The sequence below is a fragment of the Streptosporangium sp. CA-115845 genome (genome assembly GCF_050943795.1).
Lineage (GTDB): Bacteria > Actinomycetota > Actinomycetes > Streptosporangiales > Streptosporangiaceae > Streptosporangium.
The window spans coordinates 3,649,220-3,705,937 of sequence record NZ_CP191988.1 but is presented as its reverse complement, the minus strand read 5'-3'; the positions used below and the strand labels follow the sequence as shown (position 1 = coordinate 3,705,937).

The following is a 56,718-nucleotide window of genomic DNA, read 5'->3' as shown; positions in this document are numbered from 1 at the left end:
CGAGCGGGCGGCGCCGGGTGCGGCGCATGGCCGCGTCGATGTCACGGTCGATGTAGCAGTTCAGGGCGTTCGCGCTGCCCGCCGACAGGGTGCCGAACACCAGGGTGTTGACGGCGATCCACAGCGGTGGCAGGCCCTTGGCCGCCAGGAACATCACCGGCAGCGTCGTGATCAGCAGCAGCTCGATGATCCGCGGCTTCGTGAGGGCGACGTAGGCCTTCACGACGTCGCCGAAGGAGCGAGGCACGACGCCTGCGGCCGTGCCCGCCTCGGACGGGACCGTCGATTGCTTGTCGGTGAGCACCATCTAAGGCGCTTCCAGCACGTGCGGGGTCAACGCGTAACCTCTGATTAGAGCGGATCCGTGAATGCGGGCACCAGCCAGCCCTGAGGACTCACTGTAGTTGCAGGGGAGGCCGGTCCCGGCACGGGGTGCGGAAGCGGCGCGAGACGACAACCGCCGGAGAGCCGCCCATGAGTCCGGTGGACCCGCACCTGATCGACCTACGCCACGGTAGCGCGACCGAAACCGTTAGGGTCCAATGTGGGCGGGAAATACCAGACCGGCGCCACCATCACACTATTAGATCCGGAGACCGAGCAGTTGAGCAGCGAACTCGTGCCAGCCCTTGAATGGAGCGACCTGGACCGCCGCGCGGTCGATGTCGTACGGGCCCTGGCCATGGATGCGGTAGAGAAGGCGGGCTCGGGCCACCCGGGCACCGCGATGAGCCTGGCGCCCGCCGCGTACCTGCTGTTCCAGCAGGTGATGCGGCATGATCCGTCAGACCCCTCCTGGGTGGGCCGTGACCGGTTCGTCCTTTCGGCCGGTCACACCAGCCTGACCCTCTACATCCAGCTCTACCTGTCGGGCTACGGCCTGAGCCTGGACGACCTCAAGGCTCTGCGCCAGTGGGAGAGCCTGACCCCCGGCCACCCCGAGCACGGCCACACCGTCGGCGTCGAGACCACCACGGGGCCGCTGGGCCAGGGCCTGGGCAACGCGGTCGGCATGGCCATGGCCGCCCGCCGCGAGCGCGGCCTGTTCGACCCGGACGCGGCGCAGGGCACGAGCCCGTTCGACCACCACATCTGGTGCATCGCCTCCGAGGGGGACATCGAGGAGGGCATCAGCCACGAGGTCAGCGCCCTCGCGGGCCACCAGAGGCTGGGCAACCTGACCGTCGTCTTCGACAGCAACCACATCTCGATCGAGGACGACACCCAGATCGCGCTGAGCGAGGACGTCGTCAAGCGCTACGAGGCGTACGGCTGGCACACCCAGACCGTCGACTGGACCCAGACCGGCGACTACGTCGAGGACGTCGAGGCGCTACACCAGGCGCTGGAGGCCGCCCGCGCCGAGACCGGCAGGCCGTCGTTCATCCGGCTGCGCACGATCATCGGCTGGCCCGCCCCCAACAAGAAGAACACCGGCAAGATCCACGGCTCGGCGCTGGGCGCCGACGAGGTCGCCGCCACCAAGAAGATCCTGGGCCTTGACCAGGCCAAGAGCTTCGACGTCCCCGCCGAGGTCCTCGGGCACGCCCGCGAGGTCGTCGAGCGCGGCCGCGCCGCGCGGGCCGAGTGGGACAAGCTCTACCAGAGCTGGCGCGAGGCCAACCCCGAGCGCGCCGCCGAGTTCGACCGCATCTCCGTGCGGCAGCTCCCCGCCGGCTGGAGCGAGGCGCTGCCGTTCTTCGAGGCCGGCTCCTCCATCGCCACCCGCAAGGCCTCCGGCGAGGTGCTCAACAGCCTCGCGCCGGTGCTGCCCGAGCTGTGGGGCGGCTCTGCCGACCTGGCCGAGTCCAACAACACCACGATGAAGGGCGAGCCGTCCTTCATCCCCGAGGAGTTCCAGACCAGGGACTTTCCCGGCAACCCCTACGGCCGCACACTGCACTTCGGCATCCGCGAGCACGGCATGGGGGCGATCCTCAACGGCATCGCGCTGCACAACGGCACCCGCCCCTACGGTGGCACGTTCCTGGTCTTCAGCGACTACATGCGCCCGGCCGTGCGGCTGGCGGCGCTGATGAAGCTGCCGGTCACCTACGTGTGGACGCACGACTCCATCGGCCTGGGCGAGGACGGCCCGACGCACCAGCCCGTCGAGCACCTGTGGGCGCTGCGCGCCATCCCCGGCCTCGACGTGGTCCGCCCCGCCGACGCCAACGAGACCGCCGCCGCCTGGCAGGTCGTGCTCGAACACAACGACCGCCCGGCCGCGCTGGCGCTGACCCGCCAGAACCTGCCGGTCTACGAGGGCACCCGCGACGCGGCGAAGGTCGCCCGCGGCGGCTACATCCTGCGGGAGGCCTCCAACGGGCAGCCCGCGGTGGTCCTGATCGGCACCGGCTCCGAGGTCGAGCTGGCCGTCGAGGCCCGCGGGATCCTGGAGGCGGAGGGCATCGCCACCCGGGTCGTGTCGATGCCGTGTGTGGAGTGGTTCCACGCCCAGGACGCGGCCTACCGGCAGACGGTGCTGCCCTCCTCGGTCCGCGCGCGCGTGGCGGTGGAGGCGGGAATCTCACTGGGCTGGCGGGAGTTCGTGGGAGATGACGGGGAAGTGGTCAGCCTGGAGCACTTCGGTGCCTCGGCTCCCTACAAGACCCTCTATGAGCAGTTCGGCCTGACCGCCGAGCGCGTGGTCGCCGCAGCCAAGGCGAGCCTCGCCAGGAGCGGAGCCGACAAGGGCGAGACGACAGGAAACTGATCATGAGTGAGATCCTGAGGAAACTCTCCGAGCAGGGCGTCTCCATCTGGCTGGACGACATCAGCCGCGAGCGCCTGCGGACCGGCAATCTCCAGTCGCTGATCCGCGACCGGCAGGTGGTCGGCGTCACCTCCAACCCGACGATCTTCGCCTCCGCGCTGAGCAAGGGCGACGCCTACGACACCCAGCTGCACGATCTGAAGATCCGCGGCGTCGACGTCGAGGAGGCGGTGCGCTCCATCACCACCTACGACATCCGCTGGGCCGCCGACGTGCTGCGCCCCGTCTACGACGCCACCGGCACCGTGGACGGCCGGGTGTCGATCGAGGTCGACCCGCGTCTGGCCAGGGAGACGGAGAAGACCGTCGCCGAGGCGCGCGCGCTGTGGTGGCTGGTCGACCGGCCCAACCTGTTCATCAAGATCCCGGCCACCGTCGAGGGCCTGCCCGCGATCACCCAGGCGATCTCCGAGGGCATCAGCGTCAACGTCACGCTGATCTTCTCCCTGGAACGCTACCGTGCCGTGATGAACGCCTGGCTGAGCGGCCTTGAGCAGGCCAAGGCCAAGGGCCTCGACCTGTCGAACATCGAGTCGGTGGCCTCGTTCTTCGTCAGCCGGCTGGACGGCGAGATCGACAAGCGCCTGGACAAGATCGGCACCCCCGAGGCCCTGGCACTGAAGGGCAAGGCCGCGCTCGCCAACGCCCGGCTGGCCTTCGCCGCCTTCGAGGAGGTCGTCGCCTCCCCGCGCTGGCAGGCGCTGGCCCTGGCCGGAGCCCGGCCGCAGCGCCCCCTGTGGGCCTCCACCGGCACCAAGAACCCCGACTACCCCGACACCCTCTACGTCGACGGGCTGGTCACCTCCGGCACCGTCAACACGATGCCGGAGAAGACCCTCGAGGCGGCCGCCGACCATGGCAGGATCACCGGTGACACGGTCCGCCCCTCCTACGAGGAGGCCTGGAACACCATGGCCGCGCTCAAGGAGATCGGCATCGACTACGACGACGTCGTGAGGTTCCTGGAGGAGGACGGCGTGGACAAGTTCGAGGCCTCCTGGACCGACCTGCTGGCGACCGTCACCGCCGAGCTGAAGAAGGCATGAGGGAACACATGTCAGTGTCCGTAACGTTCGGTGAGGACGACCTCACCGAGCAGGCCTCGGAGACGGCCGGTCGGCTCGTCTCCGAGGGAGTCCCCCGGTCCCTGGCCGCCGGCGACCCCACGCTGTGGGGCCCGGAGGCCGAGCCCGAGGCGGCCCTCCGCCTCGGCTGGCTCAGCCTCCCGCTGACGAGCAGGCCACTGCTCGGTGAGATCGGCGAGCTGGTGGAGTGGGCCCGCGCCGAGGGCCTGGACCACGTGGTCCTGGCGGGCATGGGCGGCTCCTCCCTCGCTCCCGAGGTCATCACCGGCTCCGCCGACGTCCCGCTGACCGTGCTCGACACCACCGACCCCGGCCAGGTGCGCCGCGCGCTGGAGGACCGGCTGGAGAGCACGCTCCTGGTCGTCGCCAGCAAGAGCGGCGGCACCGTCGAGACCGACAGCCACCGGCGGATCTACGAGAAGGCCTTCCGTGACGCCGGGATCGACCCGGCGAGAAGGATCGTCGTCATCACCGACCCGGGCTCGCCGCTGGAGCTCAGCGCCCGCGAGGCGGGCTACCGGGTGGTCCTGGCCGACCCGAACGTGGGCGGCCGCTACAGCGCCCTGACGGCGTTCGGGCTGGTGCCCAGCGCGCTGGCGGGCGCCGACGTCGAGCGGCTGCTCGACGACGCCGCCGAGGTGCTGCCGCTGCTGTCGCGCTCGGAGGGCAACCCCGGCCTCGACCTGGGCGCCGCCCTGGGTGCCGCCGCGGTCGCCGGGCGCGACAAACTCGTGATCGAGGACGGCCTTTCGGAGATCAACGGCCTGCCCGACTGGATCGAGCAGCTGATCGCCGAGTCCACCGGCAAGTCCGGCAGGGGCATCCTGCCCGTCGTGGGCGCCGACCCCGGCGACGCCGACGACGAGCTGCTCGCCGGGATCGACACCGACGGTGTGGTGACCGTCGCCGGCCCGCTGGGCGCGCAGTTCCTCGTCTGGGAGTACGCCACGGCCGTCGCCGGGCGCGTCCTGGGCATCGACCCGTTCAACCAGCCGAACGTGGCCGAGTCCAAGGAGAACACCGCCAAGCTGCTCGACCAGAGCGAGCTGCCGGTCGGCACCCCGATCCTCGTCGACGGCCCGGTGGAGGTCCACGGCGAGCTGCCGCCGGGCATGGAGGCCCCCAAGAACCTGTCCGACGTGCTCACCGGGCTGCTGGAGGCGATCCCCTCCGACGGCTACCTCGCGGTGATGGCCTACCTCGACAGGGAGGCGGCCTTCGACGCCCCGTACCCCGAGGGCGCCTCGTTCGAGGAGATGACGGACGTGTGGAGCGCGGCCGACCCGGCCACGCTCCGCGGGATGCTCGCGGTCCGCACCGAGCGGCCGGTCACCTTCGGATGGGGCCCCCGGTTCCTGCACTCCACCGGCCAGTACCACAAGGGCGGCCCGCAGAACGGGGTGTTCCTGCAGATCACCGGGGCCATCGAGAACGACCTGGAGGTTCCCGGCAGGCCCTACACCCTGGGCCGCCTCCAGCTCGCCCAGGCGCTGGGCGACCTGGGCGCCCTGGCCAGCCGGGGGCGCCCCGCCGTGCGACTGCACCTGACCGACCGTGCCGCCGGTGTCGCGCACCTGCTCGCCGCCTCACGGGAGGTCTGATGGGTCGCCGGAGGTTCGAATGAGCAAGGAGAACTCCCCGCCCCAGGCCGACCGGCCTCAAGCCGAGGAGCTCACCACCACGGGCACCGCGCACGAGGGAGCGGTCACCACGGCCGCCGCCGCCTCGACCGCCGGCATCACCGAGGCCCTGATCGAGTCCAACCCGCTGCGCGACCCGCGCGACAAGCGCCTGCCGCGCGTGGCGGGGCCGTGCGTGCTGGTGCTGTTCGGCGTGACCGGCGACCTGGCGCGCAAGAAGCTGCTACCGGCGATCTACGACCTGGCGAACCGGGGGCTGCTGCCCCCGGGCTTCTCCCTGGTCGGCTTCGCCCGCCGGGACTGGGAGGACCAGGACTTCGCGCAGCTGACTCACGACGCCGTCAAGGAACACGCGCGCACGCCGTTCCGCGAGGAGGTCTGGAAGCAGCTGTCGGAGGGCATCTTCTTCTGCCGCGGTGAGTTCACCGACGACGGCGCCTTCGACGCGCTGGCGATGATGCTCAAGGAGATCGACGAGACCCGGGGCACCGGCGGCAACTACGGCTTCTACCTGTCGGTGCCGCCGAAGTTCTTCCCCGTCGTGGTCCAGCAGCTGAAGCGGACCAACCTGGCGGACGGTCCCAAGGGCTCCTGGCGCCGGGTGGTGATCGAGAAGCCGTTCGGGCACGACCTGCGGAGCGCCCAGGAGCTCAACGCGATCACCAGCGCGGTCTTCCCGGAGAGCTCGGTGTTCCGCATAGACCACTACCTGGGCAAGGAGACCGTCCAGAACATCCTGGCGCTGCGGTTCGCCAACAACCTGTTCGAGCCGATCTGGAACCGGGGTTATGTCGACCACGTGCAGATCACGATGGCCGAGGACATCGGCATCGGCGGCCGGGCCGGCTACTACGACGGCATCGGCGCGGCGCGCGACGTGATCCAGAACCACCTGCTGCAGCTGCTGGCCCTGGTCGGCATGGAGGATCCGACGTCGTTCGGAGCCGACTCGCTGCGCAGGGAGAAGGAGAAGGTCCTCAAGGCGGTGCGGCTGCCGTCGGACCTGTCGCCGGCCACCGCGCGCGGCCGTTACGGGGCCGGCTGGCAGGGCGGCGAGCCGGTCATCGGCTACACCCAGGAGGAGGGCATCCCGCCCGACTCGATCACCGAGACCTACGCCGCCATCAAGCTGGAGATCGCCAACCGGCGTTGGGCGGGAGTGCCGTTCTACCTGCGCACCGGCAAGAGGCTCAGCCGCCGGGTCACCGAGGTGGCCGTGGTGTTCCAGCGCGCGCCACATCTTCCGTTCAGCAAGGACGACACCGAGATACTCGGACAGAACGCCCTGGTCATCCGGGTGCAGCCGGACGAGGGCATCACCGTGCGGTTCGGTTCCAAGGTTCCGGGCACCGCCATGGAGGTCAGGGACGTCTCGATGGACTTCGCCTACGGCGAGTCGTTCATGGAGTCCTCCCCCGAGGCCTACGAGCGGCTGCTGCTCGACGTGCTGATCGGCGACCCGCCGCTCTTCCCGCATCAGCGCGAGGTCGAGCTGTCCTGGAAGATCCTCGACCCGATCGAGGACTTCTGGAGCACCCAGGGCCCGCCGGAGGAGTATCCCGCGGGCACCTGGGGGCCTGCTTCGGCCGACGAGATGATGGCCCGTGACGGGCGCGTCTGGAGGCGGCTTTAGATGACCAGCTTCATGCTCAGCGGCACGACCGCCTCGAAGATCTCCTCCCAGCTCACCCACCTGCGCCACCAGATGGGCACCCCGGCCGTCGGCATGGTGCTGACCCTGGTGGTGGTCTGTGGCGAGAGCGACCAGTACGACGCGGTCCGGGCGGCGACCGAGGCGGCCAGGGAGCACCCCTCCCGGATAGTGGTCGTCATTCCTCGCGACCCGAACGAGCCCAACCGGCTCGACGCCGAGATCCGGTTCGGCGAGTCGACCCCGGGCGAGGTGATACTGCTCCGTCTGTACGGGGAGCTGACCAGGCACGCCGACTCGGTGGTCAGCCCGCTGCTGCTCACCGACACCCCGGTGGTCGCCTGGTGGCCCAGCGACTGCCCCGAGGTCCCGGCGGCGGATCCGATCGGCATGCTGGCCCAGCGCCGCATCGTCGACGCGCGGTCCGCAGCCGACTCGGTCAAGGCGATCGCCGGCCGGGCCCGCGGGTACGTGCCCGGCGACACCGACCTGGCCTGGACCCGGCTGACCACATGGCGGAGCCTGCTGGCCGCCTCGTTCGACCAGCCGGTGGCCAAGGTCAAGCGGGGCACCGTGGAGGCCGTGCCCGGCCATGCCAGCGCCCTGCTGCTGGCGGCCTGGCTCGGTGAGCGCCTCGGCGCGCCCGTGAAGGTCTCCGACTCTTCCGGACCCGGCCTGACCGCCGTCAAGCTGGTCTCGGGCGACGGCGACATCACCATCACCCGGGGCGACGGTCGCCTGGCCACACTCTCGCGTCCCGGCCAGCCGGACCGCCGGGTCGCGCTGGCCCGGCGCCCGACGTCGGACCTGCTCGCCGAGGAACTGCGGCGGCTGGACCCCGACGAGATCTACGCGGCCGCGATCCAGCGGCTCGCCCGGACCCGCAAGTCCTGACTCGTGAGCGCCCCGCGGCCTGCCGCGGGGCGCCCTTCTTCGAAAGAGAAGTTCCGTGAGCGTTCCCACTGTGATCATCCATCGCGACGCCGACGTGCTCGCCAAGGCCGTCGCCGCCCGGGTGATCATCCGTGCCATCGACGCCCAGGCGGCCAAGGGCTCGGCCCAGCTGGTCCTGACCGGCGGCACCGTCGGCCTCGCCACCCTCGCCGAGATCGCCACCTCCCCGGCCAGGGACGCCGTCGACTGGCGCAAGGTGGACATCTGGTGGGGCGACGAGCGTTTCCTGCCGTCCGGTGACCCCGAGCGCAACGAGACCGGTGCCCGCAAGGCCCTGCTGGACCACCTGGACCTCGACCCCGAGCGGGTGCACGTGATGCGCGGCCCCGACTCGGGCATGACCGCCGAGGAGTCGGCCGACACCTACGCCGAGGAACTCCGCCGGGCCTCACGCCCCGAGGACCACGGCCCGGCGCCGTCGTTCGACCTCATGATGCTCGGCATGGGCCCGGACGGCCATGTGGCCTCGCTCTTTCCCGGCATGCCCGCCCTGTACGACACCCGCCCGGTGGTGGCGGTGCACGGCTCGCCCAAGCCGCCGCCCACCCGCATCTCGCTGACGATGCCGGTCATCCAGGGCTCCCGCGAGGTGTGGGTGATCGCCGCCGGTGAGGAGAAGGCGAGAGCGGTGCGGCTGGCACTGTCGGACTCGGGAACGATGCAGGTCCCCGCGGCCGGTGCCCGAGGCAGCCGGCGGACCCTCTTCCTGCTGGACCGCGCCGCCGCCTCCAAGATCCCCTCCTCCCTGAGCCGGATCTCCTCTCCCTGAGCCCTGCCCCTCGCTTTCGCCTTGATCCGGCCCGCGTCGACCATCGTGGTCACGGTATGCGATCCATTGATTACCGTTACGGTGGCTTTCGGTCCGCGACGGGGCCGCACAAACACCGCGGAATGGAGGGGATGGTGGCCGAACCATCCGACGTCACGCCGATGCCCGCCGAGCAGTTCGACGAGTTGGTCGCCTCGCTCGACGAGCCGGACGAGGCGCCCGTGCTCCGCGAGGCCGCGCGGCGACGGCGCGCCTATCGCGAATCGACATGACCTGACGATCGCGATCTTCGAGATAGCCGTCATGGGCGGTCAGGAGGCCGTCCCGGAGGGCTGGGCGGTGAGAGCGTCGATCTCGTCGAGGATCTCCTTCTTGCCCGCCGAGTCCATGGACGAGGCCTCGACGGCGTTGCGGGCCAGGGTGGTGAGGGTGGCGCGGTCCAGGCCCAGGTGCTCGGCGGCGACGCGGTACTCGCCGCTCAGGGTGGTGGCGAACATGGGCGGGTCGTCGCTGTTGAGGGTGACGAACAGGCCCTCCTCGATCATGCGGGGCAGCGGGTGCTCCTCGATGCGGGCGACCTGGCCGGTGCAGACGTTGGAGGTGGGGCAGACCTCCAGCGGGATCTGTGTCTCGCGCAGGTGAGCGACCAGGCGGGGGTCCTGCACGCAGGCGATGCCGTGGCCGATCCGCTCGGCGCCCAGGTGGTCGAGGACCTCCCAGATGGTCTCCGGGCCGCTCATCTCGCCCGCGTGCGGCAGGCTGCGCAGCCCGGCGGCGGTGGCGGCGCGGAAGGCGTCCCGGAAGGCGTCGCGATATTTCGGACGCTCCTGTTCGATCCCGGCCAGCCCGAAACCTACCAGTGCCTGGGGAGGTTCCCCGAGCGCGTGGTCCAGGGTGACCCGGGCCGCCTCGGCGCCGTACTCGCCGGGGATGTCGAAGACGTACGCCATCCGCACGCCGTGCTCCTCGCGGGCACGCCGGGCGGCCAGGTCGAGCGCCTCGGTGACCTCCCGCATCGGCATGCCCATGACGTGGTGCGCGTACGGGGTGACGGTCAGCTCGACGTAGCGCCCGTTCTGCCGGGCCAGGTCCGCGGCCAGGCCGAGCACCAGGGTCGCCACGTCCTCGGGCTCCCGGACCAGGGCGTTGATCGCCTGGTAGATCTCGGCGAAGTGCGGGAAGTCGCGGAATTTGTAGAAGGCGAGCAGTTCCTCCTCGGTCGTGGGAACGCCCCCGCCGGGGTGGCGGCGGGCGAGTTCCAGCACGGTGGCGGGCGAGGCGGAGCCGATCAGGTGGACGTGGAGCTCGACCTTGGGGAGGGCGTCGATGAACGTGTCGATCGTCATGCGGGCGACCCTACGCACGCCACACCCGGGTTTAAAAGTCATTTACCCTGAATCTAACAGTAAAATGTACGATTACAGCGGCGAACACCGGGCGGCGCGAGAATTTCGCCGGAGCATTTCCTCCCGCTCACCGGACCTCTGGCGCATAGTGGGGGCAAGCACCTCGACACCCCTCACGGAGGCTCCCAGTGTTCGAGCGCTTCACCGACCGTGCCCGCCGCGTCGTGGTCCTGGCCCAGGAGGAGGCCCGGAGACTCGGCCACGACCACATCGGCACCGAGCACATCCTGCTCGGCCTGGTCCTTGAGCAGGACGGCGTCGCCGGCCGCGCCCTGCGGGCCCTGGACATCGACGGCGAGCGGGTCAGGAACAACGTGGAGGAGATCATCGGCAGGGGTGACGAGACCCCCGGCAGCCATATCCCCTTCACCCCGCACGCCAAGAAGGTGCTCGAACTGTCGCTGCGGGAGGCACTCGGCCTGCACCACGCCTACATCGGCACCGAGCACATCCTGCTCGGCCTGATCCGCGAGAGCGAGGGCGTGGCCGCCCGGGTACTGACCGGGCAGGGGGCGCGCCTGGACGCCGTACGCGCCCAGGTGATCACGCTGCTCGGGCAGCGCGGCCCCGACCGCGTGGTAACCGCCGAGGAGGGCTTTCCGGTGATGGGCGCGTCACTCCTGGCCAGACTGGAGCGCATCCAGGAGAGCCTGGACCGGATCGAGCGCAGGCTGGACGCCATCGACGCCGCCGACGCGCCCCGCGAACCCGGCCCCCCGAAGGAGCAGGCTCCCTGAGAAGCCTCCCTCGGAGCCGGGGCGAGGCGGGGTCAGAGCGGAAACCGCCCGTGCCCGCCCTCGGGAGAGGGCAGGGCACGGGAGTGGGCCCTCCCCGCTTCGGGAGCCCTGAGCGATCCCGAACCGGGGAGGCCGAATGATGGGTTCAACTCGGGGATGCCGTCGCCATCACTCCCACGGCCAGCCTGGCTTCCACCACGCCGGGATCCTCGGTGTGGCTCAGGGCCGCGCCGAGCGAGACCAGGAGCCTGCGCATGCGCACGTTGTCGGCGAGCATGGTGGCTCTGACCTCGGCGAAGCCCAGGTCCCGGGCCTGGCCGACGAGCATCTGGGCCAGGGACGCGCCCAGCCCCCTGCCCTGCCAGCGGTCCTCGACCAGGAAGGCCATCTCGGCGATGCCGGGGTCGGAGGTGAACATCAGGTTGGCGAGGCCGACGACCTGGCCGTCGTGCCCGGCGACGATGGAGTGACCCTTCGTACGGTCGCAGAGCCGGTCGAAGACCTTCGGCGGCAGCAGGGGCATCGCGGTGAAGTAGCGGAACCTGCGGGCCTCGGGCGAGCAGCGGTCGTGCAGGTCGCGTACGGCCTCGCGGTAGAGCCGGGTGAGCGGGCGGACCTGGACCTCGACGCCGTCGGCGAGCGTGATGTCGCGGTCGGTGCCGGACTGCTCGGCGGGGGGCTGCGCCAGCCGCACGAAGGAGGCCGCGCGGGCGGCCTCGGTCAGGGTGAAGGGCAGCTCGGCCCGGCGCACCCTGATCGCGCGGCGCGGGGCCACGGGCACGGTGAGCAGCGTGGGGTCCGGGAGATCGCTCATCTCAGCACCGTAGACCCAGCGGGAGTCGTCCGCGCGCAGCAGCTCCCCGAGCAGCTCGGGCAGGCGCCAGGGTGCCGTACGCAGCCGGGAGGCGAGCAGGAGCACGCGGGTGGGCTCGTCCGTCAACTCGTGCGCGGTGGCGGGGACGACCAGGACCTCGCGTCCACCGGCCGCCTCCAGGGCCTCGCGCACCGCCTCGGCACCGGCGGGGATGTCCGTGACGAACTCGTCGACCGTGCCGTCCGCGTCGGTCTGGACGCTCAGGCCCAGGATGTTGCCGCCCTTGGCGGCGAGCGCGGCGGCCAGCGAGGCGAGACGCCCCGGCCGCTCGTCAACGGTAGTACGAATCCTCAGAAACCCCATCAGAATGCTCCCTCTGTTGGGGGATAGCCTTACCTGGCCCTGTTACGGGACTGCTACACATGGGTGAGCCTGCCGTTACATCTAGCCGATCACTCATTACGTGGCAGGACTGCTTTTCTGCAACGGTTTCCGTTGACAGGCGCATAACAATAGACGGATATAGCAGGATATGAGGCCATGAGCACGCGTGTTCCCCTGGCTGGGGATTTCGTCAACGGAGACGTCTCCTTCTGGTACCGCTCCCTCGGCATCCCCACGGCCGGCACTCCCCTCGGCGGCGACCTCGACGCCGACGTGGCCATCGTCGGCGCCGGCTACACCGGCCTGTGGACCGCCTACTACCTGAAGAAGGCCAGCCCCACCCTGCGGGTCGTGGTGCTGGAGAAGGAGTTCGCCGGCTACGGCGCCTCAGGGCGCAACGGCGGCTGGCTGGTCGGCGAGCTGGCGGGCACCCCCGAGCGCTACGCCAGGACGCACGGCGCGGACGCGGCCAAGCGGCTGCAGCGAGTGATGTTCGAGGCGATCGACGAGGTCATCACGACCGCCAAGGACGAGAACATCGACGCGGACATCGTCAAGGGCGGCGTCACCACGGTCGCCACCAACGCCGCCCAGGACCGGCGGCTGCACCGGTTGCTCGCCCACGAGCGCCACTGGGGCTGGACCGAGGATGACGTGCGGCTGCTCGATCCGGCGGAGCGGGAGGAGCGCCTGCGGGTGGCCGACGCGGTCAGCGCGATCTGGAGCCCGCACTGCGCCAGGATTCAGCCCGCCAAGCTGGCCCGCGGCCTGGCCCAGACCGTGCGGGACCTCGGGGTGAAGATCTTCGAGCACACCCCGGTCACCGAGATCGCCCCGCGCGAGGCCCGCACACCGCACGGCACGGTCCGCGCCGAGTACGTCATCCGCGCCACCGAGGGCTTCACCGCCGAGTTGAAGCAGTACCACCGCGCCTGGCTGCCGATGAACAGCTCGATGATCGTCACCGAGCCGCTGGGCGGGCTGTGGGACGAGATCGGCTGGGAGGGCCACGAGCTGCTCGGCGACATGGCGCACTACTACATGTACGCCCAGCGCACCGCCGACGGCCGGATCGCGTTCGGCGGGCGCGGCAAGCCCTACCTCTACGGCTCCCGTGTGGACGAGCGGGGCCACACCCACGAGTGGACGATCGAGGCGCTCTGGGAGTTGCTGACCGGGATGTTCCCCGCGGTCAGGGCCTCGAAGGTGGCGCATGCCTGGTCCGGGGTGCTCGGCGTGCCGCGCGACTGGTGCGCCACCGTGCACGTCGACCACGCCACTGGCATCGGCTGGGCGGGCGGCTACACCGGCCACGGGGTGACCACGACCAACCTGGCCGGCCGTACCCTGCGCGACCTGATCCTGCGCGAGGACACCGAGCTCGCCTCCCTGCCCTGGGTGGACCGCAAGATGCGGGGCTGGGAGGTGGAACCGCTGCGGTGGATCGGCGTGCACACCATGTACGACCTCTACCGGCGGGCCGACGCCAGGGAGAAGGCGGGACTCGGCCGCACCTCGGTGCTGGCCCGCGTCGCCGACTCCATCACCGGACGCTGAGCGCCGGGGAAGACGGCCCCGGACGCCGGCGAAACTCACGCTGGACCTCGGCCGGTCGAGCGTGCAGTGTAGGTGATCAAGCGGCGCCCCGGGGCGTCAGCGGCCTCCGGGCCACCGACAGAAAGATGGTGCAACAGTGAGCGACCTGCTCTTCCGGGGCGGCCGGGTCTTCCTCGCCACCGACGCCTTCGCCGAGGCGGTGCTGGTCCGTGACGGCCGGATCGCCGCCGTCGGCACGGAGTCCGACGTCGTACGGCTGGCCGCCCCCGGCCACGAGATCGTCGACCTGGACGGCCGCCTGCTGACCCCCGGGTTCACCGACGCGCACATCCACCCGGTGCAGGCGGGCCTGGAGCGGGCCAGATGCGACCTGTCCGAGGTCTACGGCCTGCCGGAGTACCTGGAGAAGATCGTCGCCTACGCGGACTCCCACCCGGGCCACGAGTGGATCGACGGCGGCGGCTGGGACATGTCGGCCTTTCCCGGCGGCCTCCCGCACCGCTCCCAGCTCGACGTCATCACCCGCCCGGTCTATCTGATCCAGCGCGACCACCACGCCGCCTGGGTCAACAGCCGGGCGCTGGAGCTGGCCGGGATCACCCGCGACACCCCCGACCCGGCCGACGGCCGGATCGAGCGCGACGCCGACGGCACACCGAGCGGTGTACTGCACGAGGGCGCGATGGACCTGGTCGGCCTGCTCACCCCCCGTCCCAGCGCCCGGGACATGCACGAGGCGCTGCTGGCGGCCCAGGACCACCTGTTCTCCCTCGGCGTCACCGGCTGGCAGGACGCCATCGTCGGCTCCTACGCGGGCTACGACGACCAGCTGTCCACGTACGTCTCGGCGGCGGCCTCCGGCACGCTGCGGGCCCGCGTCGTGGGCGCGCTGTGGTGGGACCGGACGCGCGGCGCCGAGCAGATCCCCGAGCTGCTGGAGCGGCGCGAATCGGCCACGGGCCTGGAGCGGTTCCGCGCCACCTCGGTGAAGATCATGCAGGACGGCATCGCCGAGAACTTCACCGCCGCGGTGATCGAGCCCTACTGCCGCTGCGGCGGCACCGGCCTGTCGTACGTGGAGCCGGCGCTGCTGAAGGAGTGCGTCGCCGAGCTGGACCGGCACGGCTTCCAGGTGCACTTCCACGCCATCGGTGAGCGGGCGGTCCGCGAGGCGCTGGACAGCTTCGAGGGGACCGACCCGGCCAACCGGCACCACATCGCGCACCTGCAGATCGTCGAGCCCTCCGACGTGCCGCGCTTCGCCGAGCTCGGCGTGACCGCCAACCTGCAGCCGCTCTGGGCCACCCACCACGCCCAGATGGACGAGCTGACCCTGCCGTTCCTGGGCGAGGAGCGCTCCGGCTGGCAGTACCCGTTCGCCGACCTGCTGCGGGCCGGCACCCGCTTCTGCGCGGGCAGCGACTGGCCGGTCTCCAACCCCGACCCGATCCAGGGCCTGCACGTGGCGGTCAACCGCACCGAGCCGCCCAGCTCGGTGCACGCGGGCTACCCGACGGCGCAGACACCCTTCCTGCCGGGCCAGTCGCTCGACCTGGCCACCGCGCTGACCGCCTACACCGCCGGCTCGGCCCGGATCAACCACGACGACGACGCGGGGACCATCGTCCCCGGCAACCGCGCCGACCTGGTCGTCCTGGACCGCGACCCGTTCACCGAGCCGCAGGCCGACATCTGGCGGACGAGCGTCGCGATGACCTTCGTCGGCGGCGAGCAGGTCTACCGGGGTTCGCATTGAACGATCTGCCCATCTGCCGCACCTGCGGGGTCCAGTACGCCGCGGCGCGGGAGGACTGCCCGATCTGCCAGGACGAGCGGCAGTACGTCGGCTGGGAGGGCCAGCGCTGGACCTCCCTCAACGAGCTCCGCGAGAGCGGGCACCGGGCGCACCTCGCCGAGGAGGGCACCGGGGTCGTCGGCATCGGCACCGACCCCGCCACCGCCATCGGACAGCGCGCCCTGCTGGTCCGCACTCCCGCGGGCAACGTGCTGTGGGACATGGTCACCCACCTCGACGACGAGCTGATCAGGCAGGTCGGCGAGCTCGGCGGGGTCGACGCCATCGCGATCAGCCACCCGCACTTCTACGGCTCGATGGTCGAATGGGCGCACGCCTTCGACGCGCCGATCCACCTGCACGCGGCCGACCGCGCCTGGGTGGCCCGCCCCGACGAGTCGGTGGTCTTCTGGGAGGGCGACACCCACGAGATCCTCGAAGGAGTGACGCTGGTCAACGCGGGCGTGCACTTCGACGGCGGCCAGGTCATGCACTGGCGCGACGCCGAGGACGGCCGGGGCGCGCTGTTCTCCGGCGACATCCTCCAGGTGGTGGCCGACCGCCGCTGGGTCAGCTTCATGTACAGCTACCCCAACCTGATCCCCGAACGCCCCGCCACGATCCGCCGCGCCCTGTCGCTCCTGGAGCCGTACGCCTTCGACCGCGTCTACGGCGGCTGGTGGAAGCGGATCGTGCACACCGACGGCGCCGAGGCCGTCCGCCGCTCCGCCGACCGCTACCTGTCCTTTGTTCTGGACGACTCCTCGACGTGACGATCCCGGCCCGACAAGCTCTATTGACCGGACTAGGGCCTGTCCCGTGGATCAGGTGACCGGGTCGCGGAGCCAGATCCGGTCACCGCAAGCGCGGACGGTTGCCGCTCCCGGCCACACCTGCGTCATCGGGCCTGCAGCGGCCACCGATCTTGCGACACTCATGCCGGTCGATTCTGCTTGGGAGCATCGCCACGCTACGCCGCCACGACCGGTTGCCTACGCGCCCCTCACTGAATCAGGAGGATCACGGCAGTACAGGACGGGCATCGGCATGACCGACACGCTACGGAACCTCCAGCTCTCGGGCCACTGATTTCGCGCTGCCAGGCGCGGCGCCTTGCAAAGTGCAGAGAAGGTTCCCGCTGCTCGCCCTTATCGATGAGGGACTCAACGCCTCGGATGAAACCCGCTCCCGCCCCGTCTTCCTGACTCGACGGCTCACGAATGTGCCCCGCCTCGCCCGGCGGGGCACATCGGAAGGCCAAGTCTGAGATTTCAGGAGGCAAGCTCGCTGTCCAGGTAGGCGCGGAACTCCCGGACCTGGATGGTCGTCTCGTACGGCTCAAGGCGGTCGGAGAACTTCCTGATGCGTTCGACCGAGCGCACTGATGTCAGTGACCTGGCCATCGGGATCGCAGCCCGCGCCGACTCGACAGCCTGTTCCACCTCACTCATACCGAGATACGCCTCGGCAGCGTTCATTCGGTTGATCTGGGCAGAACGAGGGCGCTTCTCCATGAACGCGCATATCGCCGACTCTGCGCAGTCGGCCGCCCTCTCGTACCTGCCGAGCAGTTCCCAGCAGAGCCCTATCTCCGAGCCCAGTTCCGGTTCGTCGTGCCATGCGATCCATGCCGGATCACGGTCGGTGCCTCCTTGGGCGTACACCCGTTCGGCTTCGGCGAGCAGCTCTTCGACTCGCTTCGCCTGGTGTGCGTCCCGAGTCTCGGACGGCATCGCCTGCTGGGCGGTCGCCCACGCCTCTCTGACCAACAGCAACCCCATGACCTGGGACGGCGCCTGCGCCCGGCGGGCCGCGTCCACCGCAGCGCGGGCGAGCCACACCGCCTGAGAGGTGTGCTCCAGGTATATCGCCTGCTGGGTCAAACTGGTCAGTACCCACACGCCTGTCAACGCGTCGCCACCGGCTTTCGCCAACTTGAGCGCCTGACCGAAGTACTGCTGGGCCTGCCCATGGCGGCCGAGATCAAAAGCTGTCCAGCCTGCCATCTGTGTCATCGCCGCCGCGGCCGTCATCAGCTTGGCCCCGACCTTGTCGTCGTAGCGGCCTCGGAGCAATGGCGCCACGACGGTGTTCAGATAGTCGACCACGGCGGGACGTACCAGTCCGGCCCCGAACCGATGATCCATCTCCCCGAACGCCTGCCGCGCCTCGACGATCCGCCGGACGTCGGAGAGCCCCACCGCCGCCCCGGACCCCTGATACGCCGCCGAGGCGTTCGGGGCGCCGTAACTCCATTCCGACAGCCACCCGCCCAGTGCCGCCGGAACGAACGGCAGCGCGGCCAGCACGTGTCGCCGTTCCGGATCCACGTCGCACCTCCACAGTCGCCCGGCCGCCTCGACGGTAGCCCCGAGCGACAGGTCGCTGAAGTCCGGAATCAGCCAGGCTTCCGTATCGACCGGCGCGGTGCCCTCGATCCACCGCTCGACCTCGACCGGGTCCACCCCGAACACCTCGGCCATCCGCGCCCGGTAGACCGGCCGGATCTCCTGACGACCCCGCTCCCACCGGCTCCACGTCGTCGCCGACACCCACAGCGCCGCCGCGATCTCGTCCTGGCTCATGCCCATCCGCCGGCGAGCCCGCACCAGCTCGGGACGTCCCTCACCATCCATGACGACCTCCATCACCCAGAGCAACGAACTATTAACCCATTGTCGATGAATGCGGCTCGCGCGGCTCGCCCTCCGACGGAAACGACCAGGAAACGACCAGCCACCAGGATGATCCGAACGGCGCGCGGCGGCGACGGCTCCCCCGCGCGCCCCGCACGGGGAATCACAACGCCCGCGCCTGAACCTGGCCGCCGCCCATCCCGTGGCGTTTCCTGCTGGAACAGTCACCGAAAGTTATGGAGTGCGCACATGCGGCCAACCTTCCACGGCGCGGCGGACCCGTCCGGCGTCCCGGGCGTCCCCCGCGAGGGGATCACCGTCACCAGTGTGGGAGCCCCGGAGGAGGCCCTCGGCGAGGTCGGCATGCTGGTGGCCGTCCTGCACTCGGGCTCGGCCTCCCGCCGGGCCCGCGCCGTCGTGCGCGAGGTGCTGCTGGCCGAGGGCCTGCCCGGCGACGACGTCACCGACACCGAGGCGATCGCGGCCGAGCTGGCCGCCAACTGCGAGCGGCATGCCTGCCCGCCGTACGAGATCCGCGTCTTCAGCTTGGCGGGCGTCCCCGCGTGGTGCGAGTTCGTCGACGGCGACCCCGACCTGGGCTGGATCCCCGCAGTCCTCGACCGGTCCCGTCCGCAGGCCGCGCCGGACCCGCTCGCGGAGAGCGGCCGTGGCCTGCTGCTGGTCCGGGAGCTCTCCCGGGGGCACTGCCGCGCCTACCCCACAACGACCTTCACCACCGACGCACCGGCCAAGGCCGTCGCCTTCGCCCTCCCCACTCGCTGGGGCACCCGCCTGACCTGTCCGCCGCTGCTGCACCTGGGCCGCCGCTCGGCCCGTCTCCACCGGGAGCCGTGACATCCCCGAACGCCCCGCCACGATCCGCCGCGCCTGTCGCCGCTGGAGCCGTACGCCTTCGACCGCGTCTACGGCGGCTGGTGGAAGCGGATCGTGCACACCGACGGCGCCGAGGCCGTCCGCCGCTCCGCCGACCGCTACCTGTCCTTCGTTCTGGACGATTGACTCCGTACGCCGCACGTGACCCCGATCGACCTGGAATGATCGTCAATGGCCCCGACCTGCGACGACGCGGAGAACGGGGTTAACCACTGGAAAAGGTCGCCACGGTGAGGGATAGTCCCCTGGTGCCGAGACCTGAGGAAGCAGAGAACGCGCGCCCGCTGTGGCGGGACCGGAACTTCAACGTCTTCTGGGTCTCCCAGACGCTCTCCGTCGCCGGGGACTCGTTCGCCTACATCGCCATCCCGCTGCTGGTGCTGAACGTGACCGGGTCTGTCGCGCAGATGGGCCTGCTGACGGGCGTGGCCGGTGCCGCGTCGGTCGGTGCCGGGATCTTCGCCGGGATCCTGGCCGACCGGCTCGACCGGCGGACCCTGCTGATCTGCTGCGACCTCGCCCGCCTGGTGCTGTACGGGCTCATCCCGCTCGTCTGGGCGTTCGGCCCCCAGGTCTGGCTGCTCTACGTGGTGCTGCCGCTCAGCGAGGCGATCGGGATGGTCTTCCAGGTCACCTACGTGACCGCGGTGCGCAACCTGGTCGACGGCGACCGCATCACCGAGGCCAACGGCCGGCTCTACGCGACCGCCGCGGCGGCCGGTGTCGGCGGCCCGCTGCTCGCCGGGGTGGTCTCCGGACAGTTCGGCCCGACCGCGGCGATCGCCATCAACGCGGCGAGCTTCGCGCTGTCGGCGGCGGGCCTGTACTTCGTCCGGTTCAAGCGACCCGAGGCCGGCGCGCCCGCACCGCCGCGCCAGCGGCCCTGGCAGGAGTTGCTGGCCGGTGCCCGATTCCTCTGGCGGCACCCGGTGCTGCGCTCCCTGACGATCCTGCTCTCCTTCTTCATCTTCTTCACGCTCGGCATGACCGACGTCCTGATCTACCACCTCAAGCACGATCTGGGCCACTCCGACGGCACCGTCGGCACGGTCCTCGCGGTCGCCGCGGCCGGCACGATCGCCGGAGCCGTGCTCGTCGCGCCCGTCCGCCGCAGGCTCGGTTTCGGCGTCACCTGGATCGGCGCCCTCGCGACCAGCGGGCTCGCCATGGCGGGCGTCGGCCTCTCAGGCCGTGTCCCGGTGATCGCCGCCCTGATGGCCGTCTACCTCTGCGGCGTCAGCGTGGCCGGGATCTGCTCGATGTCCCTGCGCCAGCAGGTGACCCCGGACCACCTGCTCGGCCGCGTCACCTCGGCGTTCTGGACGATCCACTTCTCCCTCGGCCCGGTGGGCGCGGCCGTCCTGACCTGGGGTGCGGGCGGCTACGGCGTCACCGTGATCTGCCTCCTGGCCGGCACCGCCTGCCTGCTGATCGCGACGACCGCGCTCTTCACCCCGATCCGCCGCCCCGCCCCCGAGCAGTCGGCGCCCACCACCTCATGAGGCCGGAGCATCCGGCACTGAGGTGATCCCAGCGACCTTCGCGTCAGGATCCGGCCGAGGCGATCGGGGCCATGAGCGTAGGCCGAGTTTCCGGCACCCACCGGCTGAGCGGGCCGCCGTCTGGCGGCCCGCTCTGCCTGCCGGGACCCGGGTCAGCCGTTCGCCGCGGTGAACGCGGCCGCCCCGCCGACGAGCGGCAGCATGACCGTGCTCTTCGTCGTGTCGAGGTGCAGCGTCGCGCCGGGGGTGGGCCGGATGGTGTACTCGTAGTCGCTCGACAGCAGCACGATGCCGATACGGTGTCCCGCCGCGAACACGTAGTCATGCGGCTGCATGTCGAAGTCGAGGCGGTACGGGCTGCCCGGCTTGACCGGTTCGGTCTTCGAGATCGACTTACGGTTCTGCGGGTCCGTCCAGCCCCGGGTGATGATCTTCGCCTTACCGTTCTGGTCGTAGTCGACGAGCAGCGCCGTGACGTTCGCGGCCGGCCGGCCGAAGGACATCCGCAGTGATACCTGCGGCGTGCCGCTGAGCCGGACCGCACCGGTCAGCGCCCCCGACTTGTAGGCCAGGCGGTTGGGAGAGGTCACGGCGTCGGCGAGGGTCAGCGCCCGCTTCGACGCGTCGTCGACGATCGTCTCGGTCACCGGCGTGCCCAGGCGGGTCCTGTCGCCGGTAAGGACACCGGCGGTGCCGTCCGTGCCGGGCGCCAGGTTGAGCTCGGTGGCGGCCGCGGCCGGTTCGGGCCACTCGGGGTATTCCACCAGCGTCCTGTCCTCGCGCTGGATCAGCGCCCGCTGGTCGTTCTCCACGCCGTTCTCCTGGCCCCACAGATAGCGGGTGAACCAGCGGTTGAGCACGTTGACGCTCGGGGAACCGCCATGCCCGCCCTGGTGCAGATAGATCTTGTGCGGCACCCCGCGCGCCTTGAGCGCCTCGTACCACTGCGCGGCGTGCTTGGTCTTGACGTTCCAGTCGTTGAGCCCGTGCGCGACCAGCGTCGCGGCGCGGACCTTGTCGACGTCGTTCATGTAGTTACGCTCGTCCCAGAAGGCGCTGTAGTCGCCGGTGACCCGGTCCTGCGCCTTCGCGAGCTCCTCGATGACGCTGCGGCAGATCTGCCTGTCCGGGCGGGTGTAGACGTACTCCGCGAGCACGTCGGCGTCCTCGCCCTGGTAGCCGCCCGGGGCGAGGACGGCGCCGTTCGCGCGGTAGTAGTCGTACCAGCTCGAGATCGCCGAGATCGGCACGATGGCCTCGAGGCCCTCGACACCGGTGCTCGCGACCGCGTTGGGCAGGGTGCCGTTGTACGACGTGCCGATCATGCCGACCTTGCCGGTCGTCCAGGTGGCATTGACCTCCCTGCCGGTGGCGTCGTAGGCCTTCGCGCGCCCGTTCAACCAGTCGACGACCGCTTTCGCGCCGATGGTCTCGTTGCGCCCACCGGTGGTCGGGCAGCCGTCGGACTTACCACTGCCCAGCGACTCGGCATGGACCACCGCGAAACCGCGAGGCAGCCAGTTGGACTCGTGGCTGGTGCTGATGACGGGCTGCGGGCCGGTGCCCGTGACGGCCTCGTCACCGTCGGCCGCGTCGGCCGCGCCGGCGGCGGTCAGCCGCTCGTCGGTCGCCGGATCCTTCTTCGAACCACCGCGGTTCATCCAGCCCTTGCCCGGACGGAGTGCCTCGTGGAGCTCGTGATCGACGTTGTGGTTCGTGACCGGGTTGCCGCCGGCGTAGTAGGGGCTGGCCTCGTACACGACGGGCGACTTCAAACCGGCCGTCGCCGTCTCCCGGAGCCGGGTGACCTCGGCGTGCACCCGGTCGTTGCGTCCGTCGCCGTCACTGTCGATCGGGGTCTCGACCCACACCTCCTCGCGGATCCAGTCGTTGCGGTTCGTCGAGAACACCGGCTGGGCCATGCCGTCCACGAAGACCGGTCCGACGGAGGGGTCGGCGGCCGCGCTGACGGGGGCTGAGGTCGCCGCGACCCCGGCGAAGGTCATGGTGGCGGCGAGACCCAGCGCCGCGGCGCCGCGGCGTGCCGTCCCCGGGCTACGGGGGGCGGTTGGCGCCCCAAGACCCGTCACCAGGCGTGTTATAGACATCGACAAACCTTCCCGAACAATCAGTGCGGGGCGGGAAAAGGCCCCAACCAAGGTTCAAGGGACAGTAAAGGCTGTCCCAAGAAGACTTGATGTTATGGGCAGGAAGTACGAAATGTCGATGGATGGGCACCCTGTCTTGATCATCACAATTTCGACACATATCGAGCTAGATCTCGGCGGATCGAACGCCACACGCCGAGACCCGGGACCCGGTGGCATGCCTGGGACCGTGTACGGCCCGCCTTCCTGTTCGACCTCAGTTGGCACAGGGTGCATCACTGATGCGGGAGAGATCCAGGACGGTGTAACGCGTGGCAGAGGCCTCCCAGATCAGGAGTGACATTTCGGGTGTCGCCGCGCCGTACCTGATCTCGTCCCGGGTGGTCTCGGTCTCGGCGCGGTCAGGAGGGCCGAGGAGTGCTTTCCGCCGGGTGCAGCGGTCGTACAGCTGGAACGGGGGGCCGAACTTGTTGTCTCCGGTGGCCGTGGGAAGGCCGAAGAGAACGAATCGGCCTCGGATCGGGGGCAGCAGGCCCAGCGCGAATCCCGAGACGATCGTACGCCCGGAGCCGTCCACTCGCTGTATGACAGTCCTCGTGAGTTCACGAGGCGGAGCGTCGGCCCGTCCGACACACCATACGGATCCGCAGTACGGCCCTTCGACGTCGTCCAGGCGCCGCGCCTTGTTCTCCTGGTGAGTGACCAGATTGACGATGCTCTGCCGCCGCATGTCGTAGGCCCAGGGCCAGGAGGTGACGCGGAGAGCCCGCCCGGGGAGCACCTGCTTGGGCTCACCTCCGGTAAGGGGGACATGCCATACGCCGTCGAACCCCCACCAGAGTGCGAGATCGTCAGTGATCTGAAAGCCGCTGGAGTAGTCCTGCCCGTTGGCAGGCAGTCGGGTCACCATCTTCATAGGGCCGCCCGCTCGGGGCATGACCCACAGTTCCATGTGGCGTTCTCCGTCGTACCGCGGGTCAGGTTTCTTCTCGCCCTGAACCAGTAAGGCCACCTGTTCCGCGTTGACAGCCGAGCGTTTGATTTCAAAACACTCCTCGCAGGCGGCCCACTCCGGCGCCGTGGCGAGGACGGTCTGCCGTCCTGTTCGGACGTTGAAGCTCAGGAGTGCCGGACGATGCTCAGACGTCGTCAGGAGAGCCGTGTCCTTGCCGAGCATCGCGAGGGGAACCACCGAGCGGCCGTTCTTGAGCTTTCTGGGCACCGTGATGAGCGCTTCCGGCCACCCGCCGCCGGCAGGTGCCGCCGGCTCCTCGGGAAGCTCTGCGGACCATTCCGGCGGTTGCTGTGACGTGCAGGCGGTCCCCGCCCCGGCAAGCAGCAGCGACAGAGCCAGAATGAACCGTCTCACACCAGGCTGGGGCTTCACTTGGTGTCAGACGGATCAACGGCGGGGACGGTTCCAGCCAGAACACCCGGACCATCCGCGCCCGCCGGTTCCAGATCACCCTCACCCCTGATATCCCGAGGCCGTCCGCCACCCCGAGCTCAGACCTGCGGGCGGCACCCCCGACCCGGTGATCGGGAGTGCCGCCCGCCAGGCGGGACGATCAGCCGCGCAGGCCCTTCAGGCAGCCGTAGACGGCCACGGCCAGCACCGCCTCCGGATCGGTCAGGTCTCCGCCGAACCTGTTCCAGACCTCGGTCACGGCGCCGGTGGCGCACTTGCCCGCCTTCCACCACGCCCACTCACCGGCGGCCTTGGCCGCGTCGACGATCTGACGCCAGAACCTCTTGACGAACGCCACCACCGCGCTCCAGGAGCGGGGGGCGTCCTGGAACTCCTCGTCGGGGAAGCGGTACTCGTCCTCCGGATCGCTGTTCACCAGCGACATCGCCATGGAGTGGACGGTCGCCTCCGAGACGCCCGCGGCCTGCGCCGTGGCCGCGAGTTCCCGGGAGAACGAGGCCGCGCCGGCGGGAGCGGGGGCGGCGGTGACCATCACCGCCGCCGCGATCACCGCCGCCACGATCCCGGCTACACGCTTGAACATGAGATGCCCTTCCTGTCGTGTGACCATCGGCCGGGCGTGTACGCCCCGCCGTCACCGCACACCGTGCCGCGGGCCACTCACCCATCGGTCACATCTCGGTCACTCGGAGTCACATCAAGCGCTCACCGCACACCCGAGGCACGCTTGACGCGCACACTCGATCACAGAGAGAAATATTGTGATTACATTACGTAGTGAATACGGCGGGTTCTGGTTTCGAGTTCAGGGTTCTGGGGTCGTTCGAGGTGCTTCGGGACGGCGTTCCCGTGCCGATCCGGGCGGCCAAGCTGCGGACGCTGCTCGTGTCGCTGCTGCTCGACGCCAACGAGGTGGTTCCCGTCGAGACGCTGACGGACCACCTGTGGGGAGAGGACCCGCCCGGCGGCGCCAGGAACACCCTGCAGAACTACGTACTGCGCTGCCGGCGCCTGCTGGGGGACGACGGCCCGCTGCTGACCTGCCCGCGCGGCTATCTGCTCAGGGTGGACGACGAGCGGATCGACCTGCACCGCTTCGACACCCTGACCCGCCGCGCCAGGACCGCCGCCACGGCAGACGCCATGGAGCAGGCGTCGGCGCTGCTGACGGAGGCGCTGCGGTTGTGGCGCGGGGAGCCGTTGCAGGACATCCCGTCGGAGACGCTACGACGGGATGTCGCGCCCGTGCTGGCCGAGCGCAGGCTGGACGCGCTCCAGTCCCGCATCGAGGCCGACCTGGCGCTGGACCGCCACGAGGAGGTGCTCCCCGAGTTGCGGAGGCTGACCGTCTCACATCCGCTCCGGGAGCGGTTCTGGGCACAGCGGATGCTGGCGCTGTACCGGTCGGGACGCCAGGCCGAGGCCCTGCGCTGCCACCACTCCGTCAGGGAGATCCTCGCCGAGGAACTCGGCGTCGATCCTGGCGCGGAACTGCGGGAGCTGCACCAGCGGATTCTCAACAACGATCCCGCACTCACCGCCAAGGGACCGTCCGGCAATCTCCCCAGCGAGATGACGACGTTCGTGGGCAGGGAACGGCAGCTCACCGATGCCGGGCGGCTGCTGGAGACCAGCCGCCTGGTCACGCTGACCGGGGTGGGCGGAGTGGGCAAGACCCGGCTGGCGCTGCGGCTGGCCGCGCAGGTGTCGCCCACCTTCCCTGACGGGGTGTGGATCGCCGACCTCGCCCCGCTGGCCGAGCCCGGACTGCTCGACCGGACGGTGGCGCAGGCTCTCGGAATCCGCGACCAGTCCGCGCGCCCCTGCGTGGACATCCTGATCGAGCATCTGCGGGACAGCAGGACGTTGCTGGTGCTGGACAACTGCGAGCACATGGTGAGGGCGGCGGCGACATTGGTGACCGCGCTGCTGCGCGCGGTGCCCGGTCTGCGGGTGCTGGCCACCAGCCGGCAGCGACTCGGCGTCCAGGGCGAGCACGTCCTGCCGGTGCCACCCCTCACCGTGCCACCCGTAACCCCTCCGGAGGAGGAGGCCAGGCCGCCGCTGACCCGCTACGAGGCGGTGACGCTGCTGGCCGACCGCGCCGCGGCCTCGGCCCCGGACTTCCGGATCACGCGACACAACCGCGGTGTCGTCGCGCAGCTGTGCGGGCGGCTGGACGGTGTCCCGCTGGCGATCGAGTTGGCGGCGGTCCGGCTGGGGACACTCTCGGCAGAGGAGATCCTCGACCGGCTCGACGACCGGTTCCGGCTGCTGGCCGACAACGACGCCCAGAACGCACCCCGCCATCACCGGACTCTGGGAGGCGTCGTCGGCTGGAGCCACGACCTGTGCACCGAGCACGAGCGGCTGCTCTGGGCGCGGCTGTCGGTCTTCTGCGGCGGGTTCGACCTGGAGGCGGCCGAGTCGGTGTGCTCCGGTGCGGGCATCGACCGCCACGACGTCATCGACGTTCTGGCGGCCCTGGCGCACAAGTCGATCCTGGTCGTGAGCACCCGGGGCGGCAGGACGCGTTACAGCCTGCTGGAGACCATCCGCCAGTACGGCAGGCAGCGTCTGGTCGACCTCGGTCAGGAGACCGCGGTGCGGCGGCGCCACCGTGACCACTATCGGAGCACCGTCGCACGGGCCGCGGCCGACTGGTGCGGTCCCCGCGAGGTCAAATGGCTATCGCGGCTGCGGCAGGAACTGCCGAACCTCCGGACGGCACTGGACTTCTGCGTCACCGAACCCGGCGAGGCCCGGAGCGGGCTGGAGATCACCGCCAACCTCACCCGGACCCGGTTCTGGTTCTTCAGCAGCACCATCGGCGAGGGCCGCCACTGGCTGGAGCGCGGGCTCGCGCTCTCTCCGCGCCCGCCGGACCCGCTCCAGATCAGTGCGGTGGCCCTGGTCGCCTGGATCGCCCTCTGCCAGGGCGACAGGCGGGGCGCCGAGGAGTTCCTGACCCGCTGCCGCCGCCTGACCTCGCGGTTCCCCGACGGTGACGCCCCCGCCGCCGTCACCTATGTCGAGGGCGCCCACACGCTGCTCATCCACGGGGATCCGCGATCCATCCCGCTGCTGGCGCAGGCGAGGGACCGGTTCCTGGCGGACGGCGCGACCGGTGACGCCCACATGGCGACGATGCTCTGGGCCATGGCCTGCGCCTTCCTCGGGGACCGGGACACCGCCGTCGCCGCCGGTGACGCCTACCTGGCCGACGCCGAGACGTTCGGCGGGGCCTGGGCCTACTCCTGGGCGCTGTGGGGCCTCGGTCTCGCGGAGTTGCGCCACGGCGACCCGGTACGGGCCGCCGCGCTCTTCCGCGACTCGCTGCGCCGCCAGTACGACATCGACGACCGCTGGGGGCCCGTGTGGGGTCTTGAGGCGCTCGCCTGGACCATCGCCGCCGCCGACCGGCACGACCACGCCGCCGAACTGCTCGGCGCCGCGCACCGGTTGCGGCGCACGACCGGGGTGGCGCTCATCGGGCTGCGACCGTTTCACGACGCCCACGCCGAGGCCGACCGCCTGGTACGGCATGCACTCGGTACGCGCGCCTACACCGCGGCCTTCGAGCGGGGGGCCAGGCGTGAGAATGTCATCGGCCTCATCTGCGCGCCCCCGTGACAAAGTCCTGCCCACCCGCTCGGGCCCCGCCTGACCTGCTGTCAGCCGTTCGCGGATTCCCGGTGTTCGTCAGTGAGGTTCGGCGAACCGCCGCGTCGCCAGGGTTCCCGTCTCAACGCGAATGCCGGGTCCTGCTCCCCCATCCGTTTCAGGATGACCCGTAATACCGCGGGTTGGGAACTGTCAACGTGCCCTTCGTGCAGAAGTCACAGCTGATCCAGGTGTCGGCGTAGGTGACCTTGATATCGGCGATTCCCGCGCGGTTGAATCCGTTGTAGCGAGAAAAAGAACAGTTGCGGCCGGTGTCCTTGAAAGTCCCCAGGTTCACGTAGCCGTTGTCCCCGTAGCTACCTGCCCTGTGCCCCTGCAGCCGGACCTTGACCCCCCGGCCGTTACCCCAGGTGTCGGTGACGCAGATGGATCCGGAGACCGAACCCTTGGAGTTCCAGTCGATCCACAGATGGGTCACACCCGTCTGACCTGACGTGTTCCCGTACCCCGCGCCCGAGTTTCCGTACGTTTTGATCTCACAATAGGTGGTGTCCGCATCGGTCGCCTTACAGGTGGCCATGGAGCGCGCCTGTGCCGCCGTGCTCGGAACGAGAACGAAGGCCATGGCCGCCCCGATGGCCACGAGCGATCCGCTGATTCTCTTGAAGCCGGTCACTTCTCTCCCCGTGGTTCTGATCCGCGGAAGGCGGGTCGCTTTCCGCTCGACACACAGGTTGAGATGCAACGCGCCACAGATTGGTTCACCGTGGATTGCCCCGAAATCCATCCTTCGTGATTTTCGCGGGCCGGTTGAACCGTTCGGCGGCGGACCTGGCTGCCGTATTTCATCGGCACCGCCGTCGCAACGGTGCTGGGGGTGGCCGACACCCGGGGAATCGACTGGATCGAGCTGGCCCTCCAGGTGGCGGTGGCCGCCGGCGGCGTGGTGACCGCGGTGAAGATGTACGCCCGGGCCCTCACGAAGGGCGTCAGAGCGGCCCCTTCTCAGATGATTCCGCCGTTGACCCAGCGGGCGGGGCCCGCCAGGAAGGCCACGGCCTCGGCGATGTCGGCAGGCAGGCCCAGCCGCTCCGGTGGCGGCCGGGCGGCCATAGCGGCAGCCGAGTGACATGGGCGCGCACGGTTCACCGGGCCGACCCGCCACCCGCAAGTGTGTGACAAGTGGGTGCTGGCAGACTGGGCGCCGATCGCATGCGGAAGGGACATATGTTCGGGATCGTTCGCCCATGCCGGCACGGGATGTGCGGCGGGCTGTTCAAGGAGTGGATGGCACACCTGTGCGGGCTCTGCCTGGCCCTGCGGGATGAGCACGGGCATATCTCCCGGCTGGTGACCAACTACGACGGCCTGCTGGTGTCCGTGCTCACCGAGGCGCAGGCACCGGCCTCCTCCCCGCACCGGCGCGCGGCGGCCTGCGCGCTGCGCGGGTTCAAGGGCGCGGACGTCGTCGAGGCCGAGGGGGTAAGGCTGGCGGCCGCGGTCTCGCTGATCCTGGCCGCGGGCAAGGTCAGGGACCACGTCGAGGACGGCGACGGCGTCTACGCCCGCCGGCTGGTGGCGGCCGGCGCGGGGCGGGTGGCCGCCCGCTGGTCGGCCGCCGGATCGGGGACGGCCTCCGCCCTCGGGTTCGATCCCGCCCCGCTCCTCGTCGCGGTCGAGGAGCAGACCCGGCTGGAACGCCTGCCGGACCCGGGCCTGCTTCAGCTCACCGCCCCCACCGAGGCCGCGGTCGCCGCCGCCTTCGGGCACACCGCCGTACTGGCCGGCAAGCCGCACAACCGGGAGACGCTGGAGGAGGCCGGGCGCTACTTCGGCCGCCTGGCACACCTGCTCGACGCCGTGGAGGACCTGGCCCGCGACCGCGACCGCGGTGCCTACAACCCGCTCGTCGCCTCGGACACCGGCCTGACCGTCGCGCGGCGGCACTGCGACGACGCCGTGCACGGATTGCGCCTCGCGGTGGCCGAGCTGGACCTGGAGCGACGTCACCTGGTCAACGCGCTGCTGGTCGCCGAGACCGGCCGCGCCGTCGACCGGGTCTTCGGGGCGGCAAAGAAGAAGCGTCCCGAGGCGCCCCCGCGCGATCCGCGGCTGAAGCCGGACCCCGGTGGGTTGTTGTCGCTGCTGTGCATGTCGGCGGCCTGCTGTACCTGCGGGCTGTACCGGCCGCCGTGGGACGAGGACCGCTACAAATCATGCGGTGAGCGCTGCGATCCCAGCGGCTGCGACCCCTGCGGGCAGTGCTGCGACGGTTGCTCCAGTTGCTGCGAGTGCTGCAACTGCAGCTGCGACTGCTGATAGCAGGCGATCGCAACGGTCCGCCCTGCCGGATCCACGCCCCTACGAGGTGAGCAGCCTGGCCCGGACGGCCGCGAGATCATCGGCGCCCAGACCCGCCGCGCGCAGGTAGGCATCGGCGTCCAGCGCCTCCAGGGTGGCGAGAACGGCCGCGCGGACGGAGCTGTTCTCCCGCAGCAGGAGTTCCCGGATGGCCGGCCCCTGGTCGGCCATGCCCAGCGTCGCGAAAAGCGGCCCCAGCCGGTCGGCGCTCAGCTCGTAGTCGGAGGCGATGTCCGCGGGCTCGACACCGGCCAGGTCGAGCAGCAGCAGGGTGATCAACCCGGTACGGTCACGGCCCGCGGCGCAGTGGACGAGGACGCCACCGGGCCTGGCTCGGTGCCACTCATCGGAACGACCGCGCAGATGCCGGTCAGCAGCAGCCGGTAGTGAGCGCGCCGGTCCGCCGCGCGCACCCCGGCGAGCAGCATGGACAGCGTACGGCGGGCGAGTTCCTCTTCCTTGCCGAGGAGAAACAGATCCTCGGGGCTCTGGCTCGGGGTACGGGACAACTCGGGGCAGGACTCCTCTCGCTCCAGGTGGAGTGTCACGTTGGCCGCGTAGAAACCGGGTCGCAGGACGCGGAGCCGATCCAGTGCGGCGCGGAGCGTGCGTATCGCGGTGAGCCGGTCGAGTCCGTGGCACTCGACGGGGATCTCATAGAGGTCGCGGGCGCCGTTTCGCAGCCGGGTGAGGGCGTCGACCAGCAACTCGAAGGCGACCTCGTCCTCGCGCAGCGGCGCCGCCCACCGCGACGCCTTGAGGTCCCGTTCCGGCTTGGCGGAGGCACCGCGCTCCGTCGCGCTTTCCCGCCGCAGCCGCGCCTCAACGCTCTTCAGCGGATAGTGAACGAGCTGGGCGCGGGCCGCGCGCACCCCGGCCGGTTCGCCGGGGTCGGGCCGCCTGCGGAGCAGATGGGCCGCGAGGCCGATCTCTTCGCCGCTCGCCTCAGGCGAGGTCAGCCAGCGGACGATCAGCTCCATCTCGCGTACCGGATCGCCCGCCCGGGTCCGGGGCGGCACCCCGGCCAGGGCCTTACGCAGCCTGGCGTATCCGCTGAGGAGGTGGTCATCGATCGTCTGCTCGCACTCGTCACACCGGCGTGTTTCACTGACTCCGCCACAGGAGCGGCCATTGTGCCGAGCCCTGCGCAACGGACCACGCGCGACGTCACGCAGCGCGGGAGCGACCAGCGAGAAGTAGGCGTGAAACGCGGTCGCCTCGTTTGCTGAGGTAAGCGCGGCAAGGTTCATCATGAGGTCCCTCCGAGGCATGACGGGAGAACGCGTCAGAAAACGCGGTTTTCCCACATCGGCCTCGAAATCCGAGGCCCTCAGAAGGAGCGGTCTTGACATCCTCCCCCTCGTAAACGAGGGGGATTCCCACGGTCGCCCGTGAGGGTTCCTGCTTCACCGCCGGTTGCCCGCCCGAGAGGACTCTCGTTGAGGTCTTACACCAGCTCCACAGGCGTTTTACCTCTCCGCCAGCCCGGCGGCGAGGATGTTCTTCGCGGCGTTGACATCCCGGTCATGGGCGGCACCGCAGGCACACACCCACTCGCGAACCCCCAACGGCATGGACCGCTGGATCGCGCCGCACGCCGAGCACAGCTTCGAACTGGGAAACCAGCGGTCCACCGCTACCAGCGTGCGCCCGTACCACCGGGCCTTGTACTCCAGCATGGAGCGCAACTCCCGCCAGGACGCATCCGAGACGGCGCGGGCCAGCGAGCGGTTCTTGACCAGGTTGCGGACGGTCAGGTCTTCCACGGCGATCACTTGGTTCTCGCGAACAAGCCGTGTCGTGACCTGATGCAGGTGATCCCTTCTGCGGTCGGCGATCCGGGCGTACACCCCGGCGACCTTCAGCCTCGCCTTGGCCCGGTTGTTCGACCCCTTCTCCTTACGGGCCAGCGCCCGCTGGGCCTTGGCCAGCTTGCGCCGGTCACGGCGTTCGTGACGCGGGTTGACGATCTTCTCCCCGGTCGACAGCGTCGCCAGTGCGGTGATGCCCGCGTCCACCCCCACGCTCTGCTCGACCGGCGGCAGAGGGCTGATCTTCTCCTCGACCAGCAGGGACACGAACCAGCGGCCCGCCGCGTCCCTGCTCACGGTGACCGTGGACGGCTGCGCGCCCTCGGGAAGGGAACGCGACCACACGATGGCCAGCGGCGCGTCCATCTTCGCCAGCGTCAGTGCGCCCTCACGCCGGCGAAACGCCGACCGGGTGTACTCGGCCGACGCCCGCGACTTCTTCCTGCTCTTGAACGTGGGGTACTTAGCGCGTTTGGCGAAGAAGTTGGAGAACGCCGCCTGCAGGTGGCGCAGCGCCTGCTGGAGCGGGACCGACGACACCTCGGACAGGAAGTCGTAGGCACCGCTGCGTTTCCACTCGGTCAGCGTGGCCGAGGACTCCACGTAGGAGACACGACGCCCTTGGAGGGTGTAGGCGCGGGTGCGTTCTTCCAGGGCCTTGTTGTAGACCAGGCGCACACAGCCGAACGTCCGGGCCAGCTCGCCGGCCTGCTCGGGGGTCGGGTGGAAGCGGTACTTGTAGGCCCGCTTCACGATCTGCGCCACGCCTCGCACCATACCGTGCGATCAGCTGAGGATCGTGCGTGTGTTCGGTACGGCGGTCCGCCTGGCGGCGAATCGCCTGCCCCTGTCCTGCTCCGCAGGAGCCCGATTCCTCCCCCGCCTGAAGGCGGGGGTCTCCTCGGAGGTATCTGATGAACCGCTCAAGCTCGCCGACAGCAGTCGTTGAACGGAAGTCAGGTTGGCAGGGGACGCGATCAGCGTCAACTGTTTCGCGATACATGTCATCAAGCGCGTTCATGACCGATTTATGCTGAATGATAAGCGCATCATCATTTTTATGAGGTTCTCCCAGCCCACGTACGGCCGCCCGCAGCAGTTCCCGCACGTCCGCGTGACTGTGCTCGGCCCCTCGGCGACCCCGGCGCTCCCGCTGGTCCAGAGCGTGCCCGTGCAGGGCCTCGTTCGCTCGCTGCCCGAGGGTGTCCAGGGCTGGATTCGCGGCACGCAGTCGTTTCCAGGCTTCCCATTGGAAGAGCGCGGGACGAAGTGCCGCCACCGCGAGATAGGAGGCCAGCGCCGGATGGTCACGGCACGCCTCGGCGACCAGCAACAGCCGACGCCGGGCGACGGCCAGCCGTTCCCGCCTCTCCCAGCCGTCCTCTCCCGCACCGAACAGGTCGTTCTCCAGTTTCGCCAGTCCGGGCAGTACAGCGCGCAGCGCATCCGAGCCACGCTCGATCAGCCGGCGTGCCGTCCGCAGGTCCAGCCGCCGGACGGCACTGGCCGCCAGACCGGCCAGCACCCGGTCCGCGCCGAGACGCGCCACCACCGGCTGCCCGCTCCGCAGCTCCGACCGTCCGTCCTGGCTCCGGACCAGCTCCGTCACCCAGAGCGGGCACGCGGCGGTCAGCGACCACTCCACCGCTGCCGCGATCATGCCGTAGTTGGTCAGCGGCGATCCGGGGTTGAGCACCATGACCACCTCGTCGACGTCGCGCGGACTGCCTGAACCCGGCCGTCCGGTGGACGCGGCCTCGGATCCCAGCGCGGTGACCACGGCGTCGCGGATCGATCCGAGATCACCCGATCCGCTCTCGATCACCCGCACCTCCGCGTCCCCACCGACCGCCGAGACAGCCCACTCCGCGAGCCGACGGGCCCGGCCCAAGGTCTCAGGGCTGGCCAGCAACCGCAGCCGCACGGTGCCCCGGCGCCGCAGGAGCTTTCGCCGTTCGCGCAGCTCGGCGAGAACCGTCGTCACCGCCGATCGATCCTCACTCTCCCTGCCCTGCCGTTCCAGCCCGACGGCCAGCAGCCCGAGGACGTCACCGCTGCCCAGCACGGGCCAGCCGAGCCTGCCCGTCTGGGCGACGAGGCCGAACCCGGAATCGCCCCCCTCCCACTTGGCTGCGGCTTCCAGCAGAGTCGGCGGCAGCGGCCCGGCATCCGGAAGCTCCGGCTTCAGATGCGCCTGGTGACTGGAGGCCGCGATATAGAGGGAGGGCAGCTCGGTATCCTTGATCATCCTGGCGCAGGCACTGGTGGTGTCGCTTGTCAGAGCGCGGGCCGTCGTCACGATCCGGCCGGACAACCCGCCCCTCCCGTCTGCTCGGTTGCCCAGCGCGGTGATGAGATCTCCGACCTCTCGCTGGGGGCGGAGGGTCAGGCTTTCCCTCTCCTGCCTGAACAACCTGCGGAGATACTCCGCGAACCAGGCACGCAGCAGGCCGTAGTCGGCGGCCTCCCCGCGTCCGACCCGCTCGAAGAGGGCCGCCTGCACGGTGGGCCAGGGCTGAGCGAAATCGGCGATCTTCCCCGAGGTGAGACCCAGCACCTCGGGAACCGTGGACTGTTTGCCCAGTTCCCTGGCGTACTCGGTGTTCCCGGCCTGCCGGGCCGCGAGCAGCCGCCAGAGCGTCCGGCCGGCCGGGTCCACCTCGGCCAGCGCGTCCCAGAATCGGTAGCGGAGCAGCCAGGACTCCAGGTGCGCGTCCATGTCCCGTGGCCGGTCCAGCGAGTACGGCCGATGCGGGTGGTCGATGTGCACGATCCGTGCCGGGCGGCGCGTCTCCAGCGCGGCGCACAGGGCGCCCGTGCTGAGCGCGAACGCTCCAGAACCACAGGTGACCAGGATGTCTTCGGGGCTACGCCCCACGAGCCATCGGCTCAGCGCTTTCGAGGTCTCCTTGAGTCTGGGAGCCTCGACCCGTACGACGGAGACCGCCGCCGGGTCGAAGCGCGCACCGCACAGCCCCTTCTCCAAGAGGAGCCTCGCCCGGATCTCGTCGGCCAGGTCGGCGAGCGTCCGGTCGCCGAGTCCGCAGGGATTGGTCGTGCCCAGCAGCGCGACCTGGGAGACCGGGCGGCCCGCCAGCCCCTCGAAGATCTTTCTCAGCGGGCGGCGGTCCTTGCCTGTCGCCCCGGGGTCACCCTCGAAATCGGGGGTCACCCCGGCGAGGTTCCGTTCACCCGCGAACCCTAGATCCCCGCCGCCGATCGCGTGCACGAGCAGCGTTCCCTCGGCCTTGCCCACCACGACATCCCCCTGCTTAGCAGGCGAAACTGAACCAACCGGGCTAACGGTAAGTCATCCCTGACGAGACTCGCGATGAAACAACGAAACCACCGACAATCGAAGACGGATGCTGTCCGTGACTCCTCCGCTCCCTGAAGGGAGCGGCTTCTCGTTAAGCCGCTTGCGCGACGTCGCGAAGGGCAAGCCCTGCCCTGAGGATGTTGGTCGCCGCGTTCACGTCGGCGTGCGCGACGTGTGCGCACCGCTGACAGTGGAACTCGGCTTGGGTGGAGCGGTTCTCCTTCGCGCAATGCCCGCATTGGGCACAGGTGCGGGAGGTGTTGGCGGGGTTCACCTCGATCATCTCTTTCGCGGCGCTTTCAGCCTTCGAGCGGAGGATCGTCAAGAACACCCCCCAACCCGCGTCCAGGATGCTGCGATTGAGACCGGACTTGGCTACCACGTTGGTGCCAGGCGCCTCCAGCGTGCCGGACGCCGAGCGGGTCATGTTCGTGATCCGCAGGTCCTCGCAGGCGATGACGTCGTAGTCGCGGACCAACGCGAGTGCGACCTTGTGTGCGCCGTCGAGGCGTTGACGGCGGACCTTGCCGTGCAGGGCCGCGACGCGGGCCACAGCCTTGCGGCGCCGCTTGGAGCCGCGTTTCTTGCGGGCGAGGTTCCGCTGGGCGACGGCGAGGCGCTCGGCGGACGCGGCCAGGTGGCGCGGGTTGTCCAGGTGCTCGCCGTCGCTGGTGGTGACGAGCGAGGCCACGCCCAGGTCGATCCCGACGGCCGCGCCGGTGGCGGGCAGGGGCTCGGCGGGAACGTCGTCGCACGACAAGACGAGGTACCAGCGGGAGACTTCCCGCTTGACGCTGATCGTCTTGACGGTGCCGCGCACCGGCCGGTGCCGGTGGACGCGGACGTGGCCGACGCCCTGAAGGCGGACGTAGGTGGCGCTGGGGTGTTCGGGCTGGGAGTCCCACCGGCAGCCGTCACCGTCTTTCGGCCACTCCACCGTGTCGAACCGCCCCTTGCCCTTGAAGCGGGGGAAGCCCGGTGTGCGCCCGGCCTTGACGCGGGCGAAGAACGCCTGAAACGCCTTGTCCAGGCGGCGCAGGGTGGCCTGCTGGGAGGAGAACGACCACCGGCCTTGGCCGTCTGCGTCATCGGCGCGGATGTGCTTCAGCTCGGCCGATTGCTCGCCGTAGCGGATGCTCACCTTCGCCTTGGCATAGGCGGTGCGGCGGTGCTCCAGCGCGGCGTTGTAGAGGGCGCGGTGGTCGTCCAGGCAGGCGGTCAGCGCGGCGGCCTGCCTGCTGGTGGGGCGGAGCAGGAACTTGAACGACCTACGCACGAGCACCACCACTTTTGGGGGTGCGCTCGTACTGCGTCTCGATGTAACGCCGCACCGTCTCGGCGGACACCGCGCCGACCGTGGCCGCGAAGTACGACCGTGACCACAGCGTGGGCAACTGGGAGCGCAGGTGTGGAAACTCGGCGCGCAGGTGGTGGGAGGTGAAGCCCTTGAACTGGTTGGCCACGTACGACGGCGAGTTCTTCGGGTGTGGCCTGACGAACAGGTGCACGTGGTCGGGCATCACCTCAAGCGCCACGATCTGCCAGCCGTGCTCGTCGGCCTTGGCGTGGATCAACTCCTCAAGGCGGTCTTTGACCCGCCCGCCCAGAACAGGGCGGCGGTACTTCGGGCACCACACCACGTGGTACCCGAGGTCATACACCGCGCCGGGGGAGGTCCGCACTTGACGAGTCACACGATCATTATAACGACGCCATCCATCTAACGTGCGACGATCGGAGAACTTTCATGCGCAGACCTGACCGGCCAGGGCAGGCTCGGGCCTTGACGGCCCTCCCCCTCCCGATTCCCCCATCGCCTAAAGGCGACGGTCCCCTCGGGAGGATCTGATGGAGCCCCTCATTCCACAGGCCGACGAGCCCTCAGCAGGTTGAGGATTCCTCCCGTTTCAACGGAAGCGGGGAAGGACTTCGCTCCGCGGCACATGCACTGATCAACCCCCCTTTCCACCTGGGGATCGAGCATCGGACACCGCTGCGGGCAGGTGTCCGACCGGCTCCTTGCCCGCAGCGGGTCGACTCGGCCTGAACATGTCGTCAGGCGACACATTCACGGCATTTACGGCAGGACGACGAAGTCACACCAAACCGACCAGTCCGAGACGGCGGCTCCGTCTTCGGCACGCACACGGAATCGGTAGTCGCCTTCAGACAGTGTGCCCGGCGGGAGGTCCGCCGACCGGTGCAGGGAGGCCAGTTCCGTTCTTGGCTCCTCCGCGCCGCGGCTGATCTCGAACCTGCCGACGAGGTTGGGATTGTCCGACGGGGGTGTGGCGGCGAACTGGCCCATCTGCCGGGTGGACAGCACGGGGACCTTCGCCGGGTCGTCGCAGGACTGGAAGGGGCTGTAGGGACCCTGGGAGATCAGCAACGTGGTCGGCATACCAGGCTTTTCACATCACCGGTGTAGACCGTGAACGCGCACCACGGCAGCCAGGCCGATTTCCCGGTGGTGGCGTCTTCGGCCCGCACTCGGAAACGGTATTTCCCGTCCTGGAGCAGTCCTTCGGGGACCTGGTACCTGGCCTGCATCTCGGTGCCGGGCTCAAAGGGTGTCCTCATCGCCCCTGAGAGGGGTCGCAACTGCGCTCCATCGACGCCGGGCGGTTCAGCATCTGGCCCTCATCGCCCCTGAGAGGGGTCGCAACATCGTGTCCGTGTGGCCGTCAACCGTCACCGTGTACGTCCTCATCGCCCCTGAGAAGCGGGGGCCCGCCCGCCGTACGAGCTTCTGATCTTCAGCCTGGGCGCCGTCCCCACCTGGCGCGAACTCGGCGGGTTAAGCGGGACGCGCACCAGGCCGGCCATCGCCAGGGTGCGGTCGTTGGGCCGGAGTTCCAGGATCCGGTCGCCCGCTGAGAGGCCGAGCCGGAGCAGCCCGCGGGCGAGCCCGGTCGGCGAGCTGGGGCGTCCCGTCCGGGCCCAGTAGCGCGGGCCGGTCACCGAATCGGGCGGCCGCCTGATTCGGGAGCGGGCCGATAGCCACGATCACCTCTGGGGTTTCGCCGACGACGTATTAGTACTATAAACGAAGCCAGACAGGGAGGAGCCCCGTGAACGAGGTTCTGTCGCTGGACGCTCCGCGCACCCCGTTCGGGAGGAACCGGGGCGGGCTCTCCGGCGTGCGGGTGGACAAGCCGGCCGCGCACCCACCGACCACCACGGTGGGCCGGCGCACGGTCGACCCGGCCTTCCCCGCCGAGTGGACCGAGCCGCGCGGCCACCGCGCACCTCGCCGGAGGAGAACCGCGGATCACGGGATGCCACCGCGCATCTCGCTCGAAGAGATCACGGGTCAAGAGATGGAGCCGGGGTGACCCCCGCACGAGCCGGATGGAATGACAACATGGCAACGGATCTGTTCGACAAGCACCGCGCGACCCTCGACCGCGCGATCGAGGCGTGCCGCTCCCGCGAGAGCTGGACGGCGTTCGGCGAGTCGCCGGCCGACCACCCCGGCGGGGAGCAGGCCCAGGCGGAGGGAAGGGCCGCGTTCGAGGCGCTGCTGGGCCGCCCCTTCGACCTCGGTGGGCCCGGCGCCCCGGTGGCGCAGCCCGACGAGGTCTCCCCCTACACCGGTGAGCCGCTGGGCGTGTGCTACCCGCGGGCGGACGTCGAGGAGCTGTTCGCCGCCGCCACCCGGGCGTGGCCGCACTGGCGGGAGGCCGACCCGCGGACCAGGGCCGGGGTGTGCCTGGAGATCTGCGAGCGGATCTACCTCCGCTCCTTCGAGTTCTCGCACGCGGCGATGCACACCGCCGGGCAGAGCTTCGGGATGAGCTACACCGGCAGCGGAACCAACGCGCTCGACCGCGGCATCGAGGCGATCGCGCAGGCGTACGCGGCGATGTCCCGGGTGCCCGGCACGGCACGGTGGTCGCGCGCGTTCGGCACCACCACCGTGGAGATGACGAAGCGGTACCGGCTGATGCCCAAGGGGGTCGCCGTGGTGATCGCCTGTGCGAGCTTCCCCGCCTGGAACGTCTACCCCGCGCTGTTCGCGAGCCTGGTCACCGGAAACCCGGTGATCGTCAAGCCGCATCCCAGCTCGGTGCTGCAGATGGCGCTGGCGGTACGCGTCTGCCGTGAGGTCCTCACCGAGGCGGGTTTCTCCCCCGAGTTGGTGGGGCTGGCCGTGGACACGGCGGCCGAGCCGGTCACCAAGCTCCTGGTGCGGCATCCGGCGACCCGGATCGTGGACTTCACCGGCTCGGCCGCCTTCGGCTCCTGGGTGGAGGCCAATGCCTTCCCCGCCGTCGCCTACACCGAGACCTCGGGGGCGAACTCGGTGCTGGTGCACTCGGTCGGGGAGCTGCAGCCGGTGCTGCGCGCGCTGGCCGGTTCGCTGTGCCTGTTCTCCGCGCAGATGTGCACCAGCCCGCAGAACATCTACGTGCCGCGCGGCGGCGTGCCCACCACCGGAGGCACGGTGAGCGCCGCGGACTTCGCGGCCGGACTCGCCGAGGCGGTACAGGCCATCAGCACGGTGCCCCGGCGGGCCGCCGCGGTGCTCGCCACCGTCCAGTCGCCGGACACCCTGCGGCTCCTGGAGAAGGTGCAGGACCGGGCGGCCGCGCGCGGCCGAATCGTCCTCGAGCCGCGCCCCTACCAGCATCCCGACCACCCGAAGGCGCGCACCAGCGGACCGCTGCTGGCGCAGGTGGACATCGCCGACCACGACCTGTACGGGGAGGAGCGGTTCGGGCCGGTCGCGTTCGTGATCGACTGCGACGACGCCGACCAGGCGCTGGAGCGGGCCACCCGGGACGCGCGGGAACGGGGGGCGATCACCGCGTTCGCCTACGCCACGGACGAGGCGTACCTGGACCGGGTGGAGGCCGGCTACGCGACCGCCGGCGCCGCGGTGACCTGCAATCTCACCGGACCGATGCCGCTGAATTTCTCCGCCGCCTACAGCGACTACCACGTCACCGGGCTCAATCCGGCCGGCAACGCCTCGCTCACCGACGACTCCTTCGTCACCGGACGGTTCCGGGTCACCCAGTCGCGGCGGCCGGCCGTCACCGGTCACTGACGGGCGGGGACGGAAACCGGGCGCCGCCGGTCATCAACGGGTCAGCGGCGGCCGTCGCCACTCGCCAGGGGGTGGGAGGCGGCGGTCGTCGCGGCCTGCCCGTCGCCGAGCGCGAAGCGCACCTCGGTACGGTTCAGCGGCGTGCCGCACGACAGGCAGCGCAGGTACGGCCGGAAGGGCCGGCCGCAGGCGCGGTGGGTGATCAGCAGGTCGGTGCCCGGCGGGCCGACGTACCATCGCTGGGCCCAGTCGACGATGAAGGCGAACACCCCGAAGAAGGCCAGGCCCTTGTCGGTCAGCAGGTAGCGGGGACGCCCGCCGTCGCCCTCCCCGGCGCTGAGCACCCCGAGCTCGGTGAACCGCCGCAGCCGGTCGGACAGCACGGACGGGGCCATGCCGAGCTCGGACTGGAAGTCGGCGAACCGGCGCACCCCGAGGAAGGTGGCCGCAAGCATCACGGTGCTCCATCGGTCGCCGAGCAGCTCGAACGTCTCCGGGAAGTACGACAGCGGGTCGCGCTCGACGTCGTCGCGGACCGTCCTGCGGTGGTGGCGCGGCACCGCCACCTGAGCGAAGGTGGCCGAACCCCGCAGGGTCTCGGTGTCGCGGGCGGTGACCGGGGCCCGGCCACAGGCCGCGCAGCCGAGCTCGACGTCGGTGCGCCTGCCGCAGGCGTCGTGGATCAGCTCCGGCAGCCCGCGGCGCCGAGGCACCCAGCTGCGCTCCCAGGACCAGATCTCCACCAGCAGCGGCCACAGCTCCAGCGCGCGCTCGGTCAGCAGGTACTCGGTGCGGGTGCGGCCCTGCTCGCGGTAGGGGGCCGGGCGCAGCAGGTCTCCGGCGACGAGCTCCTTGAGCCGGTTGGCCAGCACCGACTCCGACATGCCCAGCTCGTCCCGCCAGTCCGCGAACCGGCGGGTGCGCATCAGGAAGGCCCGCTGCAGGATCAGCAGCGTCCACTGGTCGCTGATCGCCAGCAACGCCTGCCCGATCGCGCTGGGCCGTCGGTCTTCCGCCACCCGTTCCGCCTTTCCGTGCTTTCCGTCGTCAGGCGGTCATGCTACTTTGACCTCTGACTTCTCTTATAGAAGTGGTTGGTCGTCGCACGAAAGGGGCGTCGAGATGACACAGCAACCGCAGCCGATCGCCGTGGCCCGGGCGGTCGCCGAGAACGGTGACGAGCCGAACCCGTACCTGATGGGAGTGTTCGCCGCCATCCAGGACGAACTGACCGCCGAGGACCTGGAGGTGGTCGGCGAGATCCCCTCGGACCTCAACGGGGTCTTCCTGCGCAACGGGCCCAACCGCCGCTTCGAGGCGCCCGGCCGCTACCACATGTTCGACGGCGACGGCATGATCCACGCGATGCGCTTCGAGAACGGCCGGGCGCGTTACCGCAACCGCTACGTGCGCACCGCCGCCTACCACGAGGAGTCCGCGGCCGGCGAGGCGCTGTGGACCGGCGTGATGGAGAATCCGAAGGGCAACCCGTTCGGCAACGGGCACGGCCTGGGCATCAAGGACTCCGCCAACACCGACGTGACCTACCACCGGGGAAAGGTGCTGGCCACCTGGTACCTGTGCGGGACCCCCTACGCGATCGATCCGCTGTCGCTGGAGACCCTGGGCGCGGAGAACTTCCTCGGCACCCTGAACGGCGACATGATGGCCCATCCCAAGGTCGACGAGGCCACCGGTGAGCTGCTGTGGTTCGACTACGGCCCGGACGGCCCGCCGTACATGCGCTACGGCATCGTCGGCCCGGAGGGCACGGTCACCCACGTGACCGACATCGACCTGCCGGGGCCCCGGCTGCCGCACGACATGGCCATCACCCCGAACCACACGATCCTGATGGACCTGCCACTGATCCAGGACCAGCAGGCCCGCGCCGCCGGGAAGTACCGCATCTCCTTCGAGCGCTCGCTGCCCGCCAGGTTCGGCGTGCTCCCCCGGTACGGCGCCGGCGACACGATCCGGTGGTTCGACGCCCAGCCCTGCTACATCTACCACGTCATCAACTCCTGGGAGGACGGCGACGAGATCGTCCTCGACGTCTGCCGGGTGAAGAACCCGCAGCACCAGGCGACCTACACCTCGAAGATCGCCCAGATGCTGGCCTACCTGCGGCTCAACGCGCACATCTACCGCTACCGGTTCAACCTGCGCACCGGGCGGACGTCCGAGGGGCCGCTGGACGACGACAACATCGAATTCCCCAGCGTCGACTCGCGCGTCATGGGCCGGCCGCACCGCTACTCCTACAACATGCACCTCGCCACCGCGGAGACCCTGCTGTTCGACGGGCTCGTCCGGTTCGACTCGGCGACCGGCGAGAAGCAGGAGCACAGGTTCGGGCCCGGACGGTGGGGCTCGGAGGCACCGTTCGCCCCCCGCGACGGCTCTACCGGCGAGACCGACGGCTACCTGGTCAGCTTCGTCAACGACGAGCGGGCAGGGCGCGCCGAGGTCGCGATCTTCGACGCCGCCGACGTCACGGCCGGGCCGGTCGGCAGGGTGCTGCTGCCCCGGCGCGTTCCCATCGGGTTCCACGCCACCTGGGTCCGCGCCGACCAGCTGCGCACTGCGGGAGGCGCCCGATGACCGACGTCTACGTGCTCGCCACCCTGCGCACCCCGCGCGGGAAGGGGCGTCCGGGCGGCGGCCTTTCCGGGATCACCCCGCTGGAGCTGCTGACCCGGCTGCTGGCGGGCGTCGGCGACCGGGCCGCGGCGCTGCCCGGCCTGGTCGAGGACCTGATCGTCGGATCGGCCACCCAGACCGGGGAGCAGGGCGGCGACCTGGCCCGCACCGCGGCCGTACTGGCCGGTTGGGGCGAGTCCACCTCCGGGATGACCCTCAACCGGTTCTGCGCCTCCGGCGTCGACGCGATCAACACCGCCGCCGCGCACGTCGCCTTCGGCTCGGCGGGCCTGATCGCCGCCGGCGGCGTGGAGTCGGTGTCCCGGGTGCCGATGTTCGCCGACCAGGCGCCGATCTGGTGTGACCAGGAGGTCGTGGAGCGGATCGGCTCGGTGCAGATGGGCATCGCCGCCGACCTCATCGCCACCCTCGAAGGACTGGAGCGCGAGCAGCTCGACGGCTACGCGCTGCGCAGCCAGCGCCGCGCCGCCGCCGCCTGGGAGCAGGGCAGGTTCGCCGGCTCGCTGCTGCCCGTACGGCACGGCGACCAGATCGTGCTCGACCATGACGAGACCGTCCGGCCGGGCACCACCGCCGAGAGCCTCGCCGCGCTGGAACCTGCCTTCGCCGCGCTCGGCGCCAAGGGACAGGACGACCTCGTCCGGCGCAGGCGCCCTGAGGTCGGCGAGATCCGGCACCTGCACACCGCCGGGTCCTCACCCGCGATCGCGGACGGCGCCGGGATCGCCGTGCTCGGTGACGCCGCCGCGGCGGCGGCGTCCGGACTCCGTCCGCGGGCCAGGGTGGTCACCGCCGCCACGGCCGCGGTGGACCCGGTCATCATGCTCACCGCCGGGCAGGCCGCCGCGGAGAAGGCCATGAAGCGCGCGGGGCTGGCGCCCGGCGATGTCGACGTGTTCGAGATCGCCGAGGCGTTCGCGGCGACCTGCCTGAAGTTCCAGCGGGACCTCGGTGTCACCGACGAGCAGCTCAACCCCAACGGGGGGACGATCGCGATGGGGCACGCCTTCGGCGCCACCGGCCCGATCCTGCTGGCGTCCTGCGTGGACGAGCTGGAGCGGACCGGTGGGCGCTACGGCGTGATCGCGGTCAGCGGCGCCGCCGGAACCGGAAGCGCCACCGTGCTGGAGCGCATGCCATGACCCGATCAACCGACATCACCGGTCCGGCCGGAGCCGCCGGTCTCCCGCGGCCCCCCCGGCTGACGGTGTCACTGGGGTTCTGGCAGGACCGGCCGCCTGGCGAGGCCCTGCTGACCGCCCGCGCCGCCGACCGGCTCGGCTACGACGAGCTGTGGGTGGGCGAGATGGCCACCTACGACGCCTTCGCGCTCGCCTCGGCGATCGGCCTGCGGACCGAGCGGATCGGGCTGACCGTGGGCCCGCTGGCGGTGGCCGTACGCGACCCGATGACGATCGCCCGCGGCGTGGCGTCGGTCACCGACCTGACCGGGCGCCGGGTCGGCGTCGCGATCGGCACCTCCAGCCCCCTGGTCGTGGCCGAATGGCACGGCCGCGACCGGAGCCGCCCGGCGACCAGGCTGCGGGAGTCGGCCACGGTGCTGCGGGAACTGCTCGACGGGCGCAAGCCCTCCTTCGACGGGGAGACCGTCCACACCCGCGGCTACCACCTGCGGCTGGACGCTCCCCACTCGGAGCTGACCGTGGCGGCGTTCGGCCCGGCGGCCGTCGGCGTCGCCGCCGCCCTCGCCGACCGGATGGTGCTGAACCTGATCACCCCGGCCTCGGCGGCGGCCCTGGTCCGGCGGCTGCGTGACGCCGCCGCCGGGGGCGGGCGCGAGGCCCCCCGGGTGGCCGCCTGGGTCTGCGCCGCGGTGAGCCCCACCGAGGCCGCTGTCGAGCAGCTGCGCCGCGCCGTGGTCGGCTACCTGGCCGCCCCCGGCTACGGCGAGATGTTCACCGAGGCCGGGTTCGGCGACGTCGTCGAGTTCGCCCGCACCAGGCCGCACCCGAGGGAGCTGCTGGCCGCCGTCCCCGTCGAGCTGATCCAGTCGGTCGGCCTGGTGGGCGACGAGGCGACGGTCCGTGACCGGCTCGCCGATTACGGCCGCGCCGGCGTGGACGAGGTGGCCCTGGTGCCGGCCTGTGTCGAGGCCGATCCAGGCGGGGAGAAGACCCTCGCGGCCCTTCGGCCACCGGTGGCCGAAGGCTGATCCGCTCGGCCGGCAAAGCGGTGAAACACCGAGCCCTCGCCGGAGACGACCCGCGGGTCGTCTCCGGCGAGGGCTCGGTCCGTATCGGGTTCCCACCGACCCGCCGACCCGCCGCCCAGCGGCTCAGCGGCTCAGCGGCTCAGCGGGAGACGACGAAGATCGCGACGGTGGTGCAGCTTCCGCCGATGTTGAGGGTGAGAGCGGTGCGCGCCCCCTCCACCTGGCACTCCCCCGCCTCTCCGGTGACCTGGTGGGCGGCGTCCAGGAGCATGCGGGCGCCCGTCGCGCCGACGGGGTGGCCGAGACCGATGAGCCCACCGGAGGGGTTGACCGGCAGCGGCCCGTCGCGCTCGATCACGCCCTCCTCGATCGCCTGATGGGCCTGGCCCGGCGGGGTCAGCCCGAGGTGGTCCAGCGCCGCGTACTCGGTGATCGTGAAGCAGTCGTGCGTCTCGATCACGTCGAGGTCCTCCGGACCGGCGACGCCCGCGCGCCGGTAGGCGTCGAGGGCTGCCTGCCGCAGGTGCGGGAAGAGGTAGGGCCGCCCTTCGGCGAGTGCGAGCTTGTCGGCCAGCAGCATGGGCGCGCTGCGGTGCCCCCAACCGGTGATCTTCGGCAGGTCGTCCGCCGACCGGCCGTGGCGGCGCGCGTACTCCTTGGCGTATCGGGGCGAGGCGAGCAGCACACTCGCCGCGCCGTCGGTGATGCGGCCGCAGTCGTACTTGCGCAGCCGGCCCTCCACCGTGGGGTTGAGCACGTCGTCCGGGCCGAAGCACCCGTCGGGGAAGGACCAGCCGCGGGTCTGGGCCAGCGGGTTGCGCAGGCCGTTGCCGTGGTTGATCTCGGCGATGCGCGCGAGGTTCGCGCCGAGGCGCTCGCCGTCGAGGCCGTCCCGCTCGGCGACCACGTCGGCGAGCTCGGCGAACAGGCTGGGCCAGGGGAAGGCGGCGCCGACCGCCTCACGCCCGGCCCAGGCCGCCGAGCCCAGGTGCTGGGCCGCCTCCTGGGAGCCGACACCGCGCATCAGCTCCACGCCGGTCACCAGGGCCAGGTCGTAGCGCCCCGCCTCGATGTCGGCCATCGCGGCCAGGGCCGCCACGCTGCCCGAGGCGCACGCGGCCTCGTGCCGGGAGGTGGGCAGCATCGCCCAGGCCGGGTCGATGGTGGCGACCATGCCGCCGAGCTGCGCCTGACCGCAGAACAGCTCGGCCGCGAGGTTGCCGACGTGCGCCACCTCGACCTCCGCCGGGTCGATCCCGGTGTCCGCCAGTGCGCCGAGCGCGCTCTCCCGCAGCAGGTCGTAGAGGCCGAGCCCCTCCTTCGTCCAGTTGCGGACGAAGTCGGTCTGGTGTCCGCCGAGCACGAAGACGGTCATCAGGCCGTCTCCCACGTCGAGCGCAGGTCGCGCTTGAGCAACTTACCTACCGGGTTGCGGGGCAGCGATTCGACCACCTTCAGCCGCTCGGGCAGCTTGTAGGAGGCGATGCGGCGCTCCTTGAGGTAGTCCACCAGCTCCTCCAGGGTGACCTGCTCGCCCGCGCGGGGGACGACGAACACGCAGGCCTTCTCGCCGAGCACCGCGTCGGGGTAACCCACGCAGGCGACGTCGGCCACCTTGGAGTGCCCGGCCAGCAGCGACTCGATCTCGGCCGGCGCGATGTTCATGCCGCCCCGGATGATCACGTCCTTGGCACGATCAACATAGCGCAGGTACTGCCCGGCGTCCCCGGCCAGTTCGAACACGTCACCGGTGTGCAGCCAGCCGTCCTCGTCGACCGACTCGCGGGTGGCCGTACCGGCCAGGTAGGCGGAGAACACCGTCGGACCGCGCATCAGCAGTTCCCCGGGCCGGCCGGGCTCGGTGATCTCCTCCCTGGTCGCGACGTCGACCAGCCGGGTCCGGGTCCCGGCGAGCACCGGGCTGGGGTAGTCCACGCCGGGCAGTCCGGGGCGCGGGAAGAAGCGGGCACGCTCGACCGGGTCGGGGATCGACACCGGGTCCGACAGCATCGCGACACCCTCGTTGGAGCCGAAGAAGTTGATGACGGCGATGCCGTACTGTTCCTGCCAGCCCTGCACCATCGACGGCGGGAGCGGCGCGGAGCCGGAGCCGACGCGGGTCAGCGACGAGATGTCGGTGGCCGCCAGCACCTCCTTGCGCTGCAGCAGCATGGTCAGCAGCGCCGGCGGCACCAGGGTGTAGGTGACCTTCTCCGCGGCGATCTGGCCGAGGAAGACCGGCAGGTCGAACGGCTGGTGCTGCACCAGGGTGCAACCGGAGATCAGCCAGGGCAGGAGGACGCCGGCGATGCCCGCCATGTTCACCATCGGGAACGGGTTGAGCACGATGTCGTCGCCGGTGAGCTTCGGCGCGGCGGCGCAGACCCGGGCGGTGGCCAGCCAGTCGTGGTGGCAGCGAGGCACACCCTTCGGGGTGGCCTCGGTACCGGAGGTCCAGCAGATCGTCAGGCATTCGCCCGGGTCGACGGTCAGCTCCGCGAGGTAGGCCGCCAGCGCGTCCACGTCGCCGCGCGACTCCTCCAGCGAGACCAGGCCGTCGGCGACGCCGTCGCCCCAGGCCGCCACCGTGTGCAGCCCGTCGATGTCGGCCGCCATGTCGCGGACGATCTCGGCGTTGGGTCTGTCGCCGATGCGGGTGGCGGTGACGAAGGCGTGGGCGCCGGCCAGCCGCAACAGCTGGGACAGCTCGTACTCGCGGTACTGGACGGGGAAGGGCGTGACGACGACGCCGATCCGGAAGGCCGCGAAGAAGGTGACGCACAACTCGACCGTGTTGGGTATCTGGACGGCCAGCACATCGCCGTGGCGGAGGCCCCGCTCCAGCAACACCGCCGCCACCCGGTCGACTTCGGCGTCGAGCTCGCGCCAGGTGAGCCTGCGTGGTCTCCCACCGGTCAGTTCGGCTTTGTTGGGCGCGTCGACGACGGCGAGCGCGTCCGGACGCGCCGCCACCTGACCACGCAGCAGCGCGTCGACGGTGTCGTCGGTCCAGAGCCCGGACTGTGTGTAGTGGTCGACACGGCTCAGCGGATGGAGCCTTCGAGGGGTCATCGGGTCTCCCCTTGGCATGAAACTGATGATGTGACGACAGACACTATGAAAGGAGAAGTCAGGGGTCAATAGCACCGACTTCTTTTGGAGCGCCCGGTTCACCCGAAGTGGCCGATCCCCGAGGCGAGCGTGCCGAAGCCTTCGGATAAGGCATTCACCGAGTCGGTCGCCGAGGTCCCTCCGCGGGCACGAGTGACGGGCCGACCGCGCCGGGAGGCGGCCGCTACGCGCACGGTCCCGCTGTGCTCGCCGACCACCTGCCCGCCACGCTCATCCACGCGAACGCGGATCGATTCGTCTGGAGCCGGTCGCGCAGGGCGTGGTGATCGGGGTGCTGACGCCGTCAGGCGAAGTGAACGCCGAGGTGGCCAAGCGCCTCATCGGTGCGGCCGGGGGCTTCTCGATCACCTTCCACCGGGCCTTCGACATGACCGCCGACAGGCCGGGCTGGTGGAGCAGCCAGGAGAGCGCCACCTGAGTGGGAGAAACCTCGCGCTCCCCGGCCACCTGGGCGGCCCGGTCGAGGATCGGACGATCATGGTCGGCGTCGTCGCAGGGCCTCGATACGCGCGTCGCCGCCCGAGCGGGTGGTGCTCTCCTCGGCATGCACACCTTGGTGGCCGGCACGTGGTCGTCCCAGCTGTGGTGACCAGGGGTTGAGCACGATGTGCGGATGAGCGCGCTGTGCCCGTTCTGGGCGGTGGGCGGACTGCGGTAGTCGCTCAGCCTGGCGGTGACCGGGTTGCAGAGCATGATGAACGTCCTGGGGCGCCGTGTCTTGGTGGCGGCAAGGTGCGCCGGACGAGGGCGGCCACTGGATCGCCCCTCCCCAAAGGATTTCGTTAGTTAGATTTGTCATTCTTTGGGCTGTTTGGAGCTTATGTCGGGTATACCGGTAGAAATTCGCTTTCGCATGAAATCGAATTTCGCATGGAAACCGGAAGGGGGCATGGGTCATGATGAGACCCGCAAGCCTGGAGCAACACCCTGATCTCATCGAGATGCGGGAGAGGTACGAACGAGCGGGCTCCAGCTCGGTGGCCCAGGTCATCGACGGGCTGGGCCTTCTGGCCGGGCTGTACCTGGCGATCTCTCCCTGGGTGGTCGGTTTCAACGGCCTGTCCAGGCTCACCGTCAGCAACCTCGTCACCGGCATCGTGGTCGCCGCACTGGCCCTGGGATTCGCGTCCGCCTACGGCCGGACGTACGGAATCAGCTGGGTCGTGCCGATCATCGGAATCTGGACCATCATCTCGCCTTGGGTCACCGGCTCGGCGACGACGGCGAACATCTGGAACAACGTCGTCACCGGCGCCGTCATCTTCCTGCTCGGGCTGGGAGCGGTGGCGGTAGGTTCCAAGAGAATGCCCGGCATGGGACACAAGGGCGACATGTCCCACCGAGGAGACATGCCACACAGGACAGACATGCCCAACAGGCCGGACATGACCAACAGGCCGGACTTCCCCAACAGGCCATAGGTGGATGTGGCATCGGTGCGGCGGCGAAGGACCGCCCCGCCGATGCTGTACGGGACCTCCGCCTTCAAGTCGCCCCCGTTCTCAACCGCCTCCACGAGGGGCGGCGGGGGTGCACAGTCAAAGCAGCGACATCTACCCGAGTCCCGCCGGGGAAACGACCTCGCCGCGACAGCGGCCCGGCCTGACCGGGGACAGCGTCGGCAGTGCTTTATCCAGATGAGCCCGGCGACCGGGCTTCCGTCATCTTCGATCCGGCGCCCGCGCCTCACCGATCAGCAGCATCGCCATGACCTGGGCATCCGCCTGACCTGCCCGCCGCTGTTGCGCCTGGGCCGCCGTTCAGTCCGTCTCCGGCTCACGGACCCCGCTGACACAGCCGAGCGCGGCCAGGACGGATGACCTATTCGAAGAAGGTGTGCCGCTCACCGCGCCGACGTCTCCGGACGACCCGGATCCCGACCACCACGATGTCCACGACGGCGATGGCCGCCAGCACGGCCAGGGCCACGGCGAGCGCGGTGATCCCGGCCTGTGTCGCGAAGACCGCCAGAGCCGTACAGACCACCAGCCCGAAGATCGCCAGAGCGAGCCGCAGGTTCAGCGCGCTCTTCGGATGGTCATGCGTTCCCGGCTGCTCCTTCATGAGACCACCTCCGGGGCAATATCGATCTCCCCACCTGCCCATACCTGTGCAAGGGAGGCATCTCTCAGCCCTTACCCAGGACATCCCGGATCACCCATGGGGTCATGCCGACGACGAAGCCTTCGCGTCAAGGAGGTGAAGCCGGGTAGGAAAACAGCGTTCGCGACGCAAGGAGGGGCCAGGTGGCCGCACATCAGCTGGTCAACGACCCGCAGGAGCTCGTCGCCGAGGCGCTCGAAGGGCTGGAGCTCAGCCAGAGGGGGAGGCTGCGCTGGAACCGCGATCCCAGCTTCGTCATCAGGGCCGATGACCGGCGGCCGTACAAGGTGGGCGTGCTGTCCGGCGGCGGCTCCGGACACGAGCCCCTGCACACCGGTTTCGTGGGGTACGGCATGCTGGACGCCGCGGTGCCGGGAGCGGTCTTCGCCAGCCCCACCGCGATCCAGATCCAGGCGGCCACCGAGGCGGTCGACGACGGCCGGGGCGTCGTCCACGTGGTCAAGAACTACACCGGCGACGTGCTGAACTTCACCATCGCCGCCGAGATCTCCGGCGGCATCCGGACCGAGACCGTGCTCGTCGACGACGACCTGGCCACCGACACCGCCGTCGAGGGCGGCCCGGGGCGGCGGGGCACCGCCGCCGTCGTCGCCGTCGAGAAGATCTGCGGCGCCGCCGCCGAGCGGGGCGCCGACCTGTCCACGGTGGCCGCGCTCGGCCGCCGCGTCGCCGGCAACGCCCGGACCATGTCCCTGGCCCTGCGGGCCTGCACCCACCCCGGCCAGTCCGTACCCTCGTTCGACCTGGAACCCGGCCAGGTCGAGTTCGGCGTCGGCATCCACGGCGAGCGGGGAGTCCGGAAGATCCCCGTCGCCCCCGCCGACGAGCTGGTGGCCGCGCTGACCGAGCCGGTCGCCGACGACCTCGGGCTGAGCAGGGGCGACGCGGTCTTCGTGATCGTCAATGGCCTCGGCTCCACCCACCAGCTGGAGCTGCTCGCGGCCTACCGGCAGGTGACCCGGCTCCTCGACGCGCGAGGTGTCACCATCGCCCGGCAGCTCGTGGGCTCCTACGTCACCGCCCTGGACATGGCGGGCTGCTCGGTCACCCTGATCCGCGCGGACCAGGAGCTCGTCGGCCTGTGGGACGACCCGGTGCGCACCGCGGCCCTCACCTGGTGACCCGCCCACGGCTCCGGCGATCGGCGACGGTCACCTGACCGGCCCCGCTCCGGCCCGGTTCTCCGCACATGGAACATCGTCGTAGGTCAGCCACCCGGTGAGATCGAATCGACCGGCCTCGCGTCCCGTCCCGGTACTCGAAGGAGAAACCCATGAACGACCTCGAACCCCAGGCCGTGCTGTCGTGGATCGAGCGGTTCATCATCCGGATCGACGACCGGGTTCAGGAGTTGACCGAGCTGGACCGCCACAGCGGGGACGGCGACTTCGGCACCAACATGGTCACCGCGCTCACCAGGGCCAAGGCGAAGCTCTCCCCCGCCCCCGCCGACGCCGGGGCGCCGTTCTCCAGCCTCTCGACGGCCTTCCTCGAACACTCCGGCGGTACCAGCGGGCCGCTGTTCGGCATGTGGTTCCGCGAGTTCGCGCTGGCCGGACAGGGCAGTCCGGTCTTCACCACGGCCCTGCTCGCCGACGCCGCCAGGAACGGGGTGGCCACGGTCCGCAGGCTGGGCTCCGCCTCGGTGGGCGACAGGACGATGGTCGACGCCATGGCCCCGGCGGCGGACGCCCTGGCCGAGGCCGCGGGGAACGACGTCCCCGCCGTGGCTGCACTGCGGCCGGCGGCGGAGGCGGCCCGCGCCGGAGCCGACTCCACCTCCTCGATCACCGCCCGCCGGGGCCGGGCCAGTTACGTCGGCGAGGCCGCCCTGGGAGCTCCCGACCCCGGGGCCGTCGCGGTCGCCCTGTTCTTCGAGTCCGCTGACGAGCTTCAGTAGACGTACGGCCAGCCGGCGGCGTCCCAGCCGAGCAGATCGGCGCCGAGGCGGGCGGAGCCGTCGTCCGCGTAGTAGTGGTACACGAGGAGGTCGCCGTCGGCGCACGCCAGGCCGAGATCCCGGCGACGCTCGAAGCCCCGGTCCGTGAAACTTTCACAGCCCCTCACCTGGTCGCGGCACCCGAGCCGGTGAGACGCGAAAGACCCCCGTGGGGTGGTCCCACGGGGGTCTTCAGCGCGTGCTTACCTGCAGACCACGCGCAAGGGGTCCGGCTAGTAGATCGGGCGCGAGGAGGAGCGCAGCCGCTCCAGGGCCTCGGCCAGGATCTGCGCGCCGTCCTTGTCGCTGCGACGCTCCTTCACATATGCGAGGTGCGTCTTGTAAGGCTCGTTACGCGGCGGCGCGGGCGGGTTGGCCTCGTCCTGACCTGCGGGGAGACCACACCGGGGGCAGTCCCAGAACTCGGGAACGGCCGCGTCGCTGGCGAAACTGGGGCGCGTCTCATGCATGTTCGCGCACCAGAAAGGGACCCGCACACGGGGGGCCGCCTCGCCACGCTCCGCCTCCCCCATCGGGCCGGCACCGACACGGCTGCCACGGATCGCGTTGCCACTACCCACGGATGAACTCCTTGCTCGATGGCCCCGCCGCTTGGGGATGCGGGGACTGAACCACTGTCACGCCTGTCGAAGCCGGGTCAGGGCCTCAGGAGCAGGCCCAGCGCGATGATGCAGACGAACCAGACCACACCGGTGATGACGGTGAGCCTGTCAAGGTTGCGCTCCACCACGGAGGAGCCTCCGAACGACGACGAGAAACCGCCACCGAACAGATCCGAGAGGCCACCGCCCTTGCCCTTGTGGAGCAGGACGAGCAGCATCATCAGCAAGCTCGACAGGATGAGGGCGATGGAGATTCCGATTGTCACCGTTGACCTGTTCCCTATGTGCGCGTGTCCCGCGTCCGGGCACGACCCTTGTGTACGCCAGAGGCGTGACGATTCAAACCTGCTCTAAGAGGGTATGACGTGCTGTCAAATCACACCCCCCAAATGGACCAGTCAACTCGACAATTCGCCAAGACGGCAAATTTTGACGAATTCCCCGGCATCGAGGCTCGCGCCACCGACCAGGGCACCGTCGACATCGGGCTGTGCCATGATGCCCGCGATGTTGTCAGACTTGACCGACCCACCGTAAAGGATACGGACACCCGCGGCCACATCGGTGTCGTACAGCTCGGCGAGTCGCTCCCGGAGGGCCCCGCAGACCTCCTGCGCGTCGTCGGGGGTGGCCACCTCGCCGGTGCCGATCGCCCAAACGGGCTCGTAGGCGAGCACGATTGAGGCGACCTGCTCGGCGGTGACCTTGCGAAGCGCCCCTTCGAGCTGCGCGACGCTGTAGGCCACCTGGCCGCCCGCCTGGCGCACCGGCAGCCCCTCCCCCACACACAGGATGGGGGTGAGCGAGTGCCGGTAGGCCGCCTGCACCTTGGCGTTGACGACATCGTCGTCCTCGTGGTGGTACTGGCGGCGCTCGGAGTGCCCGATCGTGGCGAAGGTGCAGCCGAGCTTGGCGAGCATGGCCCCGGAGATCTCACCGGTGTAGGCGCCGCCGTCGTGCTGGGACAGGTCCTGGGCACCGTAGAGGATCCGCAGCTTGTCGCCGTCCACCAGGGTCTGCACGCTGCGCAGATCGGTGAAGGGCGGCAGCACGGCCACGTCGGCCCGGTCGAAGTCCTTGTCGCCCAGCGCGAAGGCGAGCTTCTGGGTGTGGGCGATGGCCTCAAGGTGGTTGAGGTTCATCTTCCAGTTGCCGGCTATGAGCGGCTTGCGAGCGGTGCTCATTTGACGTCTACCTCTCCAGCGCCACAAGTCCGGGGAGGGTCTTGCCCTCCAGGTATTCCAGGCTGGCCCCGCCACCGGTGGAGATGTGCGAGAACCCGTCCTCGGGCAGGCCGAGTCTGCGCACGGCGGCGGCCGAGTCTCCCCCGCCGACGACCGTGAAGGCCTCCGAGCCGATCAACGCCTCGGCGACCGCGCGGGTTCCGCCGGAGAACGCCTCGAACTCGAAGACGCCCATCGGGCCGTTCCAGAACACGGTCTCGGCGTCGGCCAGTTTGCTCGCGAACAGCTCGCGGGTGCGCGGGCCGATGTCGAGGCCCTGACGGTCGGCCGGGATCGCGGTGGCGTCGACCACCTCGTACTCGGCGTCCTCGGCGAACTCGGTGGCCGCCAGCACGTCGACCGGCAGGACGAGCTGCACGCCGCGCTTGGCCGCCTCGTCCAGGAAGCCCCGCACCTGGTCGAGCTGGTCCTCCTGGAGCAGCGACCCGCCCACCTCGTACCCCTGTGCCTTCAGGAAGGTGTAGGCCATGCCGCCGCCGATGAGGAGCCTGTCGACCTTGGTGAGCAGGTTGCCGATGACCCCGAGCTTGTCGGAGACCTTCGCGCCACCCAGCACCACGACGTACGGCCGTTCGGTGGTCTCGGTCAGCCTTTTGAGCACCTCGACCTCGGCCAGGACCAGCCGGCCCGCGGCGTGCGGCAGCAGGGCGGGAACGTCGTAGACGCTGGCGTGCCTGCGGTGCACCGCGCCGAAGCCGTCGCCCACGTAGAGGTCGGCGAGGGCGGCCAGCCTGGCCGCGAACCCGGCCCGCTCGGCGTCGTCCTTGGACTCCTCGCCGGGCTCGAAGCGCAGGTTCTCCAGCAGGGCCACCTGGCCGTCCTGAAGCGCCTCCACGACCTCCTGGGCCGACTTCCCGACCACGTCGGTCGCGAAGGCGACCTCCGTGCCCAGGAGCTCACTCAGCCGCTTGGCGACGGGGGCCAGGGAGTATTCCGGGTTCGGCTTGCCCTTGGGACGCCCCAGGTGCGCGACGACGATCACGCGGGCGCCCCTGCGGGCGAGTTCCTCGATCGTCGGCACCGAGGCGCGGATGCGGCCGTCGTCGGTGATGACGTCCCCCTCCAGGGGGACGTTGAGGTCGGCGCGTACCAGGACGCGCCGACCGTCCACGTCGAACTCGGAGATGTCCTTCATCAGAGGTCGGCGCCGACCAGCTCGATGAGGTCGGCGAGACGGTTGGAGTAGCCCCACTCGTTGTCGTACCAGCCGACGACCTTGACCTGGTTGCCGATCACCTTGGTGAGGGCGGAGTCGAAGATGCAGGACGAGGGGTCGGTGACGATGTCGGAGGAGACGATCGGGTCCTCGGTGTAGGTGAGGTAGCCCTTGAGCTCGCCCTCGGCCGCGGCCTTGAGCGCGGCGTTGACCTCCTCGACCGTGGTCTCGCGGCCGACCTCGACGGTGAGGTCGGTGGCCGAGCCGGTGGGGATCGGCACCCGCAGCGCGTAACCGTCGAGCTTGCCCTTGAGCTCGGGCAGCACCAGGCCGATGGCCTTGGCCGCACCGGTCGAGGTCGGCACGATGTTGATCGCGGCGGCGCGGGCGCGGCGCAGGTCGCTGTGCGGGGCGTCCTGCAGGTTCTGGTCCTGCGTGTAGGCGTGGATGGTGGTCATCAGACCCTTCTCGATACCGAAGGTGTCGTTGAGGACCTTGGCCATCGGCGCCAGGCAGTTGGTGGTGCAGGAGGCGTTGGAGATGACCGTGTGCTTGGCCGGGTCGTACTTGTCGTGGTTGACACCCATCACGACGGTGACGTCCTCGTTCTTGGCCGGAGCCGAGATGATGACCTTCTTGGCACCGTTCTCGGCGTGCACCCTGGCCTTGTTCGCGTCGGTGAAGAAGCCGGTCGACTCCACCACGACGTCCACCCCCAGGTCACCCCAGGGCAGCTTGGCGGGGTCGCGCTCGGCGAAGGCCTTGATGGTCTTGCCGTCCACGATGATCTCGTCGGCGGTGCTCTTCACCTCGTACGGCAGGCGGCCAAGAATGCTGTCGTACTTCAGCAGGTGGGCGAGCGTGGCGTTGTCGGTCAGGTCGTTGACCGCCACGATCTCGATGTCCTTGCCGCTGGCAGCGACCGCGCGCCAGAAGTTGCGGCCGATGCGGCCGAATCCATTGACGCCTACGCGGATGGTCACGGTGCCGATCTCCTCGTACGTCGGTGCGCCAGTCATGAGGACCGGCGACTTGGGGCGGGCTGAAACCTCAACCACGAACCTTATCGGACCTAAATTGGTGTAGACCACTGGAGGGGGGAGGTCCGTTATCCCTTAACCCATGAACAGGTATCGCACCATTCAAGTAGAGTGCCCGACTCGTCACCGTAAACCCCCTCAGCCCCACGAGGAGCTGCCATGACGGATAACGATCCACATCTAGCAAATGGGCTTCTACCAGGTATTTTTACCGGTCTCGGCGCCACCCTGGTCGGCGCTGCGGCCTACGGCGCGCTCATCGGCTTCAGCGGGTACGAGATCGGCTTCGCCGCCATCGGCGTCGGTCTCCTCGTCGGC

Annotated in this window: 50 protein-coding genes and 2 pseudogenes (2 of these 52 only partly in view); 26 read left to right on the top strand and 26 right to left on the bottom strand. The window is 70.2% G+C overall.

Features of this window, described 5'->3' with window-relative positions:
• Window positions 1-307: the start of a heme o synthase gene (locus ACQP0P_RS18985; protein ID WP_433378500.1), read on the bottom strand. It extends 647 nt beyond the left edge of the window; 307 of the gene's 954 nt are visible here — the first part of the coding sequence; it begins with the start codon at window positions 305-307; its stop codon lies off the left edge, out of view.
• A gap of 375 nt (window positions 308-682) precedes the next feature.
• Here ACQP0P_RS18985 and tkt point away from each other — a divergent pair, with 375 nt between their 5' ends.
• From tkt to ACQP0P_RS18950, 7 genes are all read left to right on the top strand, one after another.
• Window positions 683-2,716 (top strand): transketolase, encoded by a 2,034-nt coding sequence (tkt, locus tag ACQP0P_RS18980; protein ID WP_433381970.1) that lies wholly within the window; start codon window positions 683-685, stop codon window positions 2,714-2,716.
• Window positions 2,717-2,718: 2 nt separating this feature from the next.
• Window positions 2,719-3,822, top strand: a complete 1,104-nt coding sequence (gene tal / locus ACQP0P_RS18975; RefSeq protein ID WP_355553227.1) for a transaldolase — start codon at window positions 2,719-2,721, stop codon at window positions 3,820-3,822.
• A gap of 8 nt (window positions 3,823-3,830) precedes the next feature.
• Entirely contained in the window at window positions 3,831-5,462 is a 1,632-nt protein-coding gene (locus ACQP0P_RS18970) for a glucose-6-phosphate isomerase (RefSeq protein WP_433378497.1), read from the top strand.
• 19 nt (window positions 5,463-5,481) lie between these two features.
• Window positions 5,482-7,134: a glucose-6-phosphate dehydrogenase gene (gene zwf, locus ACQP0P_RS18965; RefSeq protein ID WP_433378495.1), complete on the top strand. Its 1,653-nt coding sequence runs from the start codon at window positions 5,482-5,484 to the stop codon at window positions 7,132-7,134.
• Window positions 7,135-8,046, top strand: a complete 912-nt coding sequence (locus tag ACQP0P_RS18960) for a glucose-6-phosphate dehydrogenase assembly protein OpcA (protein ID WP_433378492.1) — start codon at window positions 7,135-7,137, stop codon at window positions 8,044-8,046.
• Window positions 8,047-8,101: 55 nt separating this feature from the next.
• Complete coding sequence (pgl, locus tag ACQP0P_RS18955; protein WP_433378489.1) at window positions 8,102-8,875, top strand: 6-phosphogluconolactonase; 774 nt, start codon at window positions 8,102-8,104, stop codon at window positions 8,873-8,875.
• Window positions 8,876-9,006: 131 nt separating this feature from the next.
• Window positions 9,007-9,147, top strand: a complete 141-nt coding sequence (locus ACQP0P_RS18950) for a hypothetical protein (RefSeq protein ID WP_350954525.1) — start codon at window positions 9,007-9,009, stop codon at window positions 9,145-9,147.
• Window positions 9,148-9,186: 39 nt separating this feature from the next.
• Here the strand turns inward: ACQP0P_RS18950 and add are convergent, their stop codons facing one another.
• On the bottom strand, window positions 9,187-10,221 hold the full coding sequence (add, locus tag ACQP0P_RS18945) for an adenosine deaminase (RefSeq protein ID WP_433378486.1): 1,035 nt from the start codon (window positions 10,219-10,221) through the stop codon (window positions 9,187-9,189).
• Between the two features lie 188 nt (window positions 10,222-10,409).
• Here add and ACQP0P_RS18940 point away from each other — a divergent pair.
• Window positions 10,410-10,865: pseudogene (locus ACQP0P_RS18940) on the top strand (Clp protease N-terminal domain-containing protein); the annotation flags it as partial.
• A 298-nt stretch (window positions 10,866-11,163) separates the two neighbouring features.
• On the opposite strand, the gene ACQP0P_RS18935 reads toward ACQP0P_RS18940, so the two are convergent.
• Window positions 11,164-12,195 (bottom strand): N-acetyltransferase family protein, encoded by a 1,032-nt coding sequence (locus ACQP0P_RS18935; RefSeq protein ID WP_433378483.1) that lies wholly within the window; start codon window positions 12,193-12,195, stop codon window positions 11,164-11,166.
• Window positions 12,196-12,372: 177 nt separating this feature from the next.
• Here ACQP0P_RS18935 and ACQP0P_RS18930 point away from each other — a divergent pair, with 177 nt between their 5' ends.
• The 3 genes from ACQP0P_RS18930 to ACQP0P_RS18920 all read left to right on the top strand — a co-directional run bounded on the left by ACQP0P_RS18930 (window position 12,373) and on the right by ACQP0P_RS18920 (window position 16,341).
• Entirely contained in the window at window positions 12,373-13,773 is a 1,401-nt protein-coding gene (locus ACQP0P_RS18930; protein ID WP_433378480.1) for an NAD(P)/FAD-dependent oxidoreductase, read from the top strand.
• Window positions 13,774-13,909: 136 nt separating this feature from the next.
• Window positions 13,910-15,529: an amidohydrolase gene (locus ACQP0P_RS18925; protein ID WP_433378477.1), complete on the top strand. Its 1,620-nt coding sequence runs from the start codon at window positions 13,910-13,912 to the stop codon at window positions 15,527-15,529.
• Window positions 15,526-16,341 (top strand): hypothetical protein, encoded by an 816-nt coding sequence (locus tag ACQP0P_RS18920; RefSeq protein ID WP_433378474.1) that lies wholly within the window; start codon window positions 15,526-15,528, stop codon window positions 16,339-16,341. The genes ACQP0P_RS18925 and ACQP0P_RS18920 overlap by 4 nt, the downstream gene beginning before the upstream one ends.
• 498 nt (window positions 16,342-16,839) lie before the next feature.
• Here ACQP0P_RS18920 and ACQP0P_RS18915 read toward each other — a convergent pair whose 3' ends face one another.
• Window positions 16,840-18,204, bottom strand: a complete 1,365-nt coding sequence (locus tag ACQP0P_RS18915; RefSeq protein ID WP_433378471.1) for a helix-turn-helix domain-containing protein — start codon at window positions 18,202-18,204, stop codon at window positions 16,840-16,842.
• Window positions 18,205-18,453: 249 nt separating this feature from the next.
• On the opposite strand from ACQP0P_RS18915, the gene ACQP0P_RS18910 reads away from it, so the two are divergent.
• Together ACQP0P_RS18910 and ACQP0P_RS18905 are read left to right on the top strand one after the other, a co-directional pair.
• Window positions 18,454-19,059 carry an ATP-binding protein gene (locus ACQP0P_RS18910; protein WP_433378468.1) on the top strand — a complete coding sequence of 202 codons (606 nt, stop codon included), beginning with the start codon at window positions 18,454-18,456 and terminating at the stop codon, window positions 19,057-19,059.
• Window positions 19,060-19,346: 287 nt separating this feature from the next.
• Window positions 19,347-20,600 (top strand): MFS transporter, encoded by a 1,254-nt coding sequence (locus ACQP0P_RS18905; RefSeq protein WP_433378465.1) that lies wholly within the window; start codon window positions 19,347-19,349, stop codon window positions 20,598-20,600.
• Between the two features lie 152 nt (window positions 20,601-20,752).
• On the opposite strand, the gene ACQP0P_RS18900 is transcribed toward ACQP0P_RS18905, so the two are convergent.
• From ACQP0P_RS18900 to ACQP0P_RS18890, 3 genes are all read right to left on the bottom strand, one after another.
• Window positions 20,753-22,708: a Xaa-Pro dipeptidyl-peptidase gene (locus ACQP0P_RS18900; RefSeq protein WP_433378462.1), complete on the bottom strand. Its 1,956-nt coding sequence runs from the start codon at window positions 22,706-22,708 to the stop codon at window positions 20,753-20,755.
• A 256-nt stretch (window positions 22,709-22,964) separates the two neighbouring features.
• Window positions 22,965-24,077 carry a hypothetical protein gene (locus ACQP0P_RS18895; protein WP_433378459.1) on the bottom strand — a complete coding sequence of 371 codons (1,113 nt, stop codon included), beginning with the start codon at window positions 24,075-24,077 and terminating at the stop codon, window positions 22,965-22,967.
• Window positions 24,078-24,276: 199 nt separating this feature from the next.
• Complete coding sequence (locus tag ACQP0P_RS18890) at window positions 24,277-24,720, bottom strand: hypothetical protein (protein ID WP_433378456.1); 444 nt, start codon at window positions 24,718-24,720, stop codon at window positions 24,277-24,279.
• A 194-nt stretch (window positions 24,721-24,914) separates the two neighbouring features.
• On the opposite strand from ACQP0P_RS18890, the gene ACQP0P_RS18885 reads away from it, so the two are divergent.
• Window positions 24,915-27,770: a BTAD domain-containing putative transcriptional regulator gene (locus ACQP0P_RS18885; RefSeq protein WP_433378453.1), complete on the top strand. Its 2,856-nt coding sequence runs from the start codon at window positions 24,915-24,917 to the stop codon at window positions 27,768-27,770.
• A 148-nt stretch (window positions 27,771-27,918) separates the two neighbouring features.
• Here the strand turns inward: ACQP0P_RS18885 and ACQP0P_RS18880 are convergent, their stop codons facing one another.
• Entirely contained in the window at window positions 27,919-28,548 is a 630-nt protein-coding gene (locus ACQP0P_RS18880) for a hypothetical protein (protein WP_433378450.1), read from the bottom strand.
• Window positions 28,549-28,638: 90 nt separating this feature from the next.
• Between ACQP0P_RS18880 and ACQP0P_RS18875 the strand changes: the two genes are divergently transcribed.
• Window positions 28,639-28,890 (top strand): hypothetical protein, encoded by a 252-nt coding sequence (locus ACQP0P_RS18875; protein WP_433378447.1) that lies wholly within the window; start codon window positions 28,639-28,641, stop codon window positions 28,888-28,890.
• A 98-nt stretch (window positions 28,891-28,988) separates the two neighbouring features.
• Entirely contained in the window at window positions 28,989-30,080 is a 1,092-nt protein-coding gene (locus tag ACQP0P_RS18870) for a DUF5685 family protein (RefSeq protein ID WP_433378444.1), read from the top strand.
• 42 nt (window positions 30,081-30,122) lie between these two features.
• On the opposite strand, the gene ACQP0P_RS18865 is transcribed toward ACQP0P_RS18870, so the two are convergent.
• The 8 genes and pseudogenes from ACQP0P_RS18865 to ACQP0P_RS18830 form a co-directional block, all read right to left on the bottom strand.
• The gene (locus tag ACQP0P_RS18865; RefSeq protein ID WP_433378441.1) at window positions 30,123-30,401 is read right to left on the bottom strand and encodes a tyrosine-protein phosphatase; all 279 of its coding nucleotides are present in this window, start codon (window positions 30,399-30,401) and stop codon (window positions 30,123-30,125) included.
• Entirely contained in the window at window positions 30,398-31,375 is a 978-nt protein-coding gene (locus tag ACQP0P_RS18860) for a hypothetical protein (RefSeq protein WP_433378439.1), read from the bottom strand. Before ACQP0P_RS18860 ends, ACQP0P_RS18865 begins: the two co-directional genes overlap by 4 nt.
• Window positions 31,376-31,505: 130 nt before the next feature.
• A pseudogene (locus tag ACQP0P_RS18855) lies at window positions 31,506-32,710 on the bottom strand (RNA-guided endonuclease InsQ/TnpB family protein); the annotation flags it as partial.
• 2,633 nt (window positions 32,711-35,343) lie between these two features.
• Entirely contained in the window at window positions 35,344-36,528 is a 1,185-nt protein-coding gene (locus ACQP0P_RS18850; RefSeq protein ID WP_433378436.1) for an RNA-guided endonuclease InsQ/TnpB family protein, read from the bottom strand.
• On the bottom strand, window positions 36,521-36,946 hold the full coding sequence (gene tnpA, locus ACQP0P_RS18845) for an IS200/IS605 family transposase (protein WP_433378433.1): 426 nt from the start codon (window positions 36,944-36,946) through the stop codon (window positions 36,521-36,523). Before tnpA ends, ACQP0P_RS18850 begins: the two co-directional genes overlap by 8 nt.
• Window positions 36,947-37,329: 383 nt before the next feature.
• The gene (locus ACQP0P_RS18840; RefSeq protein ID WP_433378430.1) at window positions 37,330-37,653 is read right to left on the bottom strand and encodes a hypothetical protein; all 324 of its coding nucleotides are present in this window, start codon (window positions 37,651-37,653) and stop codon (window positions 37,330-37,332) included.
• Window positions 37,635-37,832, bottom strand: a complete 198-nt coding sequence (locus tag ACQP0P_RS18835) for a hypothetical protein (RefSeq protein WP_433378427.1) — start codon at window positions 37,830-37,832, stop codon at window positions 37,635-37,637. The genes ACQP0P_RS18840 and ACQP0P_RS18835 overlap by 19 nt, the downstream gene beginning before the upstream one ends.
• Window positions 37,833-37,958: 126 nt before the next feature.
• A complete protein-coding gene (locus ACQP0P_RS18830; RefSeq protein ID WP_433378425.1) occupies window positions 37,959-38,213 on the bottom strand; it encodes a hypothetical protein in 255 nt (84 codons plus the stop codon).
• Between the two features lie 110 nt (window positions 38,214-38,323).
• Here ACQP0P_RS18830 and ACQP0P_RS18825 point away from each other — a divergent pair, with 110 nt between their 5' ends.
• Both ACQP0P_RS18825 and paaN read left to right on the top strand, forming a co-directional pair.
• Window positions 38,324-38,587 (top strand): hypothetical protein, encoded by a 264-nt coding sequence (locus ACQP0P_RS18825; protein WP_433378422.1) that lies wholly within the window; start codon window positions 38,324-38,326, stop codon window positions 38,585-38,587.
• A 29-nt stretch (window positions 38,588-38,616) separates the two neighbouring features.
• Window positions 38,617-40,305, top strand: coding sequence for a phenylacetic acid degradation protein PaaN (gene paaN, locus ACQP0P_RS18820; RefSeq protein ID WP_433378419.1), 1,689 nt, complete (start codon window positions 38,617-38,619; stop codon window positions 40,303-40,305).
• Window positions 40,306-40,346: 41 nt separating this feature from the next.
• Here paaN and ACQP0P_RS18815 read toward each other — a convergent pair whose 3' ends face one another.
• Complete coding sequence (locus tag ACQP0P_RS18815) at window positions 40,347-41,324, bottom strand: winged helix-turn-helix transcriptional regulator (RefSeq protein ID WP_433378416.1); 978 nt, start codon at window positions 41,322-41,324, stop codon at window positions 40,347-40,349.
• Window positions 41,325-41,427: 103 nt separating this feature from the next.
• On the opposite strand from ACQP0P_RS18815, the gene ACQP0P_RS18810 reads away from it, so the two are divergent.
• From ACQP0P_RS18810 to ACQP0P_RS18800, 3 genes are read left to right on the top strand one after another with little or no spacing between them, the layout of a single operon-like run.
• A complete protein-coding gene (locus tag ACQP0P_RS18810) occupies window positions 41,428-42,909 on the top strand; it encodes a carotenoid oxygenase family protein (protein WP_433378413.1) in 1,482 nt (493 codons plus the stop codon).
• The gene (locus ACQP0P_RS18805) at window positions 42,906-44,111 is read left to right on the top strand and encodes an acetyl-CoA C-acyltransferase (RefSeq protein WP_433378410.1); all 1,206 of its coding nucleotides are present in this window, start codon (window positions 42,906-42,908) and stop codon (window positions 44,109-44,111) included. The genes ACQP0P_RS18810 and ACQP0P_RS18805 overlap by 4 nt, the downstream gene beginning before the upstream one ends.
• Window positions 44,108-45,142, top strand: a complete 1,035-nt coding sequence (locus tag ACQP0P_RS18800; RefSeq protein ID WP_433378407.1) for an LLM class F420-dependent oxidoreductase — start codon at window positions 44,108-44,110, stop codon at window positions 45,140-45,142. Before ACQP0P_RS18805 ends, ACQP0P_RS18800 begins: the two co-directional genes overlap by 4 nt.
• Before the next feature lie 139 nt (window positions 45,143-45,281).
• On the opposite strand, the gene ACQP0P_RS18795 is transcribed toward ACQP0P_RS18800, so the two are convergent.
• Together ACQP0P_RS18795 and ACQP0P_RS18790 are read right to left on the bottom strand one after the other, a co-directional pair.
• Window positions 45,282-46,517, bottom strand: coding sequence for an acetyl-CoA acetyltransferase (locus ACQP0P_RS18795; protein ID WP_433378404.1), 1,236 nt, complete (start codon window positions 46,515-46,517; stop codon window positions 45,282-45,284).
• Window positions 46,517-48,214 (bottom strand): class I adenylate-forming enzyme family protein, encoded by a 1,698-nt coding sequence (locus ACQP0P_RS18790; protein WP_433378402.1) that lies wholly within the window; start codon window positions 48,212-48,214, stop codon window positions 46,517-46,519. Before ACQP0P_RS18790 ends, ACQP0P_RS18795 begins: the two co-directional genes overlap by 1 nt.
• Before the next feature lie 319 nt (window positions 48,215-48,533).
• Here ACQP0P_RS18790 and ACQP0P_RS18785 point away from each other — a divergent pair, with 319 nt between their 5' ends.
• Window positions 48,534-48,692: a copper homeostasis protein CutC gene (locus tag ACQP0P_RS18785; protein ID WP_433378399.1), complete on the top strand. Its 159-nt coding sequence runs from the start codon at window positions 48,534-48,536 to the stop codon at window positions 48,690-48,692.
• 478 nt (window positions 48,693-49,170) lie between these two features.
• Window positions 49,171-49,695 (top strand): SPW repeat protein, encoded by a 525-nt coding sequence (locus tag ACQP0P_RS18780; RefSeq protein ID WP_433378396.1) that lies wholly within the window; start codon window positions 49,171-49,173, stop codon window positions 49,693-49,695.
• A gap of 400 nt (window positions 49,696-50,095) precedes the next feature.
• On the opposite strand, the gene ACQP0P_RS18775 is transcribed toward ACQP0P_RS18780, so the two are convergent.
• On the bottom strand, window positions 50,096-50,338 hold the full coding sequence (locus ACQP0P_RS18775; RefSeq protein ID WP_433378393.1) for a DUF6343 family protein: 243 nt from the start codon (window positions 50,336-50,338) through the stop codon (window positions 50,096-50,098).
• Between the two features lie 182 nt (window positions 50,339-50,520).
• Between ACQP0P_RS18775 and ACQP0P_RS18770 the strand changes: the two genes are divergently transcribed.
• Entirely contained in the window at window positions 50,521-51,519 is a 999-nt protein-coding gene (locus tag ACQP0P_RS18770) for a dihydroxyacetone kinase subunit DhaK (RefSeq protein WP_433378390.1), read from the top strand.
• A gap of 152 nt (window positions 51,520-51,671) precedes the next feature.
• Entirely contained in the window at window positions 51,672-52,298 is a 627-nt protein-coding gene (gene dhaL, locus ACQP0P_RS18765; protein WP_433378387.1) for a dihydroxyacetone kinase subunit DhaL, read from the top strand.
• Here the strand turns inward: dhaL and ACQP0P_RS18760 are convergent.
• The 6 genes from ACQP0P_RS18760 to gap form a co-directional block, all read right to left on the bottom strand.
• On the bottom strand, window positions 52,292-52,465 hold the full coding sequence (locus ACQP0P_RS18760) for a hypothetical protein (protein ID WP_433378384.1): 174 nt from the start codon (window positions 52,463-52,465) through the stop codon (window positions 52,292-52,294). The genes dhaL and ACQP0P_RS18760 overlap by 7 nt on opposite strands.
• A gap of 105 nt (window positions 52,466-52,570) precedes the next feature.
• Entirely contained in the window at window positions 52,571-52,918 is a 348-nt protein-coding gene (locus ACQP0P_RS18755; RefSeq protein WP_012892502.1) for an RNA polymerase-binding protein RbpA, read from the bottom strand.
• Between the two features lie 77 nt (window positions 52,919-52,995).
• Entirely contained in the window at window positions 52,996-53,226 is a 231-nt protein-coding gene (gene secG, locus ACQP0P_RS18750) for a preprotein translocase subunit SecG (protein WP_030905020.1), read from the bottom strand.
• 132 nt (window positions 53,227-53,358) lie between these two features.
• Window positions 53,359-54,144, bottom strand: coding sequence for a triose-phosphate isomerase (gene tpiA / locus ACQP0P_RS18745; protein ID WP_433378380.1), 786 nt, complete (start codon window positions 54,142-54,144; stop codon window positions 53,359-53,361).
• 7 nt (window positions 54,145-54,151) lie between these two features.
• Window positions 54,152-55,339: a phosphoglycerate kinase gene (locus ACQP0P_RS18740; RefSeq protein ID WP_433378377.1), complete on the bottom strand. Its 1,188-nt coding sequence runs from the start codon at window positions 55,337-55,339 to the stop codon at window positions 54,152-54,154.
• Window positions 55,339-56,343, bottom strand: coding sequence for a type I glyceraldehyde-3-phosphate dehydrogenase (gene gap / locus ACQP0P_RS18735; protein ID WP_350918774.1), 1,005 nt, complete (start codon window positions 56,341-56,343; stop codon window positions 55,339-55,341). The genes ACQP0P_RS18740 and gap overlap by 1 nt, the downstream gene beginning before the upstream one ends.
• Before the next feature lie 216 nt (window positions 56,344-56,559).
• Here gap and ACQP0P_RS18730 point away from each other — a divergent pair, with 216 nt between their 5' ends.
• Window positions 56,560-56,718, top strand: the 5' end (the start) of a protein-coding gene (locus ACQP0P_RS18730; protein ID WP_433378374.1) for a hypothetical protein. Its footprint extends 348 nt past the window's final position; only the first 159 of its 507 coding nucleotides appear in the window; the start codon lies at window positions 56,560-56,562; its stop codon lies beyond the right edge, outside the window.

What these genes read in the sequence shown, in the direction of transcription:
- ACQP0P_RS18800 (WP_433378407.1), top strand. Translation starts at nt 44,108, where the DNA reads ATGACCCGATCAACCGACATCACCGGTCCGGCCGGAGCCGCCGGTCTC.
- ACQP0P_RS18910 (WP_433378468.1), top strand. Translation starts at nt 18,454, where the DNA reads ATGCGGCCAACCTTCCACGGCGCGGCGGACCCGTCCGGCGTCCCGGGC.
- ACQP0P_RS18775 (WP_433378393.1), bottom strand. Translation starts at nt 50,338, where the DNA reads ATGAAGGAGCAGCCGGGAACGCATGACCATCCGAAGAGCGCGCTGAAC.
- ACQP0P_RS18935 (WP_433378483.1), bottom strand. Translation starts at nt 12,195, where the DNA reads ATGGGGTTTCTGAGGATTCGTACTACCGTTGACGAGCGGCCGGGGCGT.
- ACQP0P_RS18950 (WP_350954525.1), top strand. Translation starts at nt 9,007, where the DNA reads ATGGTGGCCGAACCATCCGACGTCACGCCGATGCCCGCCGAGCAGTTC.
- zwf (WP_433378495.1), top strand. Translation starts at nt 5,482, where the DNA reads ATGAGCAAGGAGAACTCCCCGCCCCAGGCCGACCGGCCTCAAGCCGAG.
- ACQP0P_RS18805 (WP_433378410.1), top strand. Translation starts at nt 42,906, where the DNA reads ATGACCGACGTCTACGTGCTCGCCACCCTGCGCACCCCGCGCGGGAAG.
- tkt (WP_433381970.1), top strand. Translation starts at nt 683, where the DNA reads ATGGATGCGGTAGAGAAGGCGGGCTCGGGCCACCCGGGCACCGCGATG.
- add (WP_433378486.1), bottom strand. Translation starts at nt 10,221, where the DNA reads ATGACGATCGACACGTTCATCGACGCCCTCCCCAAGGTCGAGCTCCAC.
- ACQP0P_RS18860 (WP_433378439.1), bottom strand. Translation starts at nt 31,375, where the DNA reads ATGATGAACCTTGCCGCGCTTACCTCAGCAAACGAGGCGACCGCGTTT.
- ACQP0P_RS18900 (WP_433378462.1), bottom strand. Translation starts at nt 22,708, where the DNA reads ATGTCTATAACACGCCTGGTGACGGGTCTTGGGGCGCCAACCGCCCCC.
- tpiA (WP_433378380.1), bottom strand. Translation starts at nt 54,144, where the DNA reads ATGAGCACCGCTCGCAAGCCGCTCATAGCCGGCAACTGGAAGATGAAC.
- ACQP0P_RS18810 (WP_433378413.1), top strand. Translation starts at nt 41,428, where the DNA reads ATGACACAGCAACCGCAGCCGATCGCCGTGGCCCGGGCGGTCGCCGAG.
- ACQP0P_RS18790 (WP_433378402.1), bottom strand. Translation starts at nt 48,214, where the DNA reads ATGACCCCTCGAAGGCTCCATCCGCTGAGCCGTGTCGACCACTACACA.
- ACQP0P_RS18930 (WP_433378480.1), top strand. Translation starts at nt 12,373, where the DNA reads ATGAGCACGCGTGTTCCCCTGGCTGGGGATTTCGTCAACGGAGACGTC.
- ACQP0P_RS18795 (WP_433378404.1), bottom strand. Translation starts at nt 46,517, where the DNA reads ATGACCGTCTTCGTGCTCGGCGGACACCAGACCGACTTCGTCCGCAAC.
- ACQP0P_RS18880 (WP_433378450.1), bottom strand. Translation starts at nt 28,548, where the DNA reads ATGGATTTCGGGGCAATCCACGGTGAACCAATCTGTGGCGCGTTGCAT.
- ACQP0P_RS18970 (WP_433378497.1), top strand. Translation starts at nt 3,831, where the DNA reads ATGTCAGTGTCCGTAACGTTCGGTGAGGACGACCTCACCGAGCAGGCC.
- ACQP0P_RS18915 (WP_433378471.1), bottom strand. Translation starts at nt 18,204, where the DNA reads ATGGATGGTGAGGGACGTCCCGAGCTGGTGCGGGCTCGCCGGCGGATG.
- ACQP0P_RS18740 (WP_433378377.1), bottom strand. Translation starts at nt 55,339, where the DNA reads ATGAAGGACATCTCCGAGTTCGACGTGGACGGTCGGCGCGTCCTGGTA.
- ACQP0P_RS18780 (WP_433378396.1), top strand. Translation starts at nt 49,171, where the DNA reads ATGATGAGACCCGCAAGCCTGGAGCAACACCCTGATCTCATCGAGATG.
- dhaL (WP_433378387.1), top strand. Translation starts at nt 51,672, where the DNA reads ATGAACGACCTCGAACCCCAGGCCGTGCTGTCGTGGATCGAGCGGTTC.
- ACQP0P_RS18870 (WP_433378444.1), top strand. Translation starts at nt 28,989, where the DNA reads ATGTTCGGGATCGTTCGCCCATGCCGGCACGGGATGTGCGGCGGGCTG.
- ACQP0P_RS18840 (WP_433378430.1), bottom strand. Translation starts at nt 37,653, where the DNA reads ATGCCGACCACGTTGCTGATCTCCCAGGGTCCCTACAGCCCCTTCCAG.
- ACQP0P_RS18960 (WP_433378492.1), top strand. Translation starts at nt 7,135, where the DNA reads ATGACCAGCTTCATGCTCAGCGGCACGACCGCCTCGAAGATCTCCTCC.
- ACQP0P_RS18835 (WP_433378427.1), bottom strand. Translation starts at nt 37,832, where the DNA reads ATGAGGACACCCTTTGAGCCCGGCACCGAGATGCAGGCCAGGTACCAG.
- ACQP0P_RS18890 (WP_433378456.1), bottom strand. Translation starts at nt 24,720, where the DNA reads ATGTTCAAGCGTGTAGCCGGGATCGTGGCGGCGGTGATCGCGGCGGCG.
- paaN (WP_433378419.1), top strand. Translation starts at nt 38,617, where the DNA reads ATGGCAACGGATCTGTTCGACAAGCACCGCGCGACCCTCGACCGCGCG.
- tal (WP_355553227.1), top strand. Translation starts at nt 2,719, where the DNA reads ATGAGTGAGATCCTGAGGAAACTCTCCGAGCAGGGCGTCTCCATCTGG.